59 protein-coding genes and 2 pseudogenes (2 of these 61 running past the window's edge) are annotated in these 56833 nt (G+C 52.1%); 31 read left to right on the top strand and 30 right to left on the bottom strand.

Features of this window, described 5'->3' with window-relative positions:
* Positions 1-486: the 3' portion of a siderophore-iron reductase FhuF gene (gene fhuF / locus AC07RN_RS11945; protein WP_478336455.1), read on the top strand. It extends 303 nt beyond the left edge of the window; 486 of the gene's 789 nt are visible here — the last part of the coding sequence; its start codon lies off the left edge, out of view; it ends in the stop codon at positions 484-486.
* A gap of 81 nt (positions 487-567) precedes the next feature.
* Here the strand turns inward: fhuF and AC07RN_RS11940 are convergent, their stop codons facing one another.
* Positions 568-1911: a PTS cellobiose transporter subunit IIC gene (locus tag AC07RN_RS11940; RefSeq protein ID WP_012015936.1), complete on the bottom strand. Its 1344-nt coding sequence runs from the start codon at positions 1909-1911 to the stop codon at positions 568-570.
* 327 nt (positions 1912-2238) lie between these two features.
* Here AC07RN_RS11940 and AC07RN_RS11935 point away from each other — a divergent pair, with 327 nt between their 5' ends.
* Positions 2239-2697 (top strand): YbaK/EbsC family protein, encoded by a 459-nt coding sequence (locus AC07RN_RS11935; protein ID WP_012015935.1) that lies wholly within the window; start codon positions 2239-2241, stop codon positions 2695-2697.
* A gap of 45 nt (positions 2698-2742) precedes the next feature.
* Here the strand turns inward: AC07RN_RS11935 and bglJ are convergent.
* Both bglJ and AC07RN_RS11925 read right to left on the bottom strand, forming a co-directional pair.
* Positions 2743-3377 (bottom strand): annotated as a pseudogene (bglJ, locus tag AC07RN_RS11930) (DNA-binding transcriptional activator BglJ).
* Between the two features lie 11 nt (positions 3378-3388).
* A complete protein-coding gene (locus AC07RN_RS11925) occupies positions 3389-4111 on the bottom strand; it encodes a LuxR C-terminal-related transcriptional regulator (RefSeq protein WP_478336454.1) in 723 nt (240 codons plus the stop codon).
* Positions 4112-4488: 377 nt separating this feature from the next.
* Here AC07RN_RS11925 and AC07RN_RS11920 point away from each other — a divergent pair, with 377 nt between their 5' ends.
* The 9 genes from AC07RN_RS11920 (at position 4489) to opgB (ending at position 11979) form a co-directional block, all read left to right on the top strand.
* Positions 4489-5265 (top strand): threonine/serine exporter family protein, encoded by a 777-nt coding sequence (locus tag AC07RN_RS11920; protein WP_478336453.1) that lies wholly within the window; start codon positions 4489-4491, stop codon positions 5263-5265.
* Complete coding sequence (locus tag AC07RN_RS11915; RefSeq protein WP_012015931.1) at positions 5256-5729, top strand: threonine/serine exporter; 474 nt, start codon at positions 5256-5258, stop codon at positions 5727-5729. Before AC07RN_RS11920 ends, AC07RN_RS11915 begins: the two co-directional genes overlap by 10 nt.
* Before the next feature lie 66 nt (positions 5730-5795).
* A complete protein-coding gene (locus AC07RN_RS11910) occupies positions 5796-6437 on the top strand; it encodes a TetR family transcriptional regulator (RefSeq protein WP_478336452.1) in 642 nt (213 codons plus the stop codon).
* Positions 6438-6478: 41 nt separating this feature from the next.
* A complete protein-coding gene (locus tag AC07RN_RS11905) occupies positions 6479-6931 on the top strand; it encodes a MarR family winged helix-turn-helix transcriptional regulator (protein WP_235134680.1) in 453 nt (150 codons plus the stop codon).
* Positions 6932-7015: 84 nt separating this feature from the next.
* Positions 7016-7444 (top strand): organic hydroperoxide resistance protein, encoded by a 429-nt coding sequence (locus AC07RN_RS11900; RefSeq protein WP_012015928.1) that lies wholly within the window; start codon positions 7016-7018, stop codon positions 7442-7444.
* Between the two features lie 125 nt (positions 7445-7569).
* On the top strand, positions 7570-8109 hold the full coding sequence (dnaT, locus tag AC07RN_RS11895; protein WP_478336451.1) for a primosomal protein DnaT: 540 nt from the start codon (positions 7570-7572) through the stop codon (positions 8107-8109).
* A gap of 2 nt (positions 8110-8111) precedes the next feature.
* The gene (gene dnaC, locus AC07RN_RS11890; protein ID WP_478336552.1) at positions 8112-8849 is read left to right on the top strand and encodes a DNA replication protein DnaC; all 738 of its coding nucleotides are present in this window, start codon (positions 8112-8114) and stop codon (positions 8847-8849) included.
* An 84-nt stretch (positions 8850-8933) separates the two neighbouring features.
* Positions 8934-9416 (top strand): YjjA family protein, encoded by a 483-nt coding sequence (locus AC07RN_RS11885; RefSeq protein WP_449554758.1) that lies wholly within the window; start codon positions 8934-8936, stop codon positions 9414-9416.
* A gap of 271 nt (positions 9417-9687) precedes the next feature.
* Positions 9688-11979, top strand: coding sequence for a phosphatidylglycerol--membrane-oligosaccharide glycerophosphotransferase (gene opgB, locus AC07RN_RS11880; protein WP_478336450.1), 2292 nt, complete (start codon positions 9688-9690; stop codon positions 11977-11979).
* 60 nt (positions 11980-12039) lie between these two features.
* On the opposite strand, the gene tsr is transcribed toward opgB, so the two are convergent.
* Complete coding sequence (gene tsr / locus AC07RN_RS11875) at positions 12040-13704, bottom strand: methyl-accepting chemotaxis protein (protein WP_235134676.1); 1665 nt, start codon at positions 13702-13704, stop codon at positions 12040-12042.
* A 238-nt stretch (positions 13705-13942) separates the two neighbouring features.
* Here tsr and AC07RN_RS11870 point away from each other — a divergent pair, with 238 nt between their 5' ends.
* The 4 genes from AC07RN_RS11870 (at position 13943) to yjiA (ending at position 18473) form a co-directional block, all read left to right on the top strand.
* The gene (locus AC07RN_RS11870) at positions 13943-14854 is read left to right on the top strand and encodes a helix-turn-helix transcriptional regulator (RefSeq protein ID WP_449554760.1); all 912 of its coding nucleotides are present in this window, start codon (positions 13943-13945) and stop codon (positions 14852-14854) included.
* A 203-nt stretch (positions 14855-15057) separates the two neighbouring features.
* Positions 15058-17211 (top strand): carbon starvation CstA family protein, encoded by a 2154-nt coding sequence (locus AC07RN_RS11865; RefSeq protein ID WP_012015921.1) that lies wholly within the window; start codon positions 15058-15060, stop codon positions 17209-17211.
* A 94-nt stretch (positions 17212-17305) separates the two neighbouring features.
* Positions 17306-17509: a YbdD/YjiX family protein gene (locus tag AC07RN_RS11860; RefSeq protein WP_003856610.1), complete on the top strand. Its 204-nt coding sequence runs from the start codon at positions 17306-17308 to the stop codon at positions 17507-17509.
* A 10-nt stretch (positions 17510-17519) separates the two neighbouring features.
* The gene (gene yjiA / locus AC07RN_RS11855; RefSeq protein ID WP_478336449.1) at positions 17520-18473 is read left to right on the top strand and encodes a GTPase; all 954 of its coding nucleotides are present in this window, start codon (positions 17520-17522) and stop codon (positions 18471-18473) included.
* Between the two features lie 135 nt (positions 18474-18608).
* Here yjiA and AC07RN_RS11850 read toward each other — a convergent pair whose 3' ends face one another.
* On the bottom strand, positions 18609-19979 hold the full coding sequence (locus AC07RN_RS11850; RefSeq protein WP_478336448.1) for an NAD-dependent succinate-semialdehyde dehydrogenase: 1371 nt from the start codon (positions 19977-19979) through the stop codon (positions 18609-18611).
* Positions 19980-20127: 148 nt separating this feature from the next.
* Here AC07RN_RS11850 and AC07RN_RS11845 point away from each other — a divergent pair, with 148 nt between their 5' ends.
* On the top strand, positions 20128-21426 hold the full coding sequence (locus AC07RN_RS11845) for a DUF445 domain-containing protein (protein WP_478336447.1): 1299 nt from the start codon (positions 20128-20130) through the stop codon (positions 21424-21426).
* Here AC07RN_RS11845 and AC07RN_RS11840 read toward each other — a convergent pair.
* From AC07RN_RS11840 to AC07RN_RS11820, 5 genes are all read right to left on the bottom strand, one after another.
* Positions 21396-22472, bottom strand: coding sequence for a DUF2955 domain-containing protein (locus tag AC07RN_RS11840; RefSeq protein WP_478336446.1), 1077 nt, complete (start codon positions 22470-22472; stop codon positions 21396-21398). The two genes, AC07RN_RS11845 and AC07RN_RS11840, sit on opposite strands and share 31 nt — an antisense overlap.
* Positions 22473-22474: 2 nt before the next feature.
* A complete protein-coding gene (locus AC07RN_RS11835; protein WP_478336445.1) occupies positions 22475-23539 on the bottom strand; it encodes an HlyD family secretion protein in 1065 nt (354 codons plus the stop codon).
* Between the two features lie 2 nt (positions 23540-23541).
* On the bottom strand, positions 23542-24006 hold the full coding sequence (locus tag AC07RN_RS11830) for a MarR family winged helix-turn-helix transcriptional regulator (protein WP_478336444.1): 465 nt from the start codon (positions 24004-24006) through the stop codon (positions 23542-23544).
* Between the two features lie 116 nt (positions 24007-24122).
* The gene (locus tag AC07RN_RS11825; RefSeq protein WP_478336443.1) at positions 24123-24476 is read right to left on the bottom strand and encodes a hypothetical protein; all 354 of its coding nucleotides are present in this window, start codon (positions 24474-24476) and stop codon (positions 24123-24125) included.
* Positions 24477-24503: 27 nt separating this feature from the next.
* A complete protein-coding gene (locus AC07RN_RS11820; RefSeq protein ID WP_012015913.1) occupies positions 24504-25115 on the bottom strand; it encodes a LuxR C-terminal-related transcriptional regulator in 612 nt (203 codons plus the stop codon).
* 346 nt (positions 25116-25461) lie between these two features.
* On the opposite strand from AC07RN_RS11820, the gene AC07RN_RS11815 reads away from it, so the two are divergent.
* Together AC07RN_RS11815 and AC07RN_RS11810 are read left to right on the top strand one after the other, a co-directional pair.
* Entirely contained in the window at positions 25462-29355 is a 3894-nt protein-coding gene (locus tag AC07RN_RS11815) for an autotransporter outer membrane beta-barrel domain-containing protein (RefSeq protein ID WP_478336442.1), read from the top strand.
* A gap of 33 nt (positions 29356-29388) precedes the next feature.
* The gene (locus AC07RN_RS11810) at positions 29389-29616 is read left to right on the top strand and encodes a hypothetical protein (protein WP_478336441.1); all 228 of its coding nucleotides are present in this window, start codon (positions 29389-29391) and stop codon (positions 29614-29616) included.
* A 36-nt stretch (positions 29617-29652) separates the two neighbouring features.
* Here the strand turns inward: AC07RN_RS11810 and AC07RN_RS11805 are convergent, their stop codons facing one another.
* From AC07RN_RS11805 to AC07RN_RS11790, 4 genes are all read right to left on the bottom strand, one after another.
* Positions 29653-30345, bottom strand: coding sequence for an ArsR/SmtB family transcription factor (locus AC07RN_RS11805; protein WP_478336440.1), 693 nt, complete (start codon positions 30343-30345; stop codon positions 29653-29655).
* Complete coding sequence (locus AC07RN_RS11800; protein WP_478336439.1) at positions 30314-30715, bottom strand: amino acid-binding protein; 402 nt, start codon at positions 30713-30715, stop codon at positions 30314-30316. Before AC07RN_RS11800 ends, AC07RN_RS11805 begins: the two co-directional genes overlap by 32 nt.
* Positions 30708-31031, bottom strand: coding sequence for an antibiotic biosynthesis monooxygenase family protein (locus tag AC07RN_RS11795; RefSeq protein WP_478336438.1), 324 nt, complete (start codon positions 31029-31031; stop codon positions 30708-30710). Before AC07RN_RS11795 ends, AC07RN_RS11800 begins: the two co-directional genes overlap by 8 nt.
* Positions 31032-31137: 106 nt before the next feature.
* Complete coding sequence (locus tag AC07RN_RS11790; protein ID WP_012015910.1) at positions 31138-31617, bottom strand: carboxymuconolactone decarboxylase family protein; 480 nt, start codon at positions 31615-31617, stop codon at positions 31138-31140.
* A gap of 102 nt (positions 31618-31719) precedes the next feature.
* Between AC07RN_RS11790 and pdxR the strand changes: the two genes are divergently transcribed.
* The gene (gene pdxR / locus AC07RN_RS11785) at positions 31720-33111 is read left to right on the top strand and encodes a MocR-like pyridoxine biosynthesis transcription factor PdxR (protein WP_478336437.1); all 1392 of its coding nucleotides are present in this window, start codon (positions 31720-31722) and stop codon (positions 33109-33111) included.
* Between the two features lie 99 nt (positions 33112-33210).
* Complete coding sequence (locus tag AC07RN_RS11780; protein WP_012015908.1) at positions 33211-33465, top strand: DUF4282 domain-containing protein; 255 nt, start codon at positions 33211-33213, stop codon at positions 33463-33465.
* 49 nt (positions 33466-33514) lie between these two features.
* Here AC07RN_RS11780 and AC07RN_RS11775 read toward each other — a convergent pair whose 3' ends face one another.
* Positions 33515-33676: a DUF1127 domain-containing protein gene (locus AC07RN_RS11775; RefSeq protein ID WP_133631804.1), complete on the bottom strand. Its 162-nt coding sequence runs from the start codon at positions 33674-33676 to the stop codon at positions 33515-33517.
* A gap of 176 nt (positions 33677-33852) precedes the next feature.
* On the opposite strand from AC07RN_RS11775, the gene AC07RN_RS11770 reads away from it, so the two are divergent.
* Positions 33853-35268, top strand: a complete 1416-nt coding sequence (locus AC07RN_RS11770; RefSeq protein WP_449554773.1) for an aminotransferase-like domain-containing protein — start codon at positions 33853-33855, stop codon at positions 35266-35268.
* Between the two features lie 427 nt (positions 35269-35695).
* Here the strand turns inward: AC07RN_RS11770 and foxA are convergent, their stop codons facing one another.
* The 3 genes from foxA to AC07RN_RS11755 all read right to left on the bottom strand — a co-directional run bounded on the left by foxA (position 35696) and on the right by AC07RN_RS11755 (position 40108).
* On the bottom strand, positions 35696-37804 hold the full coding sequence (gene foxA, locus AC07RN_RS11765) for a ferrioxamine B receptor FoxA (protein ID WP_478336436.1): 2109 nt from the start codon (positions 37802-37804) through the stop codon (positions 35696-35698).
* Positions 37805-37925: 121 nt separating this feature from the next.
* A complete protein-coding gene (locus tag AC07RN_RS11760; RefSeq protein WP_478336551.1) occupies positions 37926-38900 on the bottom strand; it encodes a helix-turn-helix domain-containing protein in 975 nt (324 codons plus the stop codon).
* A gap of 86 nt (positions 38901-38986) precedes the next feature.
* Positions 38987-40108 carry a ribosomal protein uL16 3-hydroxylase gene (locus tag AC07RN_RS11755; RefSeq protein WP_478336435.1) on the bottom strand — a complete coding sequence of 374 codons (1122 nt, stop codon included), beginning with the start codon at positions 40106-40108 and terminating at the stop codon, positions 38987-38989.
* Positions 40109-40312: 204 nt separating this feature from the next.
* Here AC07RN_RS11755 and AC07RN_RS11750 point away from each other — a divergent pair, with 204 nt between their 5' ends.
* The gene (locus AC07RN_RS11750; RefSeq protein ID WP_478336434.1) at positions 40313-40609 is read left to right on the top strand and encodes an SH3 domain-containing protein; all 297 of its coding nucleotides are present in this window, start codon (positions 40313-40315) and stop codon (positions 40607-40609) included.
* Positions 40610-40639: 30 nt separating this feature from the next.
* On the opposite strand, the gene AC07RN_RS11745 is transcribed toward AC07RN_RS11750, so the two are convergent.
* Complete coding sequence (locus AC07RN_RS11745; RefSeq protein ID WP_478336433.1) at positions 40640-41245, bottom strand: ATP-dependent Clp protease proteolytic subunit; 606 nt, start codon at positions 41243-41245, stop codon at positions 40640-40642.
* 64 nt (positions 41246-41309) lie between these two features.
* The gene (locus tag AC07RN_RS11740; protein ID WP_478336432.1) at positions 41310-42080 is read right to left on the bottom strand and encodes a DeoR/GlpR family DNA-binding transcription regulator; all 771 of its coding nucleotides are present in this window, start codon (positions 42078-42080) and stop codon (positions 41310-41312) included.
* Positions 42081-42165: 85 nt separating this feature from the next.
* On the opposite strand from AC07RN_RS11740, the gene AC07RN_RS11735 reads away from it, so the two are divergent.
* The 4 genes from AC07RN_RS11735 to trpS all read left to right on the top strand — a co-directional run bounded on the left by AC07RN_RS11735 (position 42166) and on the right by trpS (position 44781).
* On the top strand, positions 42166-42333 hold the full coding sequence (locus tag AC07RN_RS11735; protein WP_478336431.1) for a hypothetical protein: 168 nt from the start codon (positions 42166-42168) through the stop codon (positions 42331-42333).
* 2 nt (positions 42334-42335) lie between these two features.
* Positions 42336-42722, top strand: a complete 387-nt coding sequence (locus tag AC07RN_RS11730) for a VOC family protein (protein ID WP_478336430.1) — start codon at positions 42336-42338, stop codon at positions 42720-42722.
* A gap of 43 nt (positions 42723-42765) precedes the next feature.
* A complete protein-coding gene (locus tag AC07RN_RS11725) occupies positions 42766-43578 on the top strand; it encodes a GNAT family N-acetyltransferase (RefSeq protein ID WP_478336429.1) in 813 nt (270 codons plus the stop codon).
* A 198-nt stretch (positions 43579-43776) separates the two neighbouring features.
* A complete protein-coding gene (gene trpS, locus AC07RN_RS11720) occupies positions 43777-44781 on the top strand; it encodes a tryptophan--tRNA ligase (protein ID WP_478336428.1) in 1005 nt (334 codons plus the stop codon).
* A gap of 19 nt (positions 44782-44800) precedes the next feature.
* Here trpS and AC07RN_RS11715 read toward each other — a convergent pair whose 3' ends face one another.
* Complete coding sequence (locus tag AC07RN_RS11715) at positions 44801-45340, bottom strand: helix-turn-helix transcriptional regulator (RefSeq protein WP_478336427.1); 540 nt, start codon at positions 45338-45340, stop codon at positions 44801-44803.
* Positions 45341-45975: 635 nt separating this feature from the next.
* Here AC07RN_RS11715 and AC07RN_RS11710 point away from each other — a divergent pair.
* The 3 genes from AC07RN_RS11710 (at position 45976) to AC07RN_RS11700 (ending at position 49672) form a co-directional block, all read left to right on the top strand.
* A complete protein-coding gene (locus AC07RN_RS11710; protein ID WP_012015895.1) occupies positions 45976-46677 on the top strand; it encodes an oligogalacturonate-specific porin KdgM family protein in 702 nt (233 codons plus the stop codon).
* Between the two features lie 70 nt (positions 46678-46747).
* Positions 46748-48457, top strand: coding sequence for a pectate lyase (locus AC07RN_RS11705; protein ID WP_478336426.1), 1710 nt, complete (start codon positions 46748-46750; stop codon positions 48455-48457).
* A 345-nt stretch (positions 48458-48802) separates the two neighbouring features.
* Complete coding sequence (locus tag AC07RN_RS11700; protein ID WP_478336425.1) at positions 48803-49672, top strand: phosphorothioated DNA-binding restriction endonuclease; 870 nt, start codon at positions 48803-48805, stop codon at positions 49670-49672.
* A 472-nt stretch (positions 49673-50144) separates the two neighbouring features.
* Here the strand turns inward: AC07RN_RS11700 and AC07RN_RS11695 are convergent, their stop codons facing one another.
* The 8 genes and pseudogenes from AC07RN_RS11695 to AC07RN_RS11660 all read right to left on the bottom strand — a co-directional run bounded on the left by AC07RN_RS11695 (position 50145) and on the right by AC07RN_RS11660 (position 54876).
* Positions 50145-50420, bottom strand: a complete 276-nt coding sequence (locus AC07RN_RS11695) for a type II toxin-antitoxin system RelE/ParE family toxin (protein ID WP_261161789.1) — start codon at positions 50418-50420, stop codon at positions 50145-50147.
* 3 nt (positions 50421-50423) lie between these two features.
* The gene (locus AC07RN_RS11690) at positions 50424-50672 is read right to left on the bottom strand and encodes a CopG family ribbon-helix-helix protein (protein WP_004155191.1); all 249 of its coding nucleotides are present in this window, start codon (positions 50670-50672) and stop codon (positions 50424-50426) included.
* A gap of 95 nt (positions 50673-50767) precedes the next feature.
* Entirely contained in the window at positions 50768-51601 is an 834-nt protein-coding gene (locus tag AC07RN_RS11685; protein ID WP_478336424.1) for a DUF4942 domain-containing protein, read from the bottom strand.
* A gap of 113 nt (positions 51602-51714) precedes the next feature.
* Positions 51715-52035: a TA system toxin CbtA family protein gene (locus tag AC07RN_RS11680; protein ID WP_478336423.1), complete on the bottom strand. Its 321-nt coding sequence runs from the start codon at positions 52033-52035 to the stop codon at positions 51715-51717.
* A 36-nt stretch (positions 52036-52071) separates the two neighbouring features.
* Positions 52072-52392: pseudogene (locus AC07RN_RS11675) on the bottom strand (type IV toxin-antitoxin system YeeU family antitoxin); the annotation flags it as partial.
* A gap of 15 nt (positions 52393-52407) precedes the next feature.
* Positions 52408-52878, bottom strand: a complete 471-nt coding sequence (gene radC, locus AC07RN_RS11670; RefSeq protein WP_478336422.1) for a RadC family protein — start codon at positions 52876-52878, stop codon at positions 52408-52410.
* Positions 52879-52949: 71 nt separating this feature from the next.
* Positions 52950-53771: a DUF932 domain-containing protein gene (locus AC07RN_RS11665; RefSeq protein ID WP_478336421.1), complete on the bottom strand. Its 822-nt coding sequence runs from the start codon at positions 53769-53771 to the stop codon at positions 52950-52952.
* Between the two features lie 148 nt (positions 53772-53919).
* Entirely contained in the window at positions 53920-54876 is a 957-nt protein-coding gene (locus tag AC07RN_RS11660) for a hypothetical protein (protein WP_478336420.1), read from the bottom strand.
* Positions 54877-55411: 535 nt separating this feature from the next.
* On the opposite strand from AC07RN_RS11660, the gene AC07RN_RS11655 reads away from it, so the two are divergent.
* Both AC07RN_RS11655 and AC07RN_RS11650 read left to right on the top strand, forming a co-directional pair.
* Positions 55412-56059 carry an inovirus Gp2 family protein gene (locus AC07RN_RS11655; RefSeq protein WP_130998327.1) on the top strand — a complete coding sequence of 216 codons (648 nt, stop codon included), beginning with the start codon at positions 55412-55414 and terminating at the stop codon, positions 56057-56059.
* A gap of 94 nt (positions 56060-56153) precedes the next feature.
* Positions 56154-56372, top strand: coding sequence for a helix-turn-helix transcriptional regulator (locus AC07RN_RS11650; RefSeq protein ID WP_130998326.1), 219 nt, complete (start codon positions 56154-56156; stop codon positions 56370-56372).
* Between the two features lie 220 nt (positions 56373-56592).
* On the opposite strand, the gene AC07RN_RS11645 is transcribed toward AC07RN_RS11650, so the two are convergent.
* A protein-coding gene (locus AC07RN_RS11645; protein WP_478336419.1) for a hypothetical protein crosses the window boundary here: on the bottom strand, positions 56593-56833 show its 3' end. 545 nt of this gene lie beyond the right edge of the window; 241 of the gene's 786 nt are visible here — the last part of the coding sequence; its start codon lies off the right edge, out of view; the stop codon is at positions 56593-56595.

Here is a 56833-nt window from a genome sequence, read left to right as displayed (position 1 = left end):
TTAATGGTGCCGCCGCTAATGCAGGCGTTGTTAACTCAGGACATCGCACTGGATTTATCCCCGGAGCATTTCCATGTCGAGTTCCACGAGACGGGCCGAGCGGCGTGTTTCTGGATTGATGTTCATGAGGATCGCGTAGCGACTTTGCAATCGCCGCAGGAACGAATGGAGACGTTGCTAAAGCAAGCGCTTATTCCCGTCGTCGACGCGCTGGAAAAGACCGGTGAGATCAACGGAAAACTCATCTGGAGCAATACCGGTTATTTGATTCACTGGTATCTGAACGAGATGAAACCGTTACTGGGGGATGAAACCCTCGACACGCTCCGCCAGTCCTGTTTTTTTGCAAAGCAGTTGTCAGATGGACGGGATAATCCCCTGTTCCGCACAGTCGTTCCACGCGATGGACTGCTTGTGCGTCGTACTTGCTGTCAGCGCTATCGCCTGCCAGATGTTCAGCAGTGCGGCGACTGCACGCTAAAATAGTGCGTACAGCCTGACGCTTTCTCCCCGCGGAAGAAGCCAAAAGAGTCAAAACGGCAACCTTGGTTGCCGTTTTGCTTTTCACTACGCTACTTGCTGACTTTCTTCATCTGCGCGCTGAGCTTCCTCTGCTTCTTGCTGCAGAAGTTGCTTCTCGTACACTTTGAAGAACGGGTAATAGATAATTCCCGAGACTAACGCCAGCAGAATGACCAGCAGCGCCGCACGGAAATCCCAACCCAACGCCCACGCAGCGCCCACCGGAGCCGGAGCGGTCCATGGCACAACGGAAATAACACGACCAATAAGATCCAGCTTCATGGCTGCCCAGGCGAGCACGGCGTTAACCATGGGTGCCAGCAGGAATGGAATAAAGAACACCGGGTTCATCACAATCGGTGTACCAAAAATAACCGGTTCGTTGATGTTGAAAATACTCGGCACGACGCTCAGACGACCAATGGAACGCAGATGCGCAGAACGACTGCGCAAGTAACATAAGACCAGACCCATTGTCGCGCCCGAGCCGCCAATGACGATGAAGAATGTCCAGAACGCTTCCATGAAGATATGCGGCAGTGGCGCGCTTTGCGCCAGCGCAGACTGGTTCATGCCGAGGTTGGTCAGCCAGAACATTTGCAGCATCCCGGAGACAATCGCCGCGCCGTGTATTCCGGCAAACCACAGTAAATGCGCGATCAGCACCGCCAGCAGAATGGCAGGCAGAGAATCCGCTGCGGAAACCAACGGCTTGAAGATAGACATGATGGCTTGCGGAATGAGCATATCAAACTGAGACTGGATAAAGAGGCTCAGGGGGTAAAGCGTCAGGACGACAACCAGCACAGGAATCAGAAGATCAAATGAATTTTTGATCATCGGCGGAACCTGATCCGGAAGACGGATGCCAATATTATGCGCTTTCAGGAAACGCATCATTTCGACGCAATAAATCGCCACCAGAATCGCTGTAAAAATCCCGGTCCCGCCCAGGCTGTCAACCGGCATCGCCCCTTTTGTTTTCGGCGCAGCAACCAGTAAAAATGCCATTAAGGACAGCATCGCGCACATAAACGGGTCAAGCTGATGTGACTTAACGTAGTGCTTGCCCAGGTTATACGCGATCGCCGCACAGATATAGATGGACATGATGCCCATGGTCATATCAAACGGGGTGAGGATTTGCCCTTCGAACTGCTTCGCCATATCCAGCCACGCACGCGCAAAGCCCCAGGTGGTGTCCGGTGAGAACGGCGGGTAAGCAAAGACTAATAAGAATGAACCGACAATCATGAACGGCATCGCAGAAATAAATCCATCGCGAATGGCCATAACATGACGCTGGGAGGAGATCCGCCCGGCAATGGGACTGACATAGTTTTCGACAAATCGGAATATCAAATTAAACGCAGCATGGTTGGCAGACATAATGGTTCTCCTGTCAGATGATCAGTTCCGACGCAGACGCGTCATACGGTGTTCCATACATCATTTTCACCACCTTGCTGGGTCATGAACCAGCGGCAAAACAGGGACAGATCGTTTCATGATTGACTCTTATTATTGGATACAGGGGACGTTACACAGTCAGTATTAATCTCTCTTTCTCGCTCTGCAACCGGTTACTGTAACCGGTTTCCGTGATTGTGAAGGCGATCCAGAAATCGGGAGTCAGGGATATTTGTTACTTAAGAGATATTTACAGAGCATAATTTCTTATGACAGATTACGCAGGATAATTGTCAGGAGATAACAATGAGTTTGCAGTCCGTACAGCAATTTTTTGCTGACAATGCCCCAGATATTGATGTCATTGAGTTGAGTCAGAGCACGGCCACTGTTGCGTTGGCTGCCGCCGCCCATCACGTTGAACCGGGTCAAATCGCCAAGACGTTATCGCTCAAAGTAAAAAATGAGGTGATTCTGGTCGTGGCGAAAGGCGATGCACGCCTGGATAACAAAAAGCTGAAAGACACTTTTGGCGCAAAAGCGCGAATGCTCAGCAGCGATGAAGTGGTGACATTAACCGGGCACCCTGTTGGGGGTGTCTGTCCCTTTGGGCTAGAAAATCCTCTGTCCGTTTTTTGTGACATCTCGCTCAAGCAATACGACGAAGTCCTGCCCGCTGCCGGGTCAATCCGCAGTGCCGTGCGCATTAAGCCTGAACGAATGGCTGAACTCACGTCGGCTAAATGGGTTGATGTTTGCATTTGAATCGTTGCGCCAGAAATCTGGCGCAGGGCGATTTCCGGTTTTGCACTATGAGTAAAATGGTGCAACCCACAAGGCGAACCGTGGCTTAACCATTGGCAGATTCCTGAGAATGTCCGCCGCAGCGAGAAGTCCAACGTCAGAATTCACGCCCAGTTTCAGCATCGCGTTGTATTTGTGCGCACGGATAGTTTTGATATTGCGCTCTAGCTGTTCCGCAATTTCGGGTATGGAAAGACCCGACGACATGTATCGTAAAACCGTTCGTTCGGTTGGACTTAACATCCGGGTATGGCAACCATGCCAGTGGGTAAACGCATTGCTGTTCACCTGTCCCGTTTCACTCAGCAAAGTGATGAGCTGCCTTCTCAGATCGACCAGTGACGAAGACTTGCTAATAATGCCGTGAAGACGAGAAGGTGAAAGCTGGCCGATCAATCTAGCCTCAACCTCATCGCCCGCCAGGATAATGCGCTGTATCGCGCCATGTTTAAACGCAAGCTCGCGCATATAAACCAGACAATTCCGTCGCTCTTCGCGGGCGTCTGACAGCGAATAGATCACCGAAAAAAAGGAATATACGTAAGAGCAGTATTAAAACTGTCGAAATTCTTAAACAGATGCAACTGATATGGCCGAAATGAAACCGTCGTAAAAAAATGTTCCAGACCAATAGCACTCATATCACAGGGTTCTATGACTGCAATGTGTCTTCTTGCGATATTTGTTTCCATTCCTTTGGTTCTCCATAGGCTGAAATTAAGTTTAACTCTCTCATTCCTTGTGAACTGTTGATCCATGAGTACATTTCAGCATTACCGTGCAGCGATAACCGGCGCATCGCACTATTTTTCTGAGCACTGATCGTCTTGTTACTTTTATTCAATAAGGACGCAATTTGATTAATACCCCAACCTTTACCCAGAAGACGTAATACCTGACGCTCAGAAAGCGTCAATGTTACGGCTCGCTCAGGCTCTTTGTTCAACGCCTGTGGCTCGGGAAGTAACAAGGCCTGACTTATCCGCTCAGCACGTTCGCGGCCCGCACAGAGGGCGTTAATCACTCCTTCAACCGGCCCCATATCTGAAAGGAGAGTGCTCTGCGGACACATCAGCAACTCAATCGCCAGGGGGTAGAGAGGTCGAGAGATTAAAAATATCCAGTGAATGTCCTTATACTGACTCATTAATAAATAATATTGTTCAAGCGCACCACGAGGATTAAAGTATTCGCCTGAGATATCGGCAATGACGACGGCAGTTCTTTTAACCTGCAAGCTTGTCAGTTCATCCTGAGTTCGACAATATGTCGCTTCGTATTCAGGAAAATGCCTTGCCATCATGCATCCCAACCCCATTTGCACCATGGGAATTTTACTAATCACAATTGCAAACTTGCCCTTCACCGATGACATAGATTCTCCGATTCCTTTCTTCATCTATTATAAAGATATTTAAAGTCCAATTTTAGATACAAGTAACATACTTAAATCGAAATAACAGCAGAGATTATATTAACAAGGTATTCAGTCATCATGAAACCTAAACTCAATATTAATATAGTACAAAAATCGCATAATTTAATAGCCTAAACATGAAATATCAACAACGGTTTACGAATTAAGAAATGATATATTCATGCCTTTATTATTCACAGAATATATAAAACCTGTTTTGCCCCTTATCACTGATTGAACAAATGTTGATCTGACTCAGAGCCAGAGCGCCCGGGGTTTGTGCTAAAAATAGACATTCCAGACAATCTGGCAGTTCTCATTTTTCAGGGTTTCAAATGCAGGCAGATCAGTCGTCACAACGCGCCGTCACGCGGCTTTGTATTCAGTGCGGTCTCTTTCTATTGCAACATGGCGCGGAAAGCGCGCTGGTCGAAGAACTCTCCACACGGCTGGGACTCGCGCTCGGAATGGACAGCGTCGAGAGCTCCATCTCTTCAAATGCTATTGTGCTAACAACCATAAAAGATGGGCAGTGCCTCACTTCAACGCGTAAAAACCAGGACCGTGGCATTAACATGCACGTGGTGACGGAAGTTCAGCACATCGTGATCATGGCTGAGCATAAGCTGCTGGACCTGAATACGGTCGAAAAACGTTTTCATCAGATCAAACCCCTGCGTTATCCGCGCTGGTTAGTGGTCGTGATGGTGGGCCTTTCCTGCGCCTGCTTTTGCAAACTCAATAATGGCGGCTGGGACGGCGCAGTCGTGACATTTTTCGCCAGCGCTATCGCGATGTATGTTCGCCAGCTTCTCACCCAGCGACATATGCATCCGCAGATCAACTTTTGTATCGCCGCGTTTGTCGCCACAACTGTCTCCGGTTTACTGTTGCGCCTGCCCATGTTTGCCAACACACCCACCGTCGCGATGGCAGCCAGCGTGCTGCTCCTGGTACCAGGATTCCCGTTAATTAACTCCGTTGCAGACATGTTCAAAGGGCATATCAATACGGGCCTGGCACGCTGGGCGATTGCCAGTTTACTGACTCTTGCCACCTGCATCGGCGTGGTGATGGCAATGACGCTGTGGGGGCTGCGCGGATGGGCATAATCGAGTTTCTGTTAGCCTTGGCACAAGACATGGCTCTGTCCGCCATTCCCGCCGTGGGGTTTGCCATGGTCTTCAACGTGCCGCATCGCGCCCTTCGCTGGTGTGCATTGTTAGGTGCCATCGGCCACGGGTCGCGGATGGTGATGATGACCGCCGGGTTTAACATTGAATGGTCAACGTTCATGGCTTCTATGCTAGTCGGCTGCATCGGTATTCAGTGGTCACGTTGGTATCTGGCGCATCCAAAAGTCTTCACCGTTGCCGCGGTGATCCCCATGTTCCCCGGTATTTCGGCTTATACCGCGATGATCTCGGCGGTAAAAATTAGCCATTTTGGCTACAGCGAACCGCAAATGATTCTTCTGCTGAGCAACTTCCTGAAAGCCTCATCAATCGTCGGCGCGCTCTCCATTGGCCTGTCGATACCCGGTTTGTGGCTGTACCGTAAACGCCCACGCGTTTGAGATTTGTGTTATCGCGCTGCGATGGTGATAATCCCTGCATTCTGTTTGGCAATGTAAGGAGAGGAAGTGGCTAACCCTGGCAGCGAATTCCCCGATCATAATGACGATTCCAGTTTGAAGGACAAAATTTTTCAAAGCGCGATCGCCCTGTTTGCTGAATACGGGCTGAACGGCGCACGCATGGAACAAATTGCCGAGAAAGCCGGTACCACTAAGCGCATGGTGGTTTATCACTATAAAACAAAAGAAAATCTGTATCTTCAGGCGCTCGAATACGTTTATACCCAGATACGCGCCAGCGAAAAACAGCTCAGTCTGGCGGTCTTACCGCCGGTTGAAGCGCTGGTGCATTTGGTAGAAGCGACATTTGATTATCATGCCGACCACCCCGATTACATCCGAATTATTTGCATGGAGAATATGCAGCGCGGCCGCTTCATGCAGCAGTCCAACTATTTGCGTCAGGTTAACCGCAGCGCGCTGGATTTACTCGAAGCGATCCTGCGTCGTGGAAAAGAAAAACAGCTTTTTAATCAAACCGTTGATGCCCGTGATTTACACCGCCTGATCAGCAGTTTCAGCTTTCACTACGTCGCCAACAGTTACACCTTCACGCTGCTGTTTGAAGACGGCGCAGATGAGCAGGCGCAACGTCAGCACTATCGCAAAATGGCCGTTCAGGTCGCATTACGCTACACCTGCCCATAAAATCGCTTGCAATTAAATCGCGCACTACCTATATTAAATTCATGAACACGAAAAAGACCGACACCACCGCTGCGCTGTTGCTGGATAACCAGCTCTGTTTTGCCCTTTACTCGGCAAACCTGGCGCTCAATAAGCTGTACCGGCAACTGCTGGCACCGCTTAACCTGACCTACCCCCAGTATCTTGTGATGCTGATTTTGTGGGAGCAGGATGACATCACGGTGTCGGAAATTGGCGAACGTCTGTTTCTGGATTCCGCAACGCTTACCCCGCTGCTGAAGCGACTGGAAAGCGCCGGTTTGATTGTACGCCAGCGTTCACGTCAGGATGAACGTCAGGTCGCCGTCACGCTGAGTGATGACGGCCGCGCGCTGCAACAGCAGGCGCAGGATATTCCTCAGGCTGTTGGCTGCGCCGCGCAATGCGATACCGAAACCTTGGTCGCACTTAAGCAACAGCTTGAGCAACTGCGCCAGCAACTCCATCGCGCCTGAAGCTATAGTTAATATGTATTGATTTGACCATGTATATCGCACGCTATTTAATAGCACACATAAAAGTAAGATGAGGAATCTGCCATGTCTTTAGAAAAAGTTGTTTATACCGCCAAAGCCAAAGCCACCGGAGGCCGTGATGGCCGTGCGACCTCTTCTGACGGCGTACTGGACGTTAAGCTGGGCGTACCAAAAGAGATGGGAGGCATGGGGGGTGAAGTCACTAACCCAGAGCAGCTGTTTGCTGCGGGCTATTCTGCCTGCTTCTTGGGCGCAATGAAGTTCGTCTCTAACCGTGACAAAATTGCCCTGCCAAAAGATGCCTTTATCGAAGGCGAAGTGGGTATCGGGCCACTGCCAACTGGTTTTGGTATCGAAGCCAAACTGAATATTCACGTTGAAGGTATGGATCCAGCAGAAGCCAAAAAACTGGTTGATGCGGCACACATCGTTTGCCCTTACTCCAACGCAACCCGTGGCAATATCGACGTCACACTGAATATTATCGCGTAATTCCAGTTCACTACCCTCTCCTCTCTGGAGAGGGTAAAACCCCCGCACGATCCCCTGCTTCGCCCTTCTTCTCTGTGCTACCATAAGCCCATATCACGCCCGCAGTCATTCAGTAGAGAAAGTGTATGTCCTCCAGAATTTTGACCACCAGCGTCGCTGGAATTGATGCCTTTATGCGCGATCCCCGCGGCGTACTGAATAACGCCGAAGGCGGCACTATCGCCGTATTTGCCGACAATGCACCGGCTTTTTATGCGATCACGCCCGATCGTCTGGCCCAGCTTTTGGAAATCGAAGCGCGCCTGTCGCGCCCAGCGAGCGACGTCGCTCTGGATACACAATTCTTCGAAGAACCCGCCAGTGCGCCCGTCGCGATCCCTATGGGGAAATTCGCCATGTACGCAGGCTGGCAGCCCGATGCTGATTTCCAGCGGCTGGCAGGTCTGTGGGGCATCGCGCTCGCTCAGCCCGTGACGCCAGAAGAATTGGCTGCATTCGTGACTTATTGGCAGGCAGAAGGCAAAGTGTTTCACCATGTACAGTGGCAGCAAAAGTTAGCCCGTAGCGTGCAGATGAATCGCGCCAGTAACGGCGGGCAGCCAAAACGCGATATCAATGCAATTTCTGAACCGGATAATACTATTCCACCTGGATTTAGAGGATGAATATGAAAAATGTCGGCGAGCTAATGAAGCGTCTGCAAAAAATGATGCCAGCCAATGTAAAGCCCGCTTTTACCACCGGCGAAGAGCTCCTGGCATGGCAGAAAGAACAGGGTGAGATCCGCGCTGCTGCACTGGCCCGCGAAAACCGCGCGATGAAAATGCAGCGAACGTTTAACCGCTCTGGAATCCGCCCGCTCCATCAGAACTGTTCTTTTGAAAATTATACAGTTGAAAGCGATGGCCAATTAAATGCTCTAGAAAGAGCTAAGCAATATGTTGAGGGCTTTGAAGATAACATTGCGAGCTTTATCTTTACAGGAAAGCCAGGAACGGGCAAAAACCATCTTGCAGCTGCAATATGCAATGCCTTGTTATTACAAGGAAAATCAGTATTAATAATTACCGTTGCGGATATTATGTCTGCGATGAAAGATACTTTTAATAACAAACAGTTGAGTGAAGAACAGTTGCTTACTGATCTAAGTAACGTCGATTTACTTGTTATTGATGAAATTGGTGTTCAGACTGAATCTAAATATGAAAAAGTGATAATTAATCAAATAGTTGATCGTAGATCATCCTCTAAACGTCCTACAGGTATGCTTACGAATTACACTCTTCAAGAGATGAGCCAACTTTTAGGTGAGCGTGTGATGGATAGGATGCGTCTAGGTTCTAGCTTGTGGGTTAATTTTAACTGGGGCAGTTATCGCAGCCGCGTAACGGGCAAAGAGTATTAAGATATTTCCAGGAATGGCGCGCCCTTCAGCGGTATATACTGGTGCCCATTCCAGCCCAACCGGGGCCATTCTCGAGTCAATATCATGAAAAAAAATCTTCTTCTCAGCACTGCTCTCGGCGTCGCTCTGCTCACTGGCGCAGCACACGCCGCCTCATGGCAGGACTCTTTATCCAGCGCAGCCAACGAGCTGACCAAAGGCAGCAACTCTGAAAGCGGTGGCCTTTCGGCGTCATCTCTGACCAGCCTGTTAGGTAACAGCAATCAGAGCCTGAGCGCAGGCACCATGAACAATGCGGCGGGTATTCTCGGCTATTGTGCAAAAGAGAAACTGGCATCGGTGACGGATACCCAGAACATTAAAAACCAGGTTCTGGGCAAACTGGGCATGGATACCCAAGAACAGAAACAAGACACGAACTACATGGATGGAATCCAGGGCCTGCTCAATGCGCAGAACGGCGAGCAGCTGAATCTGAGCACCTTGGGTGACTCCGCGCTGGCGAAAAAGGTGAAAACCAAAGCCTGCGATCTGGTGCTAAAACAAGGCGTTAATTTCCTCTCCTGATCCATCCCATTTTCTGCCAAAACACGCCGCGTTTGCCAGGTTATCCTTGCGCCGCGGCGTCAGAGTCGGATTTTGCTTACTTGCCAGGGTCTCCTTCCCCTCATACCGGGATGCGACGGCGTTCAAAATTTCCAATTTCTAAACCAAATCCTAACAACAGCACAATTTAGTGACACTAAAATTGCAGCTGTGTGACTTCGCTATTAAATTGGTTTCCCAAAAAGTCATCAGCTGGCCAGTAAAGAGACTGGCGCTATTGAGGATAATGCTGTTGTCAGAGTTTATATCCCTTACCCTTTTCCTGGCTTCCATTGGCATTTATGCGTGGAAAGCGGGTCGCAATACCTGGTGGTTTGTTGCCACGCTTCTGGTATTGGGCATTTTTATTGTTTTGAACATTACCCTGTACGCCAGCGATTACTTTACCGGTGATGGTATTAATGACGCCGTACTTTATACCCTCACCAACAGCCTGACGGGCGCAGGTGTGAGTAAGTACATACTTCCGGGTGTAGGTGTTGCTCTGGCGCTGGTTGCGGTGTTTGGGACGCTGGGTTGGGTCCTTCGCCGTCGCCGTCACCATCCGCACCATGTGGGTTACAGTCTGCTGGCATTGATGCTGGCGCTTGGGTCGGTCGATGCCAGCCCGGCGTTTCATCAGGTGACCGAGTTGGTAAAATCCCAGTCGCGCGATGGCGACCCGGATTTCACGGCCTATTACAAAGAGCCCGCTAAATCTATTCCCAATCCAAAACTCAACCTGGTGTATATCTACGGAGAAAGTCTTGAGCGTACCTATTTTGATAACGATGCGTTCCCAAACCTGACGCCAGATCTCGGTGCACTTAAAAACGAAGGGCTGGATTTCAGCCATACCGCGCAACTGCCTGGCACGGATTACACGATTGCCGGCATGGTCGCGTCCCAGTGCGGCATTCCGCTGTTTGCGCCCTTCGAAGGCAACGCCTCCGCTTCGATGTCGAGTTTCTTCCCGCAGAATATTTGCCTGGGCGATATTCTGAAAAACTCCGGCTACGAAAACTACTTTATGCAGGGCGCAAATCTGCGTTTCGCTGGCAAAGACGTGTTCCTGAAATCCCACGGGTTCGAGCACCTGTACGGCGCTGAAGAGTTAAAAACCACCGTCGCCGACCCCGCTTATCGCAATGACTGGGGGTTCTACGACGACACGGTGCTGGACGAAACCTGGAAAAAATTTGAAGAGCTGTCTCAATCCGGCAAGCGCTTTTCTCTGTTTGCGTTGACGGTCGACACGCACCATCCGGACGGTTTTATTTCGCGCACCTGCCAGCGTAAAAGTTACGCAATTAATGGAAAAGCAAATCAGTCATTCAGCGCCGTCACCTGTAGCCAGGAACATATCGCCGCCTTTATCCATAAAATCAAAGCGTCACCGTACTTTAAAAACACGGTCATTGTGGTCTCTTCCGACCATCTGGCGATGAAAAACACCGCATGGGATGCACTGAACAAACAGGATCGCAGCAATTTATTCTTCGTCCTGCGCGGCGATCAGCCTCAGCAGGATGTCATTGCCACCAAGCGGAATACCATGGATAACGGCGCCACCGTGCTGGATATCCTGGGCGGTGACAACTTTATCGGGCTGGGGCGCAGTACCCTGTCGGGGCAGTCGCTGTCAGAAGTGTTCCTGAACATGAAAGAAAAAATTCTGGCGTGGAAGCCGGACGTCATCCGCCTGTGGAATTTCCCGAAAGAGATGAAAGCGTTCACCATCGACCAGCAGAAAAACATGATTGCGTTTTCAGGCAGCCAGTTCCGTCTGCCGCTGCTGCTGCGCGTCTCCGACAACCGCGTCGAACCGCTGCCAGAGAGCGAATATTCTGCTCCGCTGCGCTTCCAGCTCGCTGATTTCGCCCCAAGGGATAACTTCGTCTGGGTCGATCGCTGCTACAAAATGGGTCAGCTCTGGTCACAGCCGCTGTCCCTCTCGACGGACTGGTGTGTATCCCAGGGTCAGTTAGGCGGCCAGCAGGCGGTGCAGCATGTCGATAAAGATCAGTGGAAAGGCAAAACGGCGTTTAAAGATACGGTGATCGATACCGATCGCTACAAACGTAACGTCGATCTGCTCAAAGTGGTTGATAACGACATCCGCTACAAAGCGGACAGCTTCGTGTTTAACGTGGCCGGTGCGCCAGAAGAAGTGAAGCAGTTCAGCGGGATTTCTCGCCCTGAGTCATGGGGGCGCTGGTCAAACGCTCAGCTTGGCGAAGAAGTCAAAATCGAATATGCCGAGCCGCTGCCCGAGAAATTCGATCTGGTGATCACCGCGAAAGCGTTTGGTCCAAACGCCAATAAACCCATTCCGGTGCGTATTGGCGATACACAACAGATGCTGACGCTTGGCAATGAGGTCACCACCACCACGCTGCATTTCGATAATCCGTCGCGCAGTCGCACCGTCGTGATTGTCCCGCCGGAACCGCAATCGACTAACGAAGGCAACATCCTCGGGCATTCACCGCGTAAACTGGGTATTGGGATGGTCGAAATGAAAGTGGTCCGGAGCGACGGCTAGCGTTAATAAGAAAGCACAAGAAAGGAAAAGCGCCCCGCCTGAACAGGGCGCTTTTTTACATCAGAAGGTTTCCCAGTTTTCACCGGACGTGGTTGCCGCAGCTTTACGTGCTTTCACTGAGGTAGCGGGCGTTTTAAGACCGGCCTGTTCACGCGATTTCACCTGTTCCTGCTGAATACGGAACACCGCAACCGCCTGCGTCAGACGACTCGCCTGCTCTTCCAGTGCTGCCGCTGCAGCCGCAGATTCTTCCACCAGCGAGGCGTTCTGCTGAGTCACACGGTCCATCTCGGCAACGGCCAGACCCACCTGGTCGATACCGCGGCTCTGCTCATCAGAGGCAGAGGCGATTTCGCCCATGATATCGGTCACGCGGGTTACCGCATTCACGATTTCACCCATCGTTTCACCGGCGCTTTCTACCAGCGTAGAACCCAGCTCAACGCGACCAACTGAATCTTCGATCAGGCTCTTAATTTCACGGGCTGCCTGGGCACTTCGTTGCGCCAGATTGCGCACTTCGCCAGCCACCACCGCAAACCCACGACCCTGTTCACCCGCACGCGCCGCTTCAACCGCAGCGTTCAGTGCCAGAATGTTGGTCTGGAAAGCAATTCCGTCGATTACGCTGATAATGTCAGCAATCTTCTGCGAACTGCCAGCGATGTCACGCATGGTTTGCACCACGTTATCCACCACTTTTCCGCCTTTCTGCGCGGTCTCGGACGCGCTCAGCGCCAGATTGCTCGCCTGACGGGCGTTTTCGGCGTTCTGCTTCACGGTTGCGGTCAGCTGTTCCATGCTGGCAGCGGTCTCTTCCAGAGAAGCGGCCTGCTGCTCCGTACGGGAAGAGAGATCGTTGTTACCGACGGAGATTTCGCTCGCGCCGCTGTAAATCGCATTCGCGCCGTTACGCACATCACCCACAGTACTCACCAGCTCACTCTGCATATGACGCAGAGTGTCAGCCAGCTGTCCCATTTCGTTAGTGCCTTCGACATCAATACGCTTCACCAAATCGCCGCTGGCGATATGACGAATGCTGTCGATCAGACGGTTCAGCGGAGAAATCAGAGACTGCTTGATGCCCAGCCAGACGCTAACAATCACTACCAGCACGGCGATCAGCACGCTAATCAGCACCCAGATAGCCTGAGTGTAAGAGCTGTTGCTGTCGGCGACGGCGGTTTCGTAGAGATGGTCATTCTGCTGCAGATAATTCACATATTCTTTTTCGAAACCGTCCTGATAGCTCTGAGTCGGTTGATCGAAGAAGTCATTGATTTTACCAGCACCCAGTAGCTGGATAAGCTCAGCCAGCGCACCGTGATAAATATCGTAGTTACGCTTAATTTCCTGAGCTGCAGCATCGCTCTGACGCGGATCGCGCGGCAGGGCTTCGTAGTCGGCCCAGTTTTTTTCCGCCTGCTTCAGGGAAGTCGACGCAATCTGCATCAGATCGTTCACGGTTGCACCGCTACCGATATTGCTCTGATCCATCATGTAACGGATACCCGCGCGATTCAGGGTATTACGTGTTTGCAGCAACGCAACCCAGCTGCCGTTAAGCGTGGACTGTTGCTGGCGAATAGTTTGAAGAACAGTGAAGTTTTCTTTGTCATGCTTCAGGGCATTAAAGAAAAGACCACCGGATGTCAGTTGTAAAAGGCCGAATATAGCCAAGACCAGCAACAAGCTGGTGACAATCTTGATACGATTTAACATGTTTTCTCTTTCCATCAGACAGATAACAGAATTTTCGGCCTGGATAGTGAAAACTTTAAGGAAATCGTGTTGATGATTTGCGTGACTACACGTCATTTCACAAAAAATTATTAATGTTTATCCTAAATCGGGCCGTTATATATCCATAAGATAAATTTTTGCTTTGTGGCACTGACATATTCTGTCAGTGCCATTGGCATCATTCAGACTTATTCATGTCAATAAACGGGAATAAATTATGACAACTCCTGCCCGGAGTCGCTCTGCTGAGCGGCTCGTCGATATTCTTATGGAGCTGCATATAAACGGTGTTGTTCACCGCAGCGACCTGATGCAAAAATTTAAAATTACTGAACGAACGGTATATCGCGATCTAAATGCGCTCTCACCCATTGTTCAACACGCCGGTAACGGTCAATATCGTTTGATTCACGCCACACCAAGTTCCCGCGGCCAGGGGTTGCACAACGCCGTGGCTAACCTCCTGAATGCGGATAGTTTTTTCCCGGACAGAGGAGCCGCGTTTTGGCAGAATCTGGAATCACGCGTGGAAGAGAACCATATTCTCATCCTCAACAATGATGCAGAACATACGGTACAAAAGGATATTCGCCTCTATCTGACGGCTATCGAGAAATCGATTAAAAACCGCCATGTTTGCCAGATGACATATAAAGACAAAACGCGATCGGTAAATCCCTACAAATTAATTAACAAAAAAAATATATGGTATTTACAAGCCACCGAAAATGGCAGGTTAAAATCATTTTCACTGAGCCAAATAAGCTGGTTTGATATTCAAAAAGAGACGTTTATTCTGGATCCGCATACTCAGGAATTACTGGAGAAAAATCTCGACCCATGGGTAAGTGAAGAGACTTTCGAAGTAAAAATATTTACCAATAATAATATTTCTCACTATTTTAAGCGCCGAGACCTGCTACCCGAGCAGGACATCGTGGCGGAAAGCCATGAGGGGATCACTATCCACTGCCAGGCGGCGCATGAGAACCAGATCCTGCCGCTGATCTTTTACTGGCTGCCCAATATTCAGATCGTAGAACCCGAGTGGCTGCGGGTGAAGCTTTTCGAGACGCTCGAAGGCTACCTGTCGACCGCTCACGCAGAATCACTTGAAGAAACACCGTGATCTCAATCACATAATACTGACCACTGGCGGCGAGACTTAACCACTCGCCCCTCGCTTTGACCGCTTAGCCTCCACAAACAACCACTCACCGATTTACCTTCCTTTACACGCGCGCAGATCTGGCAAGATCGCCTCAGCATTAATCAATACTTCCTCACAACGAACTCTGACCCTTTTTACAGTTAAAAAAACCAGGTCTAACTATGGATACTAAAAAACTTCTTAAGCACGTACCCTGGGCACTCCTCGGGATCCTCGGTGCGTTCTGTCTGGCCGTTGTTGCATTACGTCGGGGCGAACACGTCAGTGCCCTGTGGATCGTAGTCGCATCGGTCTCTGTCTATCTGGTCGCGTACCGCTATTACAGCTTGTACATCGCGCAAAAGGTCATGAAGCTTGACCCAACGCGTGCCACACCGGCGGTCATTAACAATGACGGCCTGAACTACGTTCCCACTAACCGCTATGTACTGTTTGGTCACCACTTTGCCGCGATTGCCGGTGCGGGTCCGTTAGTCGGGCCAGTACTTGCCGCACAGATGGGTTATCTGCCAGGCACGTTATGGCTGCTCGCAGGCGTTGTGCTGGCGGGTGCGGTGCAGGACTTCATGGTGCTGTTCATCTCGACGCGCCGTAACGGTGCTTCGCTGGGTGAGATGATCAAAGAAGAGATGGGCCGCGTGCCGGGCACCATTGCCCTGTTCGGCTGCTTCCTCATCATGATTATCATCCTCGCGGTACTGGCGTTAATCGTCGTGAAAGCGCTGGCGGAAAGCCCGTGGGGCGTCTTCACCGTCTGTTCAACCGTGCCGATTGCGCTGTTCATGGGCATTTACATGCGCTTCCTGCGTCCGGGACGCGTCGGTGAAGTGTCGGTCATTGGTATCGTGTTGCTGGTCGCCTCCATTTACTTCGGCGGTATTATTGCGCACGACCCGTACTGGGGCCCGGCGCTGACCTTTAAAGACACCACCATTACCTTTGCCCTGATTGGTTACGCGTTTATCTCCGCGCTGCTGCCGGTCTGGCTGATTCTGGCACCGCGTGATTACCTGGCGACATTCCTGAAAATCGGCGTGATCGTCGGTCTGGCGATTGGCATCGTGATCATTAACCCAGAACTGAAAATGCCTGCGGTCACGCAGTACATCGACGGCACCGGTCCGCTATGGAAAGGCGCGATGTTCCCGTTCCTGTTCATCACCATCGCCTGTGGCGCGGTGTCTGGCTTCCACGCGCTGATCGCTTCCGGCACCACGCCGAAGCTGATGGCCAACGAAACCGACGCACGCTTCATTGGTTATGGCGCGATGCTGATGGAATCGTTCGTGGCGATCATGGCACTGGTTGCGGCGTCTATCATCGAACCGGGTCTGTATTTCGCGATGAACACCCCGCCAGCAGGCCTCGGCATCACCATGCCAAACCTGCATGAGATGGGCGGTGACAATGCCGCACTTATCATGGCGCAGTTGAAAGACGTTAGCGCCCACGCGGCGGCGACCGTCAGCTCCTGGGGCTTTGTTATCTCCCCTGAGCAAATCATGCAGACCGCGAAAGACATCGGTGAACCGTCCATTCTGAACCGTGCCGGTGGCGCGCCTACGCTTGCCGTCGGTATCGCACACGTGTTCCACAAAGTATTACCGTGGGCGGATATGGGCTTCTGGTATCACTTCGGGATCCTGTTCGAAGCGCTGTTCATCCTGACTGCGCTTGACGCTGGTACCCGTGCGGGCCGCTTCATGCTGCAAGACTTGCTCGGTAACTTCGTGCCGTTCCTGAAGAAAACCGACTCTCTGGTCGCCGGTGTTCTGGGTACAGCAGGCTGCGTCGGTCTGTGGGGTTACCTGCTGTATCAAGGTGTTGTGGATCCGCTGGGCGGAGTGAAGAGCCTGTGGCCACTGTTCGGCATCTCTAACCAGATGCTGGCGGCGGTTGCCCTGGTACTCGGCACAGTTGTTCTGGTGAAAATGAAACGCACCAAATACATCTGGGTGACCGTGGTTCCAGCGATGTGGCTGCTGCTTTGCACCACCTGGGCGCTGGGTCTGAAGCTGTTCAGCACCAACCCGCAGCTGGAAGGCTTCCTGTATATGGCTAACCAGTACAAAGAGAAAATCGCGGCGGGCAGCGGTGACCTTACGGCTCAACAGATTGCCAACATGAATCATATCGTGGTGAACAACTACACCAACGCCGGTCTGAGCATTCTGTTCCTGGTCGTGGTTTACAGCATCATCTTCTATGGCATCAAAACCTGGATGAAAGTGCGTAACGCCGACGGTCGTACGGATAAAGAAACCCCGTATGTGCCAGTGCCGGAAGGTGGCGTGAAAACTTCTTCACACCATTAATCCCTCTCCCCTCACGCTCTCTCACAGGAGAAAGCATGAGGGGAACAAAGCCCGGCGGATCCCCTCGCTGGGCTTTTTCTTATCAGGATGCGTTATGTTTGGTAACTTAGGCGAAGCAAAAAAATACCTCGGTCAGGCGGCAAAAATGCTGATTGGCATTCCGGACTATGACAACTACGTTGAACACATGAAGACCAACCATCCGGATAAGCCGTACATGACCTATACCGAATTTTTCCGCGAGCGTCAGGAAGCGCGCTACGGCGGAAGTGGAGAAGGCGGCGTACGCTGCTGCTAAAGGAGAAACCATGACACCGATTGCCGTTACCCTACTCACCGGTTTTCTCGGCGCGGGTAAAACCACCCTGCTGCGCCATATCCTGAACGAACAGCACGGTTTTAAAATCGCCGTTATCGAAAACGAATTTGGCGAAGTCTCCGTTGACGACCAGCTGATTGGCGATCGCGCCACCCAGATCAAAACCCTGACCAACGGCTGCATTTGCTGCACCCGCTCCAGCGAACTGGAAGACGCGCTTCTCGATCTGCTCGACAGCCGCGATCGCGGCGACATTGAGTTCGACCGTCTGGTCATTGAATGCACCGGCATGGCCGATCCTGGCCCGATTATCCAGACCTTTTTCTCTCACGATATCCTCTGCCAGCGCTATTTGCTGGACGGCGTGATCGCGCTGGTCGATGCGGTCCATGCCGACGATCAGATGAACCAGTTCACTATCGCGCAGTCGCAGGTGGGTTATGCCGATCGCATTCTGCTGACCAAAACCGACGTCGCTGGCGACAGCGAAAAACTGCGTGAACGTCTGACGCGCATCAACGCCCGCGCGCCGATTTACACGGTCACGCACGGCGATATCGATCTGGCACAGCTGTTCAACACCAACGGCTTTATGCTGGAAGAGAACGTCACGTCGAAGCCGCGTTTTCACTTTATCGGCGACAAGCAAAACGACGTGTCATCTATTGTGGTCGAGCTGGATTATCCGGTGGATATCAGCGACGTGTCGCGCGTAATGGAAAACCTGCTGCTGTCATTTGCCGACAAACTGCTGCGCTACAAAGGCATGCTGTGGATTAACGGCGAGTCAAACCGCCTGCTGTTCCAGGGCGTGCAGCGCCTCTATAGCGCCGACTGGGACCGCCCGTGGGGCGATGAAACGCCGCACAGCACAATGGTCTTTATCGGGATTCAGTTGCCGGAAGAGGAAATCCGCGCAGCGTTTACAGGCTTGCGTCACTAACGTCTCCTCTGTCCGCCACCGCGGTTTTCGGCCAAAGGCTTCACCTTTTTAGCCGAGCGTCACAGTGCTTATCTTTACGCGACACAAAAAAACGGGCGACATCTCTGTCGCCTGCGGTGTCATCACACTGTGAGGTTACTGGCGAACCACCACCAGTTTCTGGTTCACAAACTCTTTAATCCCCAGATCTGACAGCTCGCGTCCGTAACCGGAACGCTTCACGCCACCAAACGGCAGCTCGGCGGCGGTATCCGTCAGCCAATTGATGTACACCATTCCGGTTTCAATCTGCGACGCCATTTTCTTCGCGCGTTCGATATCACGACTAAACACCGCGCCACCCAGCCCATAGTGCGAATCGTTCGCCAGGCTGACGGCTTCATCGTCACTTTTCACGACATAGACCTGCGCAACTGGGCCAAAGAACTCTTCGAAATACGCCGGATTGTCGCGAGAAATGTGCGTCAGAATCGTCGGCTCGAAGAAGTTACCTTCGCGCTGCACCGGCTTGCCGCCAAAGTGCAGCTTCGCGCCATTCTTCACCGCCTCGTTCACCTGTTTGGTGAGCGTCTCCAGCGCATCTTTCGACGACAGCGGCCCTAACGTGGTGCTCTCGTCAAACTGATCCCCCACTTTCACTTTGCTGAAGGCTTCGGTGAATTTCGTCAGGAATTGATCGGCGATTTTTTCGTGAAGAATAAAACGTTTGGCGGCGGTACAGACCTGTCCGGCGTTGGCGAGTCGGGCCTTCACGCCGATCTCCACCGCTTTTTCCAGATCGGCATCGTCCAGCACCACGAACACATCGTTACCACCCAATTCGAGCGTTGATTTTTTGATGTGCTTGGCCGCCTGTGCTGCCACCACGCTACCGGCCTTTTCAGACCCCGTCAGCGCCGCGCCCTGGACGCGCGGATCGGCGATAATGTTCGCGACCTGATCCGACGAAATAAACAGATTGGTCCAGGCACCGTCCGGCGCACCCGCTTCGCGCACCAGATGTTCAAAGGCCTCAGCGCAATGCGGCACGATACTGGCGTGTTTCGCGATAACCGGATTACCCGCTGCGAGGTTAGGCGCCAGGACACGCATTAGCTGATAGAACGGGAAATTCCACGGCTCAACGGCCATCACCACGCCGATGGGGTGATGTTCAACCCACGCATCGCCGAGTTCCGTTTTGTAGGTCACCGGAGCCAGAAACTGCTTCGCATTATCCGCGTAATAACGCGCGATTTGCGCACAGAGTTTCACCTCGCTGCGGCTTTGCTCAATGAGTTTCCCCATCTCCTGGCTGGCAATTTTTGCCAGCTCTTCCGTACGGCTGTCGATCAGATCGGCGAGTTTATGCAGCACGGGAAGCCGCTGGGAAATATCCCCTTTCGCCCATTCAGAATGGTAAAGCGCATCAGCGGTTTTTAACGCCGCTTCGACATCAGCGTCGGTATGAGAGGGATACGCTTTGATAAGCTGGTTGTTAGCAGGATTCACTGTCTGATAAGCCATTTTGGTCTCCTTAATTTACCGCTTAGGGGAGTAAGGGTAGTCAAGATGACTGGCTTTTGACGTAAAGTTGGGTATATCCAGAGGTTTCTGATAAAGGTCTGGATAACGTTTTTTGCACTTTCCCCACGCTCCGCTCTATCCTTAACCCATGGAAAAATTAGCTGAACTTAAACGCGCCAAACTGTTGGCGCTGTCGCTACTGCTGATTGCAGTGGCCACTTTTATTGTCACCCTCTTTCTGCCACAGACCTTCTGGGTGCGGGGCGTAAAGGCTATTGCCGAAGCGGCGATGGTCGGTGCGCTGGCGGACTGGTTTGCGGTGGTGGCGCTGTTTCGTCGCGTGCCGATCCCGTTTATTTCACGCCACACGGCGATTATCCCGCGTAATAAAGATCGGATTGGCGACAATCTCGGGTTGTTCGTGCAGGAAAAATTTCTGGATACGCAGTCGCTAGTGGCGCTGATCCGCCGCTACGAACCGGCGCAGATGATCGGCAACTGGTTCAGCCAGCCGGACAACGCCCAGCGCGTCGGACAGCACTTAATACAGGTCATGAGCGGGTTCCTGGAACTCACCGACGACGGACGCATTCAGCGCTTACTGAAACGCGCGGTACACAAAGCTATCGATAAAGTCGATTTCACACAAACCAGCGCGGTGATGCTGGAAAGCATGACCAAAAATAATCGTCACCAGGTTTTGCTGGATGTCATCATTTCCAAATTGATCACGCTGATTCAAAAAGAGAGCTCACGCGAATTTATCGCCGCGCAGATCGTCCACTGGCTCAAGACCGAACATCCGCGTAAGGCGATGATGCTGCCAACCGAATGGCTGGGCGATCTAAGCGCGGAGCTGGTGTCGGATGCGGTCAACGCGATCCTTGATGATATCAGTCACGACCGCACCCATCAGATTCGACAGGCGTTCGACCGAGCCACGCTGAAGCTTATCGACAACCTGAAGAACGATCCGGAAATGGCGGAAAAAGCCGAGGACATCAAACATTATCTGAAAAATGACGAGGCTTTTAACCGCTATCTGGGCGAGATGTGGGCCGATCTGCGTGCCTGGCTGAAAGCCGATATGCAGAGCGAGGATTCCCGCGTGAAGCAGCGTATTGCTAACGCCGGGCAGTGGTTTGGCGAGACGCTGGTCGCCGACGCCAGCCTGCGCGCGTCATTGAACGAGCATCTGGAGCAGGCGGCGCATCGCGTGGCGCCAGATTTTGCGTCGTTCCTGACGCGCCACATCAGCGACACCGTAAAAAGCTGGGATGCCAAAGATATGTCGCGCCAGATTGAGCTGAATATCGGCAAAGATCTGCAGTTTATTCGCGTCAACGGCACGCTGGTGGGCGGCACCATCGGACTGATTCTGTTCTTGCTGTCGCAGCTGCCCGCCGTGCTGTCACACTATTCGTCTTTTGGCGGTTCGATAACGTAACGCGTCGGCTCAAAACAGTTCAGAATCAGATGCACCAGGAACACCAGCGTCAGCGTGGCCACCAGCGCCACGGTGACGGACACGATGCGGTACAAATCGCTAAACACCAGATCGCCATCGGGATGCATGTTTTGACCAAACATAATGCCGATGGTGGTGATACTGGCAAATCCCACGCCCGCACCCACTTTTTCCATCACATGCAGACGCGCGCCAAACGCCAGCCCGAGGCCGATCAGTGGCATCATCAGCACCATATGGCTGGTGTGATCGTAGAGCAGCAGCTGCATCACCAGAATGTACAAGCAGCCCAGCACCACGCCGACCACGCGCCAGAGCGAGCTCATCACCGCGCCGCGATAGTGCATCGGGAATAAAATCAACACGCCCGCCATCAGCGCCGACAGGGAATCGCTTAAATCACTGATCTGAAAGACGACAAAAATCAGCGTCGCCACGGTGCCTGAAAGCAATGATTCGTGGCGCACGCGGGCGGCGTTTTTCTCGATCAGCGGCGGGCGCTGGCGCGGCTCGACGTCCGGCAGCAGAAAGTGCATCAGCGCGCTCAGGCACACCGCCATCACGCTGGCCTCGATGTTTGAAAACAGCAACGTGTGCCAGTTAGTGCTGGGATAGCTCATAAAGTTGAGCATCACGCTTTGACACACCACGCCCATCGAGCCAAACAGGAACAGCGGCCCCTGGCTCATAAAGCGAAAACGCATCACGTACAGCGCGAACACCACCAGCGTCATGATCAGCGGCCATTGCGACAAATAGCCGATGATAATCACCATTTCGACGCAATTTATCGATGCGCTGAAGACAAACTGTTTTGCCACGTGACGATTAAAGACCGGCACCAGCGACAGCAGCATGATGGGATAGACCACGTAAAACACGCCGTAGGTGGTGTTGTAAAAGCTCGACACGCTGAGCGCAATCATCCCGGCAAAGACGATGCGCAGCGTCTGGCGAAAATCATTGGGCGTATAAACAATATTGCCATGCGGGGTAAATACCCGCGCAAGTGTGTTAATAGACATAATCAATAAACATAATGCAGCAGGCTGACGAGATGAATTTGCAGCCCCGAGAAGAAGCGCGCAAACGGTCCTTCGCTGTTATACAGCTGCACAGTGGCACGTGCGCCGGTCGGCAGATGTTTAGGCAGCGCTTCGTCCAGCGCGATATGAATGCGCATACGCTGTGCGTCACGCACCCAGCGATTCGACGTTTCCGGCTGCGACAATTCCCCGTTTACCGCTTCCTGACCGGCCAAAATCCCGGCGTCACTGCTGGAGACGTGGGCGCGGAAAACGCGGCCTGGGAACGCATCAAATACCACGGCGGCGTCCGTTCCCTGATGGGTATGACGCAAACTTTTCTCGCGGAAATCGGCCACGATATCAGTCTGATTATTCACCAGCGCCAGTGCGGCAGCGCCGGACGAAGCGTAAAAACCGGGGCTGAGCTGAACGTTACTCACCGTGCCGTCTGCCTGGGCGTAGACTTTGGTCCAGCTCAGATTCAGCTCAGCCTCTTCCAGCGCATTGCGGTATTTTTGCAGCGTCACGTTACGCTTTTCATCCCGCTCGCCGCGTTCAATGCGCAGGTTATGGATGTTGGCTTCCAGATTTGCCACCGATTGCTCGCTGCTCTGCCAGGTGGTGCGGACCTTATCCAGATCCGCCTGGGACACATTCTGCATTGTGCTGAGGCGCTGATAGCGCTCAAACGTTACGCGATCGTTGCGGGCGGTGAGCTGCGCCGTTTTCAGGCTAGCCTGGGCGGCGACAATCTGGGCATCCAGCTGTTGGTTCGCGAGTCGCGCCTGTTCGAGCGCGATTTGCGCGGCCTCGACTTTATTGCGAAACGGCGTGGGATCGAGTTCAAACAGCACGTCGCCCTTTTTCACCTGACTGTTATTGTGCACATGCACTGCCGCCACATAGCCGGAAACGCGTGCAGAAACCGGCGTCACCACGCGCATGACGGTGGAGTCCGGCGTCAGCGGGATCCAGATATCGGCAACGATAAAATAGACAAACATCAGCAGGAAAGAGGCAATACTCACCCTTACCCAGCGGGCAAACTTTTGTTCAGGAGTCATTTTTAGATCTTGTTATCTTCTTCGCGGATTGTCCGCAAATTGCAGGCGATTTGATTTAATGTTGCGCTGAAAATATCGAGATGTTCAGGCGCAATATTTTGCGATACGCGAGCCTGAAATTCCTCAATCACACGCGTGAGGGTTTTCAGCACCGCTTTGCCTTCCGGCGTGAGTGTCAGCAGCCGGATGCGCTTGTCATAAGGCGATGTGGTGCGCAGCAGATAGCCCTGCTTTTCCAGCTGTGTCAGCGTGCGCATCAGCGGCGGCAGTTCAATGCCCTGCACTTCCGCCAGCTCGCTCATCGAGACGTTTTCTCCCAACTGCTCAAGCTGCATCATCACCGTCCAGCTCGACTGGGTTAACCCCGTATCAAGAATGGCGTCGTCAATCACCGCGCGCCATTGCCGCACAATCATTGCCATCCGCATGCCCATCGGCCTGCGGCAGAACAGATCTTCTTCGCTCATGGGAAACCCTCTCATCACTCGCGGACAAGATAATAGTTATCAGGGTAAGTATCAAGAAACGAAGGATGAAAGAGCAGGAATTGCCAATACAGGTTAGCGAAGATCGTCAGAAAATCTTACCCCGTCACAAGCCGCTGGCTCGTCAGATAGTTTTCGATGGCGATCCACTGGGTCAAGCGCATGAGAAGCGTTAAAACAGCCGCCGCCAGCGTATTTTCATTCAGGTATTCAGCGGTTACCGTATGTTGCCTGGCCGCAGCAAAAGAGACGCCTTCCACGACAAAAAACCCCTCAAAAAATCGCAAAAGATGGTAGTAATCTTTCCGGATACAATGCGGGATGGCGTCCGCTTTAATGTCACTCAAGCACTGGTGATAAACTGCCACCTTCTTTTGCTGAAAATCCAGGTTCCCGGTCAAGACCAGCAGCGCAGCCTCCAGCTTTTTTTGTGCCGTCATCATTTTTTGCATGCTTTAACCCTCACACCTTTTTTTGCATTATGCGTTGTGATCCAGTTTCTTATAGAGACCGGTCAAATTGGTAACAGCATATTTTTTGTAGATATTTCGTCGATGATGACTGACCGTTTTCCCGGTCACATTCACGAAGCGTGATATCTCTTTATTCTTTTTACCCGAAACAATATAAGGCAGGAGCATCGTCTCCATTTTCGTTAAGCTTTGCTGCTTCTCAAGCTGATACCAGCGCCTATTTTTGAAAATAGTAATTTGCTGCTCTGCCTGCGCAAAATGCGCCAGGCAGGCACTTAATTTGCGAACAGAACTTTTACAGTCGATCGTTAAATCAGCGACGGTATTAATTAAAATATTTTCAATCGTGCTTTCAAAGCACGAGTCACGGGTAATAAAAATAAGATAACTTTGTGCATAGCGATTCTTTATTTCCAGCAACGCATTTAACGATTTTGTATCAGATTGACCATAATCGACAACAATTGCCTTCGCCCTTTCTATCTTATCTTTACTGACTTTTTTAATATCATCCACGTAAAGTACATTACGGAAGGCTGGCGCTTCCGACAAATGCATCTCCACCAGCATTTCAAAGCCTTTAATGAAATAGCCACAGGAGGTTAATACAATAATCATCGTCCATAACCCTATTGTTTACACGGATTAACTCATAATCCCCATAAAACTGTTTAATTACAATTAACAATATTCCAGAGGATTATAGGAATATTCCTAAGCCATTAGGGGCGAATTGTGCGATCCCTCACATACCATAAAGAAACCTTGAATTAAAAAACTTTTAATACAGACAGATAGAATTATTTATAAGATTTATCCAGGGCACTGAAGACCCTTCTGAGATCCCACCTGATTTTATTTTGATAAGCTGCGAAACGTAACGAAGGATTAAAGAATGTATGGATTTTATTTTTTCATTAATTCCAAAAATAAAACCATCACGGGAAATTAGAGGGACACTTTTATGAAAACAACATTTCGTCTGACTCAGGTTGCGACAAGTATTAGCCTGCTGCTGGGTAGCAGTGTGGTTATTCCAGGCACGGCGCTTGCCAATAGCTGCACCACATTTTCGCCAGCCGGAACGTGCGGCTTAACCGAATATCAAATGACGTCGCCATTAAATCCACTGCCGACCGCCTGGTATTTCACGTCGCCCACTCAGGATGCGGCCATTAATGCCACCGCAAAAGCGCAAAATATCTATTTTGCCAGCGGATCGTCATCGCGCCAGGCCAATGATATTCAACAACTTCTCGTCGATGGCGCAAATTTGGGCGGCCATTACATCAACGCCAGCAAAACAGGTTCAGCGGCCATTACCCTTGCAAATAATGCCGTCGTTGACTGGATAGAAGCGGGCGGTGCACTCACCAACACCAGGATTATCATTGATCATTCAACCCTGAACGGGGCTAACGCTGCGGTGGATTACGATAAAACCAATAAAGCCACCTACAGCAAAAACTATGCGCGTGGAAACGCCATTTATCTGGCTCCTGCCGATAACGGCAATACGGATATCGATATTATCAACGGTAGTCACATTACGGGCCGAGTCTATGCTGGCGGTGCCGGAACGCACGATGTCTCCCTCGAGAACAGCGCCATTCAGGCGGGTGGCATCCTGCTTTACAGCACTAAAAACAGAAACGACATCCATGTTGTAAACAGTGAGATCAGCACGACGGGCGCAGTGATGGCGACCAGTAACGCCATTGAGATCACCAATTTAGCGCGTACGGACAGCACCAATACCATTGCAATCGAAGACAGTCAGATCACCGGGTCGGTAGCGGTGAGCAGCACTGGAAGCAATAATATTCTCGCGGTAAATCATTCAGCGATAACAAAAACCAACCAAACCGATGGTAACGCGATTAGCCTGAAAAATGGTGCCACCACGCAACTCACGCTGAATAACGCGCAGATCGCAGGCCACGCACTGCTCTCCGGGTCGGGCAGCACTGCTGCGACAATCGATCAATCCCAAATCGACGGCAACGTCATCGCCAACAACGCGGCGCAGATCGCCTTTGATATCACCCACTCTGTGCTGAACGGCAATATAGACGCCAGCACCGGGAGCGGCATTGTCGCCCTGCACTTAACCGACAGCAGCGTGAGCGGCATTGTCGCCCTGCACTTAACCGACAGCAGCGTGAGCGGCGACGTAAATCTTAATGGCACCAGCGTGAAGGCATCTGACGTCTGGCTTAATCGCTCCGACGTGGAGGGGCATCTGTACGGCAGCGGCGAAAACAGCACCCTGCATCTGGACGGTTTCAGTCAGTTTAACGGCGAAAAATTCAGCCAGTTCAGTGCCCTGAACATCGCCGGAAACCTAAATCTGGCGGGTGGTTTCACCGATACCAACGTCGGCGCTGGCCTTTCTGTAAAAGGCGAAACGCTCACAGCGCCGATTAAGCTCACTGCCGGGAACCTGACCTTTGATAAGACCAAACTTATCGCTGACACCCTGTCGTTATCGAACGGCGCAACGCTTGCCCTGGCCGACCGCAGCCAGCTTCAGACGCGTTCCGATCAGCTCTTTAAGCGTGCTTCATCCGCGCTTTTGCCAGAGGGTTACAACGAAACTGGCGAGCACATCTCGCTGAAAGACAGCACCCTGATCCTGACTGATAACACCTATCATCTGGATTATGTAAAAGCGGTTAATCAGCTGATTAGCCCTACTGACGGCAACTCGCTGGTGATGCTCGGCACGCTATTGAATGCCGATAACGTCGCGGGAACGGCGAGCGTCACGGACGCCTCCATCACCCAGGCCGTGCTCGCCAATACGCAGGTTACTGTCGGTAAAAACCGCCTGATTATCGGTGCTGAAAATGCCACGACTGCCGATTATATTGCAGTGAGTAACGGGTTTGGCGCGGCGCAGCTCCAGTTCGAGGGCGAAGGAAAACCATCCGTAGAAATTGGTAACGGCCAGGCGTTAACCCTGACGGGAGCCTTGGGCGGCGCGCTGATTCACGTCGCCGGATCGCCCGCTACAGCTGTTGATGTCGCCGTCAATAATGGCACGCTTAATTTGGGTTCCACGGCGGTTGAGAATGTCACTGCGCATCTTAACGGCAACGTGTCGGTCGCTCCGGAAGGTTCGCTGAACGTGGTGGCTGGCGATCACACCATTACCTCTGGATCGTCCACCGCAGGCGTCATCAGCAGCGGAACGGTTACTATTCATCATGATGCCACGCTGCATTCTGACGTGGAAATGCGCGACGCCGGGCAGTTAGTCGTTAACGGTTCATTGCAGGCCAGCAATCTCACCGCCAGCCAGGAGGCTGAAATTACGGTCGGTGACGCAGCAGCAGCCGGATCGCTGGTTGTTGATCGCATGGATCTCCAGGGGGCCAGACTGTTTATCGACCCGTCATGGGTTGATGGCGGAACCCTGGCGGATGCCTCACGGGTTGCCAGCGGCGGCACAGACATCAACGGGCGAATGACCGTCGGCCAGAATGCATTACTGGTTTTGGGTGGAACCGCCACCGCACCAGCAGAACAACGCTTTGCCGCGACCGGCCTGAAATGGGGAAGCGATGGGATCACCGCCGCGCTGAGCATTCAGGCACCTCAAACGTTATCAGCCACTCAGGGCGGGTTACGCGTCGACGGCTCGCTGACCCGCAATGCAACCTCTCGCGACGCGACGTTTAACACTGCCGAATTTGCCAACCGCTCGCTGTTGATGGTCGATAGCCAGGATATGACGCAGGGCAAAGCGGCGCTCAGCGCTGAAAACGGCACATTAAAAGTCGCTGATTCTGCTGCGCTTTACGTGACGAATGCCAAAGCGAATCAGACCTACTTGGTCGCCAAAGGTTTTAGCGATGTGCGCATCGAGGGCAACGGCTGGCAGAAAAATAATCTGCTGCTGAATAAACTGTTGAACGCCACCACCCAGGAAAATCACGGCGAAGTGACCGTGTCTACTCGAGCCAGAGCGGCGCAGGACGTACTGCCAGGCGTCGTGACACCTCACGCACTGGATAGGCTGATTGCAACCGGAGAGAACTCCATCACCGCCACTCACGCGGGCCAGCGCTTCCTTTCTGTCGCGATCGACGCCCCTGAAGCAAGCGTTGAACAGGTGGTCAAAACCGTCAACAGCGCGGCACAAATGGCCTTTGCGGGCGGCGTGCAGAGCAGCACGCTGGCGGTGGGAAGCTCGGCGGTCGACGCGATTTTCGACCGAAACTCAGTGTCCAGTGCCACACGCCAGAGCGTAGAACCCGACGCCAGCGTATGGGTGCAAACCCTTTACGGTAACCAGCGTAGCCGCGACCTGAGCGCGGGATCCCTGCAGTACGGGCACGACACGGACTTTTACGGTCTGATGCTGGGTGCAGATAAAGCATACGAAACCGCGCATGGCATAATGCGCAGTGGTGCGGCTTTCAATGCGGGTAACGGCAACGTGGACTCACGCGGGGACTTTAACGCCACGCACAATGACTTCAGCTTTTGGGGCGTTTCGCTTTATCAAAACTGGTGTCAAAAATCGCTTAGCGTCACCGGCGAAATAAGCCTGACGCAGAGCAGTAATGATCTCTATCAGAAACAGCCTGGATGGATGAATATAGGCGACACGCTGAAGGCAAATATCGATTCACGCCTGTTCAGCGCCGGTCTGCGGGGAGAATATCTGATTGAGACAAACGCGGTGGATATTATTCCGCATGCCGGAGTGCGATATAACCAGCTGACCACGCAGTCGTTTGAGACCAAAAATAAACAGGGTGAAAACGTCTTCCATACCGATAAAGGCACCCAGAATATCTGGCAATTCCCAGTCGGTGTGAAAATGAATAAAACCTTCGCCCTGGATTAGGGCTGGAATATAACCCCTCAGGCGGATATTGCGGTGATCGCCGTCGCGGGTGATAAGTCTGCGGAGAACACACTTCATACCGTCGGTATTCAAAGCCGGGATGTCATCTCTGCCGACATCATGGATGACACCAGCTTTAATGGTCAGGCTGGGATGAAATTCCAGAAAGGCAATATGACCTTTGGTGTGGGTTACAGCATCAACGCTTCCCGCCACGACACCGGGCAGACAGTCAGCGCCAGCTATAAACTCGCGTTCTGATAACCAACGCCGCATGTTTCGACATGCGGCGTTATTTCACGGCAACCATTTTCTCAGTGCCACTTTCCCCAATTTCGTCACTCTCACTTCTCTGAATCCCGCTGTGCGCTGGATCCACTCTTTGGATTCAAGATGCGTCAGCAACGCCGCACCCGCTTCACCGCCAAGATGAAACCGTCGTTCGCTCCAGTCGAGACACGCGCAGCAAATCCGACGACGAGACGAAGTATTCAGCGCAATACCGCGCTGTAAAAACTGCTCACGCCCGCGAACCGTCAGCGCTGAACCATCCGGCTCCAGCCAGCCATCGGCCTGCATAAAGTCATAAAGCTGCACAGCCACCGTTCCCGCCAGATGGTCGTAGCAGGTCCGCGCCTCGCGCATAGCTTTCGGCGCTGTCGTTTCCGGCGGCGTAATCCGGCTCCAGGAAAGCCCCATAAGCTGTTCGACCAGTTCGGCCACATCATGTCCAGCCAGGCGATAATAGCGGTGTCGCCCCTGCGATAAACAGGCGATCAGCTTTCCGTCCAGCAGGCGAGATAAATGCCCGCTGGCCGTGGAGGCAGCAACGTCCGCCACGGCGCTCAACTCCGTCGCCGTCCACGCGCGGCCGTCCATTAGCGCGCACAGCATTTTGACTCGCGAGGGATCGGCCATCGCCGCAGCGACAGCCGCCACCGCCCTTTCCAGCGCGTCGCTATCTTCTATCGGTAAGCTTTTTGTCAGCATTCGCAGCCCATTTCTCGGTGATCTCTGCAGCCAGCTTATCATTATCCGTCAGCAGAATAAGATGGTTTGCGTGGTCGCTGTACTGCGTCAGAATCGCGATCCCACGCGCCGCCAGCGCGGCGGAGATCTCCCCGAGTTCGCCCGGTTTTTCCTGTTTCAGTTTGCGGATCAGCGGCGTGCGAATGGCCTGAACGTTAAAACCCGCCGCCATCAGCACCTGACGCGCTTTTTCGCCCTCTTCCACCAGGAAATGAGCGTGCACGCCAAACAGCCCACCGCCTTCAAGCCCAATGCTGTGCTTGCCCAATAGCTGTCCAAATCGCGCCAGCTCACCCGGATCATCGTTAAAAATCACGTGTACGTCATACATTTGCGTGGCCCTCTTTTTCAGAAGCGTACTCTCTGATCGTCTGCACCACACGAATACGGTAGTCAGCAAAAATCGACTCGCGCCCTTCTGCCTGGGCGGCCTGATGAAAAACATTCTGCTTCCATGCCCGCACGGCGTCTTCATCCCGCCACCAGGAGAGCGAAAGAATTTTGCCATCGGTGCTCAGGCTCTGAAAACGTTCGATGTCGATAAAGCCGTCGATATCCGCCAGCAGCGGTTTAAGTTCAGCGGCGAGTTGCAGATAGCGTGCCTGATGGGCCGGTTCGGCCTGGGCTTCGAAAATAACTGCGATCATAAGGGTCTCTCCGTGGTGATGTGACGAAGAGAATGGCGGAGATCGAAACGCGATGCTTCGGTGAGGAGCGAAATGACCCTCTCCAGAAGAGAGGGCGTGAGGCATATTATTCGAGGTTAGCTTTGTTCAGGCCGTATGCCACATCCATCGCGCCCGGTTCCATGCGCGAGGTGATGCCCAGACGGTTCCAGGCATTGATCGCCACGATGGCAAAGTTCAGCTCAGAAATCTCGATGTCCGAGAAATGTTCTGACACGCTCCGGTACAGCTCATCGCTCACCCCTTCCGGGCCAATTTGCGTAAGCGCCTCGGTGAAGGCCAGCGCGGCTTTTTCACGGGCGCTGAACAGCGGCGATTCGCGCCATGCCGTCAGGTGGTATAGACGCAGTTCGCGCTCGCCGGCAATTTTGGCCTCTTTGCTGTGCATATCCAGACAGAAAGTACAGCCGTTGAGCTGGGAAACGCGGATGTCGATCAGGTGCTTGAGCGCAGGATCAATGGACGTTTTACCGATCGCCATGCTCAGATCGGACAGCGCTTTAGCAAGTGCCGGGGTGGCTTTGTGGTGGTTGACGCGAGTGCTCATGGTCTTTCCTCTTTTTTGTGCGGCATGTGTCATGCGATGGAGCAAATTTACGCCGTTCATGACATAGTAAAAAGATACAAAACACACAAAACGAGGTAGGACATGAAATCGGGCTATCACGCTATTTATACCCGCTATCGCGACAACATTGCGCGCGGCGTGCTGAAGCCCGGCGATAAAGTGCCTGCCATTCGCGTGCTGGCCGAGGAGCTGAAAGTCGCGCGCAAAACGGTCGAAACGGCCTATGCCATTTTGATTGGTGAAGGCTATCTGGTGAGTCAGGGCGCACGCGGCACGCGGGTCAATCCGGATCTTAACCTCCCTGCAAGCCAAAACGCGCCAGCAGAACAGGCGACCGGAATGCTGCCTGAATCGCTGATAAGCCAGCGCGAACGCACCGGTTTTCTGCGCCCCGGCATTCCGGCGCTGGACTGTTTCCCGTATAAAAAATGGCTGCTGCTGGCAGGCCAGGCGACGCGCTCGATGCGCCAGGAAGAGATGCTCAGCCCGCCCGTTATGGGCTGGTATCCGCTGCGCCAGGCGATCGCCCGCTATTTGAATATTTCGCGGGGATTATCCTGTACCGCTGAGCAAGTGCTTATCACCAGCGGGTACAGCGGAAGTTTGCGCCTGATTCTGGATACGCTCGCCAGCCGCAGCGATAAGGTGGTGTTTGAAGATCCGGGTTATTTTATGGGTCAGCAACTGCTTAAACGCATCGTTCCGTGCCTGCACACCGTGCCGGTGGACCGCTTCGGAATGGATACCGATTACCTGCTGCGTCATCATCGCGACGCCCGGTTTGCTATCGTCACGCCTTCGCACCAAAGCCCGCTGGCGGTTACGCTTTCTCTTCCGCGCAAGCAGCAACTGCTCGACTGGGCGACTCAGAACGATGCGTGGATTATCGAAGATGATTACGACGGCGAATTCCATTACACGCGCAAAGTGCTGCCATCGCTGAAAAGCCTGGATAGCCACGATCGGGTCATTTTTATGGGAACCTTTAGCAAAACCGTGATGCCGTCGTTGCGCATGGGCTACGTGGTGATGCCCGCCAGCACGGTCGCGGCGTTTACCGATTGCGCGGATATCGTCACCAGCGGTCAGCCGGTGTTAACGCAAAAGATCCTCACGACGTTTCTCAGCGATGGGCATTTTTTCCGCCATCTCAAAAAGATGCGTGCGCTGTATCAGCAGCGGCGCGACTGGATGATCGCCGCGCTGCATGAAGTCTACGGCGAGCGGTTTTTCACCGAGCAAAACGATGGCGGCATGCACATTGTCGCGTTCCTGACCAAAGGCAGCGACGATCGCGACGTGGCGCGCATCTGGCAGCAGCATCAGCTCCAGGTCAATGCATTATCCGAATGGTATCGCGGTTCCGGTAAGCGTTATGGCCTGGTGATGGGCTATAACAATGTGCGCAGCTATGAAGAAGCGTTAATCCTTTTACGCAAACCGTTGGCCGAAACATTGCGCTTATTAGAATGAACGCATCTGCCTGGAAATATTTGTAGGTGTGCGCACCCGTACATCTCTTTATACTCTGCGCTCTTTTGTCGATATCGACTTTATTATAAGGACAATAAAATGAAATCAATCCTGGGATTTGATTACCTGCTCACACCGCGAGTATTAGTCTTTTTCTACTGGATCGCCATGCTGTTTATTCTGATTGGCGGCGTGTATTCCATGTTTACCGAACATTTGTTCACCGGATTTTTCGGCATGATCTTCAGCCTGATTGGCTGTCGCGTGATGTTTGAATTAATTATGGTGGCCTTTAAGAATAACGAATATCTGCGCCGCATTGCGGATAACACCAGCAAAAATCACGCAGAATAATCGCCAGGCATTTATCTACCGCCGTGCAGATAAATGCCGTTCCACTCTTTTACGCGTCATAACGGGTTAATCCGACATCCCGCAACTGTTCGTCACTCATTGCCCGCAAAATACGCCGCGTTTGTTGGCGATGACGCCATTTTTTAAATGCCCGCCAGATTAAAACGAAGCCAATAAACGGTCGAGCTGAACGATTTTCGTTAAATTCCATGATGTTTTCCTCAGGTTGCCAGAGGCCTTATCATCAACGAAATACACGCCTGCAATACAGATTCAAAAACAACTTTTCTTTAACATACAGATGCGCTAAAACAGGTTCTGAATGCCGTTTTCTGCGGCGATCTGTACTGGTTTGATAATCTGTATGGTAAAAACAAAGGATACAGCATGACGCGCTATCAACATCTGGCCAATCTCCTGGCGGAACGTATTGAACAAGGGCTGTATCGTAACGGCGAGCGTTTGCCGTCGGTGCGCGCATTGAGCCAGGAACACGGCGTCAGTATCAGTACCATTCAGCAGGCCTATCAGATTCTGGAAAATCTCCAGCTCATCACCCCGCAACCGCGATCAGGCTATTTTGTTTCGCAGCGTAAAGCCCAGCCTCCCGTGCCCGCCATGACGCGCCCGGTACAGCGCCCGGTCGATGTGACCCAGTGGGATGAAGTGATGATGCTGCTGGATGCGCGTGGCGATCGCGAGATGATCTCTTTTGGCGGCGGTTCGCCGGACTTGACCCAGGCGAGCCTGAAACCACTGTGGCGCGAAATGAGCCGGATTGCGCAGCATAACCCGTGCGAAATGCTGAGCTACGACATGCTGGAAGGGCGGCAGGAACTGCGCGAGCAGATCGCGCGCCTGATGCTCGACGGCGGTTCGACCGTTTCGGCGGATGAAATTGTCATCACTAACGGCTGTCACGGTGCGCTGTCGATCGCGCTGCTTTCGGTGTGCAAGCCGGGCGATATCGTGGCGGTGGAGTCGCCGTCATTCCATGGCACCATGCAGATGCTGCGCGGGTTTGATATCAAAGCCATTGAAATCCCGACCGATCCGCAAACGGGGATCAGTATTGAAGCCCTGGAACTGGCGCTGGATCAGTGGCCGATCAAGGCGGTGATTCTGGTGCCTAACTGCAACAATCCGCTCGGTTTTATCATGCCGGAAGCGCGAAAACGGCAGGTTCTGGCGCTGGCGCAGCGTCACGATATCGTGATTGTCGAAGACGATATTTATGGCGAGCTGGCGGCGGAATACCCGCGTCCGCGCACCATTCACTCATTCGATATCGACGGCCGCGTATTGCTGTGCAGCTCGTTTACCAAAACCGTTGCGCCTGGGCTGCGCGTGGGCTGGATTGTGCCGGGTCGCTATTATGACCGGGTGATGCACATGAAATATGCAGCGGGCGGGTTTAACGTTCCAGCCACGCAAATGGCGGTGGCTGCGTTTATTCGCGACGGGCATTACCATCGTCATGTGCGGCGTATGCGCCAGATTTACCAGCAAAATATGGAAACATTCACCTGCTGGGTGCGCCAGTATTTTCCAGCTGAGATTTGCGTGACGCGCCCGCAAGGGAGTTTTTTACTGTGGGTGGAGTTGCCGGAACAGGTGGATATGGTGTGCGTCAGCAAACAGTTGTGCGCGCTGAAAATCCAGGCCGCTGCGGGATCGCTGTTCTCCGCTTCCGGTAAATATCGCAACTGCCTGCGCATCAACGTTGCCCTGCCGGCGAACGAGAAAAACCGCGAGGCGCTGAAGAAAATGGGCGAGGCGATACATATTGCAATGGAGGAATAATAGCGGCTTGCCGCTCTTGGCTTAGCCGTTAATCGGCACAGTCGGCCCCCCCTCTCCACTTTGGGGAGAGGGCTGGGGGTGAGGGGAATATGCGGCTGTAGAGGTTTTTCCGTTCACTTTATGATTATTGCTGCTCTTTCAATACGTTACCGGTGAACGTGCTGGGGCGGCTCAATCGCCACCGCCCCAGCGCCCCGGGCTCCCGGCAAGAAAATCGCCGCTACGCGGTGCCCTCAGCTTATTCCTTACGGCTTTCGGGTCGGGCGCGATGAAACGTCCCTGTAAGTCGCGCCCTCTCGGCGCATCCATGCGCCTCGCCCCGGCCTTCAGGAAACACCTCGGCGATTTACAGCCGGACGGGTTATCGCTTTTATTTCTGCATCCCTGGAAGCACCATTCACGCTGATAACAAAGCGTGTAAACATAATCAGAACTTCCACGATACACTGCCGACGATGCTGCGCTCGGCACCAAAGTAGCAATAGGAGAGCGAGTTACACGCCGCCACGTAGCTTTCGTCGGTCAGGTTATTGACGTTAAGCTGCGCGCTCACGCCTGTCAGCCCGACCTTCGACAGATCGTAGCCCACCGCCATATCCACCAGCGTATAAGACGGGAGCGTGTGCGTGTTCTGGCGATCGCTGGTCACGCCGTTCACGTAACGCACGCCGGACCCGATGGTCAAGCCGTCCAGCGGACCGGTTTTGACATCGTAACTCAGCCACGCGCTTGCCATATTGCGTGGGGCGTAAACCGCGCGCTTGCCCTCTTCTTCCGGACTGCTTTTCTTATAGCGAATATCGGTGTAAGTATACGCCGCCTGAATACGTAGGCTGTCGGTGAGTTGTCCGATAGCCTCAAGCTCTACGCCTTCGGATTCGATTTCGCCGATGGAACGATACGGATCGGTTGGCTCTACTTTGGTGGCGATATTTTTCTGATTGATGCGGAACACCGACGCGCTGAACTGGCTGTTCATCCCTTCCGGCTCATATTTCACGCCCGCTTCCCACTGCTTGCCCTTCATTGGGTCCAGAATTTGGCCGTTCTCGTCGGCAAAACTGGTCGGGGTAAACGCGGTGGAATAGCTGATGTACGGCGCAACACCGTTATCGAAGAGATACAACAGCGCCGCACGGCTGCTGAAGTTGTTCTTATCCAGATCGCTGCGGGTATTATTCAGCTTATCAATGTTCGAGACGCTCACCTGGTCGTAACGCCCGCCGAGCGTTAAACGCCAGCGATCGATGGACATCTGATCCTGCAGGTAATAGCCCGTCTGGCGCAGCTTGTGTTTCTCCTGGCCGTACATCGTGATGTAGTCCGGGTTCGCGCCGTACACCGGATGGAACGCATCAATCGCCGGGAAGCCACCGTAGTAACCGGTGGTATTGTTACTGCGATCCTGATAATCCATGCCAATCAGCACGCGGTGATTGACCGCCCAGGTATCAAAGCTGCCGTCGACCTGGTTATCCAGCGTGATGGCATCCATTTTCTCGTCCGAGCCGGAATATCCCCGGTTCAGCTCAGTGTCATTCAGCCAACCCGCGGCATACACCTGATTCAGCTCAACTTTGGTGTGCAGATAGCGCAGTTTCTGACGCACAGACCAGCCGTTATCGAACATGTGTTCAATGTTGTAGCCCACCATGTTCTCGCGGCGATCGTATTTGTCGTAATCGTCCTCACCTTCAAAAAACGTATTAGAAATTTTCTTGCCGTTATGGGAAGCAACCGTGCCGTCATAGGGTAAACCGGAGTGGCTGCCGCCTTCAGGATCGCGGTGCAAATAGGCCATCAGATCCAGACGTGTGTTATCGGTGATGCGCCAGGTGAGGCTTGGCATCAGCGCGTAGCGTTCTTCTTTCAGCGGATCGAACTGCGAATCGGCGTAACGCGTCATGCCGCTCAGGCGCACTGCCACGCGGTCGTTATCGTCCAGCGGACCGGTGACGTCGAACATCGCGCCGCGCTGGTTGTTATTCCCGGCGAACAGTTTGATCTCCCCGCCCGGATCAAACGACGGTTTGCGTGAGGTGAGCGCCACGATGCCGCCCGGCGATGAACGGCCATACAGCACAGAAGCCGGACCGCGCACCACTTCAATATTTTCCAGGAACCATGGGTCAACCACCAGCGAGCTGTGGGAGTTGGTGTCGCCCATCATTTTCAGGCCGTCGAGATAGATATTATCGAGGCTACCGTCGGAAAAACCGCGCAGGACGATGTAATCAAAACGATTCGACGCGCCGATCTGATTGCTGTAAACGCCCGGCGTATAGCTCACCGCCTGACGCACGCTGGTTGCGCCCTGCTCTTCGAACTGCTCGCGCGTGACAATCGACACCGCCTGCGGGGTTTCGATATCGGGCGTTTCGAGTTTGGTCGCGCCACTTTGCATTTGCGAAGTGACCACAACGGTTTCGGTTTTTTGCGCATCCTGCGCCAGCAAAGGGAACGCGACGCTCCCGGTAACGCAACCTATCAGCAAAGCCAGCCGTGAATGAGCGAACATGAAAATCTCCAAAGGCATTTCTTATTGTTAATAAGAATTATTACCTTTTTGAGATCGCAAACAGCTATGCGCAGCGCCAGGTTACGTATGCGCAATGACAAACCGCACGCGATGCATTCGCGTGAAAGGGAAAAGTGGGTTAGCCGCGCTGGCGGAAATCGCCGGGGGAGATGCCGTAACGACGACGAAACGCCGTGGAGAAATTGGTCGCGTGCTGATAGCCGGACATCCACGCCGCCTGCTGAACGCTGTGGCCTTGCAGCAGATAACGGCGCGCCAGTTCAAGACGACAATCACGCAGATAATCAAATACCGTGCAGCCATACGCCTGGCGGAATTTACTGCGTAGGCTGCTTGGGCTCATCGCCGCCTGAGCCGCCAGATGCGCGAGCGTGAATTCCTGTTCCGGTGACTGTTCCAGCATCTGCCGGATATGTTCCAGACGCGCACGTTCACCGCCCATCGGCAACGCACGACAGCTCACCTGCTGCTGGCGCTGGTGCAAACCGTGACCGAGCAACTGATACATCAGCCCTTCCAGCAGCAGCTTGCGCGACAGCGCACTTAAACCCTGCTGCTGCGCATGCTGAATCCCCGTCAGCACAAAGCCCGGAACCTGCCAGACAAACGTCGGCGCATGCAGAAACTGCCATTCCTGAAGCAGCGATTCCAGCAAACTCTCGCGCTCGGCATCGTTTGGATAGACGCCAAAAGAGAGCGTTTTCAACGTGCTATCGGCGTCGTGGCGCGCACTCATCACCTGCTGCTCGCTCAAACGTGAACTGAACGCCATCCCGGATCGCACCTGATATTCTTCACCGTTCAGCGTCAACGTCACGCATCCTTCCAACACCACCAGCATATACAGCGGGCTGCTGTGGCGGGAGGTGGTTTCATAGGGCTGAAGCACGCGCACATCGGAATGGGTTAACGAAATACCGGAGGAAAGGGTCATCTCTTCGACGTCGCCATGCAGCACCGGGCTGTTATGGCCGGTCGCCTCGTTGAGGCGCGGAAAGTGATAATCAATGCCGTAGCGCTCGCCAAAACCAATAAAGTCTTCCACGCAAAACAGGCGTTTATTAGACGGATATGAGGACGAGGCAAGATTCATAGTGGCGTTTGCGTGGGCGGAAGACGGTGAAACCTTATCATTGCGACGGCGCAAACGCTACGCCGTCGCATGTTTAGCGAGGCTGCTTACTCGTCGAAATACCAGTAGCCCTGGTTAATCAGGCCGGTCAGTTCTTCGATAAACGCCGGATTTTGCAGTGCGTCACCGAGTTCAGCCTGGCCAAACTCGGTGTAACGGCACAGCACGTCGGCGGCTTTCGCATCCACGGTTTCGAGCTGTTCGCTGTTGATAAAGAAACTGTCGCCGATGTTCAGCACGCGCAGGCCGCTCAAACGGCACAGCGTTTCGCCGCCCATTAACGCGTCCAGCACCTCTTCTGGCTCATAGGCGGGCTCTGCTGCAGCAATATCCAGCTCGTGGCGCGGCGTAGAGACAAAACTCCCGAACCATTTTTTGAAATCTTCCGGCTGGCTGATCATCTCGATCATCATGCTGCGCAGGCGATCGAGTTCGTACTGTTCGATGCGGCCAGGATGCTCGCGGCAGGTCAGATCCGGATCGCTGTAGTGTTCGCCGCCCAGATCGTTTTCCAGCGCGTAATCTGCAAAGCTGCTGATCAGATCGCGACCGTTCGGCCCACGGAAACCAACGGAATAGTTCAACGCAGTTTCATGGGTAAAGCCGTCGTGCGGGAATCCTGGCGGAATATACAGAATATCGCCCGGCTCCAGAACTTCATCGATGATCGGCGTAAAAGGATCGACGTGCAGCAGCGCCGGATGCGGGCAGAACTGACGCATCGGCAGCTTGTCACCCACACGCCAGCGACGGCTCCCCATCCCCTGAATGATAAACACGTCGTATTGATCAATGTGCGGGCCCACGCCACCGCCGGGCACGGAATACGAGATCATCAGATCGTCCAGACGCCAGTCTGGCAGCACGCGGAACGGACGCACCAGCTCGGCGGACGGCATATGCCAGTGGTTAACCGCCTGCGCCAGCAGCGACCAGCCGGTTTCACCGAGACCATCAAAATGCTCGAACGGCCCGTTGCTGGCCTGCCATTGATTATTGAAATGGGTCACCAGACGGCTATCCACCTCAGGCTCCATCGCCAGCCCTGCCAGCTCATCTGGCGTGATCGGATCGATAAAATTCGGGAAGGCATTTTTCAGCACAACGGGTTGTTTTTGCCAGTATTTTTCGAGGAATTCTGGCCAGTTGAGATTCAGTTGATACGCCATGGAAAGCACCAGTGAGATGAGAGACAGGCGCGATTATGAAAGAGCCGGCGTTGCGCTGCCTTGTCGTGGGTCAAGTGGCCGCGAAAAGCTCATCTTCAGCCATTCGCATGACACACCGTGACAGTTTCATTCTTTATCGTGAGCGCCTGATTCACTGCGACTTATATCGTTAATTAATAAGAGAGTGTTTTGATGAGGTCAGATATGCGCCCCTTCACCGAACTTCCTGTCACGGGCAACGTAAAAACCCTGATGAGGGTGTATGCGCGTAAAGAAAGTCCGTCGATTTTCTCACCTGTCGCGCGTGAGTTGCTCGTCGGAAGTCAGGTGGTTGTTCAGGGAGCGGTAGTGGGCGACGCGGTGGAAGGCAATGCGCACTGGTATCGCATCGACGAGGATACCTATATTTGGGCGGGGGCGTGTACGCAGCTCGATCCTTATCCGGCGTTTCCGGAAAATACCCGAACGAACTGGATGGCCGTGGTGTTTGATGTGCGTTAGCGCCCGAAAAACGGGCGCTAACGGGGACGATTAATCCAGTTTTAAATCATCATATTGTGTGATGATTTTACCCACGATGCCGTAGTCCAGCGCCTCCGCAGGGGACATCCAGAAGTTACGGTCCGTGTCTTTTTTCACTTTTTCCAGCGGCTGGCCGGTCGCGTCAGCAATCAGTTTGTTCACGCGCTCCAGCATGCGGATGATTTCGCGCGCTTCGATTTCAATATCCGTCGCTTGACCGCGCACGCCGCCCAGCGGCTGATGGATCATAAAGCGGGTGTTTGGCAGCGCGTAACGGTGCTCTTTTTTCGCCGCCAGGAAGATGGTGATCCCCGCGCTCGCGACCCAGCCAGTGCCGATCACATGCACGTCCGGGCGGATAAATTTGATGAAGTCGTGGATGGTGTCGCCCGCTTCAACGTGGCCGCCCTGGCTGTTGATGTAGAGCTTGATCGGATCGTTGCTGACGCTTTGCAGCAGGATCATCTGGGTGATCACTTTTTCTGCCAGCGTCTGGTCAATTTCGCCGGAAATAATAATCGAGCGTGACTCGAGCAGCTTTTGCTGCAAAGCGCCCGCGCCGTTTTTGCCTTCTGCTTTATCCGTGTTATCGCGATCTTTCTGTGAGTAGTGCATTGTTCTTATCCTCGGCTCTTAGCGCTCAAAATCAGAGTGTAGCCTGTTTTGCCTGTCAAAGTCCTCAGGCGCACACAACGCGAACATCCTGAGCCGCAAATGCGTCTAAAACCGCTTTGTCCATGCTCGCTTCGACGATCAGCACGTCAATGTCGCTGCTTTTCGCCACCACAAAGCGCGCCACGCCAGGGATTTTATCCGTTGTCAGCGCCACCAGCGTCTGGCTGCTCTGTGCGATAACCGTTTTCTTGAACTCACAGTCGGCAAAATCAAAGCCGGTCAAACCCGTTTCCGGATCCATTGCGCAGCCGCCAATAAACGCCTGATCAAAAATAATCCCCTGGATCTGACTCACCGCTGTCGCGCACACGGCTCCACCAGACGCGCGCTGGATCTGCCCGCCGGTCATGATCACTTCGCACTGCGGATGACGCAGCAGTTCCGTCGCAATCGCCGGTGAATTGGTCACGATCGTTACGCTAAGATCGGCAGGAATCGCCTTCGCCAGCGCGAGATTGGTCGTGCCGGTGTCGATAAAAATACAACTCCCCGGCTTGATAAATGTTGCCGCTTTCTGCGCGATTGTGTCTTTTTTTGCGCTATTTTTTTGCTCACGACTAAAGAAATTTCCGGCATCCGGCAGCTGGAGCACCGCCCCGCCGTAGACTTTTTTGCAAATGCCTTCTTTACTAAGTTCATGTAAATCACGGCGAATCGTATGTTCTGACACTTTCATTTGCGTCGCCAGTTCGGCGCAGACCACTCTGCCGTTCTCCTGAAGGATCGCACGGATCCGATCTTGCCGTTGTTCCGGAAAAGCAGCATAATCGAGCATAATTAATCCTGTTAAAATCTAAATCGAGCATCAATGCGCATAATGTTGCATGACGCCCGGCCTGTCAATCAACGGGAGTTTCAGTATGAAACTGACTCATCAGCCTCCGCAAATCGTCGCCAGCAAGCCCAACGATGGTTTCTGGTTTCAGCCCCTTCAGGCAGAACGATCGCGCGAGAAAGTGCAGCAGGAAGAGCTGCCCGCCCGCCTGGTCGATCGCCACTCCACGGTTAACAGCAAACAACGAGGGTAAATATGAACATTGCACACGTCGCACTCTGGACGCGCCATCTGGATGCGCAGGTTACGTTCTGGGAAACGGTTTTTGCCGGTCAACGTAACGAACGCTACGTCAGCAAAAACCGGGCTGGATTTGAATCGCATTTTATGACGCTGAGTGACGGCCCAACGATTGAGTTAATGGCGTTACCGGAACTTGCCGACGCGCCGTCGGCTGCGGAATATGTCGGCTGGGCGCATATTGCCATCAATGTCGGCGGCAAAGCGGATGTCGATCGCATGGCGGAAAACGCCCGTCAGGGCGGCACATTGTTAAGCGCCCCGCGCATGACCGGTGATGGCTATTATGAGGCAGTGATCGCGGACCCAGACGGCAACCGGATCGAGCTGGTTGGCGAGTAATCCGCTACACTGATTGTCCACCAATTACGCAGGGACACTCGCCATGGGACTGACCGCCGTTAGCGCGCTTCACTTCAGTTTTGCAGAACTTACCGACATTCTTGGGCGCTGCTTTGAGGACTATTTTGTGCCGGTATCGCTCACGCCAGACGCGTTTGCGCTGCGCTTTCGGGCCGAAGGGATGAGCGTGGAGGATTCCTGCGTATGGAAGGTAAATGGCGAACCGGCGGCAATCGCGATCATTACGCGTCGCGCCAACACGGCGCGGCTGGCTGCATTTGCGATTAGCCCTGCATTTCGCGGAAAAGGGCTGGCTAAATTGATGCTCGCGCCCCTGTTTGATGCACTCAAAACGCGCGGCGTTGAGCGGTTTTACCTGGAGGTGATTGCAGAAAACACGGCTGCCGTTGCGCTGTATCAGTCACTGGGTTTTCGCATCACGCAGGGTTTGAATGGTTTTAAAAGTGCCGACACGCCAAATGCGCCCGTGGATGAACTCTTTGCTGCCACACCCGACGCGCTGCTGCGCGCCGTGTTTCGCGCACCGTCTGAGCCCACGCCTTGGCTGCTTGATCCTCAGATGTTGAGCGTTCTTCCGAGCGTGATTTTGACGGACAATGCCGGAACCTGGGCCGCTATCACCACGCAGACCCCTGCGCCACAATTGCGCTTTCTGTTTGTTGAGCCGGTGATGCGAGGCCAGGGCAATGCGCGCCGAATGCTCCAGGAACTTAATAGCCGCTATTCGGGGCTTTTTACCCCCGTCGCGGTGCCGGGTCATCTGGCGTCTCTTTTCACTGAGAGTGGATATCAACCGTTTTCGATGGCGCAGCATGAGATGATTTGGGACCTCTGAGCCCCGCTTTACCCCTGCGCTCAGCCATGATACGGTAATTTGATGAACACAAATTTCAGCGTCAACCCAATCAACCGCTGGTGGCTGCCTTCTTAAAGGCGGCCCAAATGTGTTTTCCCCATTTTCCAAAAGCCGCCGAAAGGCGGTTTTTGCGTTTCTAAAGACTCCTTTCGGCTTTTAAAACGTAAGGAGTCTTTTATGCACAGCAAAACCACTATTCTCACCGGCGATCGTCCGACCGGCCCTTTGCATCTCGGCCATTTTGTCGGCTCGCTGCGCCAGCGCGTGGCCCTGCAGCACGAATACCAGCAGTATGTTTTGGTCGCCGACCTGCAGGGCCTGACCGATAACGGCAGCACTCCGCAAAAAATCCGCGATAACATTCCCGAAGTGCTGGCCGATTATCTGGCGGCGGGCATCGACCCCGCGCTCACCACGATCTGCCTGCAATCCGCCCTGCCCGCGCTCGCCGAGCTGACCGCGCTGTACATGAATATTGTCACCGTCGCCCGCGTAGAGCGTAACCCGACGGTAAAAAACGAGATCGCGCAGAAGGGTTTTGCCCGTTCGCTGCCGGTCGGTTTTCTGGTGTACCCCATCAGCCAGGCGGCGGATATCAGCGCATTTAAGGCCGAAGTGGTTCCCGTTGGCGACGACCAGCTGCCAATGATCGAGCAGACCAATGAAATCGTCCAAAAGATGAATAGCCTGCTGCCCGCGCCCGTGCTGCGCCACTGCAAAGCCATGCTGAGCGACACCAGCCGTCTGCCCGGCATCGATGGCAGCGCCAAAATGTCGAAATCACTCGGCAACACGCTGCTCCTCTCCGCCAGCGAAGAGACCATTCACCGCGCAGTGAGCGCCATGTATACCGATCCGACGCATCTCAAGGTCAGCGATCCGGGGCAAATCGATGGCAACGTGGTGTTCACGTATCTCGACGCGTTTCATTCGGATAAAGCCAAAGTGGCAGCGATGAAAGCGCATTATCAGCAGGGCGGACTGGGCGACAGGATATGTAAAAACGAGCTGGAGGTGTGCCTGCAGGAGCTAATTGCGCCCATGCGCGAGCGGCGCGCCACCTATATTCAGGATAAAGGAACGCTGATGTCCCTGCTAAAAAAAGGTAGCGAACGCGCGCACGACATCACCCAGCAGACATTGCGTGAAGTGAAGCTCGGGCTGGGCGTGCCGGTGTTTTAGCGCCTTTCGTCAGGCGCGGTTAATGGGAACGTATCGCGGTATAAAGCGAACAGAGCTCCAGCAGGCTTTTCGTCCCCGTGCGCTTCATCAAACCGTTACGCTGAACGCTCACGGTCGTAGGGCTCACTCCGCGGATACGCGCGATATCATCGAGTGAATGTCCGCGCAGAATTAATCTCATGATCTGCTGTTCAGCGTTGGTAAATTTAAAGGTATCAGGCAGATAGCCTGAACTTTGGTTCTGCGCAGACAGCAGGCTCATCACCCGCAGCGCCTGACGCAATTCTTCGACCGTCAGTTTTTCTGACAGGCACAACTTCATCAGGCCCGGAAACAGGCGGTTGAGTGAATCAAAGTACCGCTCAGAGGTGATAAATATCGAATAGTGATCCGGCGGGGTAGTGAAGAACAGAGAATACATTTCCTGAATATCCATTCCCGACGTGACATACACACAGGGGGGATCGCCGCTTGGCCCTGTATGCTGCTCCCGACGCAGTTGCTTCAGTATTTTCTCTACTCCATAAATGAATAAATGATCTTTTCCATAGATAGTCATTTTGAGGCTCCAGAGGTCACGACACTTTTTATTATTCCGCCAATTCGTTTAGCGTTTGTTTAACTTCACTCCCTGCTAAACGCTTGATGTGTCTTTAACGGTAATTTCTGTTGATAAGTTTACGGCATTTTTTCATCGCTGTGTTGCCATTTATCCAGGAATAAGTTTATTCATCACAGTTGATATATCTTAAACTCGGTATTATAAAAAAATAAAAATTTCAATAATTAGCATATAAGTTGTTGTTTATAAATACAAAAAATTATTAGGATTATCTTTATAAATACAGAATAAAATTATTAACCGCCTCTTATTAAGATTCCGATCTCGATCTCAAAACATCATTTCATTTTGTGTAAAAGTTAATTCCACAAAATTGCAAGCCTTACTAATAAACACCAACAGCAGGGAATAGCAGAATTATGTGTGGTGAATCCCCCTAAGCGGCGGGGTCAAGCTGACATGAGGGAATCCTCAATGCATTTCGTTTTTATGGACGGATTGAGAAATCGGCGCTCAATTCACCGGGAGGCACCCGGCACCACACGCCCATTTTAATTATGCATTTTATCGACCCAACTGCTTAGTGGCAGAGAATATCTTATACCTTTGGAAAATAAAAATAGAGGATCTCTATGTTGCGCTCATTGTTATTATTTACAGTCCCTTTTATGAGTATTGCGGCACACGCAGTCACGTTTGATTATCGTCATGAAATGAATGACGGCGGCGGTAATAGTCATAAAGACAGGTTATTAATGTCTCACCGTTTTGCCAGTGGCTTTGGCTTATCCCTGGAAGGGAAATGGAAAGGTTCTCAGGATAAAGATAAAGCCTTTGATGAAACCGTCAGCAATGGCACCGAAGTGGTCGCAAGCTACGTATATAAAATTAATAATACCTTCCAGATTGAGCCGGGCTTCTCGCTGGATACCAGTTCGTCATCGAATAACTATCGCCCTTACCTGCGCGGTAAAGCCAATCTGACTGATGACGTCAGCGCCTCCCTGCGTTACCGTCCTTATTTCAAACGTAACTCCGGCAATATCGGCACGGCAAAAGATACCTCGGAAAATGGCTATAACTTAACGAGCGTACTGTCGTGGAAATTCCTGAAGGATTACCAGCTCGATTACGAACTTGACTATAAAAAAGCGAACTCGGCGGGCGTGGTATTAGCCGACAGCGAAAGTTACGACTGGACGCATGATTTTAAACTTACCTATAAGTTTGATAAAAACTGGTCCCCTTATATGGCGATTGGGAATGTGTCCGGCAGTAAAGTCACAGATGAACGACAAACGCGTTACCGCGTCGGTGTGAAATATTCTTTCTGATGAAAGCGTAATAATCTGATGTCAATAAATAAGGGTTTCTTGAAACCCTTATTTTATTATGGGGACAATAATGAAGATTTCAAAAATAGCGCTGACGGTGGGTTTTCTGAGCGTCTTCTCATTTTCTGCTCTCGCACAGGACAGTGAGCGTTTGAGCAGCGTGAAGCTGTTCGCGGACACGGTTCTCGATAAGGCTGGCGATCGATACGGACATAACACGCCTCTGCTGGCAGACGGCGTGGATCCGCGCACCGGCAAGCAGATGGAGTGGATTTTTCCGGACGGCAAAACAGCGGTGCTGTCCAACTTCTCCGCCCAGCAGAATCTGATGCGCGTCCTGGTCGGATTAACGCACCTGACCGGCGAGGCAAAATATAAACAGCGGGCCGAAGAGAATGTGCGTTATTACTTCGACCACTACCAAGATCCGACCGGCCTGCTGCTGTGGGGCGGGCACCGTTTTATCGACCTGAAAACCCTTCAACCGCAGGGCCCCAGCGAAAAGGAGAGGGTTCACGAGCTCAAGAACGCCTACCCTTATTACGATCTGATGTTTGCCGTGAACGACAAAGCCACCGCGCGATTTATCAAAGCCTTCTGGAACGCTCACGTTTACGACTGGAAAACACTGGAAACCAGCCGCCACGGAGAATATGGCAAAACGATGGGATCGCTGTGGCAAAGCGATTTTGAACAGCAGCCGCCGTTTTTTGCCACAAAAGGACTGAGCTTCCTCAACGCCGGGAACGACCTCATCTACTCCGCTTCGCTGCTCTACCAGTACGATCGTGACGCGGGCGCGCTGACCTGGTCGAAGCGCCTTGCCGAGCAGTACGTGCTGCCGCGCGATAAAAAAACGGGGCTGGGCGTTTACCAGTTTACGCAGCCGCTCAAGCGCGCCGAAACCCTCGATGACAGCGATACGCACTCTAAGTATGGCGATCGCGCCCAGCGTCAGTTCGGCCCGGAACTGGGCGCCGACGCACTTGAAGGCAACATGCTGCTGAAAGGCAGGACCAGCACGCTCTATTCCGAAAACGCGCTGATGCAGTTGGCGCTGGCAAAACAGCTGGGTAATGACGGTAACGATCTCAAAAAATGGACGCTGGATGGCCTGAAAGCCTTCGCCACCTACGCCTATGATGAGCCGACCAATAGCTTCCGTCCCATGTTGGCCAATGGAACCGATCTCTCCGACTACGTCTTAAAACGGGACGGCTACTACGGCAAAAAAGGCACAACGCTGAAAGCCTATCCTGCGGGTAATGAGTTCCTGCTTTCCTACGCCCGTGCGTGGACGCTGGAGCCGGATCATGCCATCTGGAAAGTCGCGCGCGGCATCGCCAAAGGCCAGAATCTTGGCGATATCGGCGAGCCTGGCGGTGAGAAGCTCAAGCTGAATATGCAGACGGATAACCACGAGCCCTACGCGATTTTTGCGCTGATCGATCTGTGGCAGGCGACGGGGCAAAAGGCGTATCTGACGCTGGCGGATCGCGTGGGGCAAAATATCCTTAGCACCCAGCGCGTGAACGGCTTCTTCGTTGACGATCCGCAGGCTGAGTTTGCCAACGTCGACCATATTGCGCCGTACGCACTGCTTGCGCTGGAAGCGGCCTTCAACAATAAACCTGACGCGGTGGCACCGTTCCTGAACGGCGCGGGATTCACCGAGGGCGCTTATCTGATGTCGGATGGGACGGTTCGCTACTCCACCCGTGACGACGAGCTGTTCAAGCTTAAGCCGGGCGAACTGCTCAAGCCTAACGGCAAGAAGTAAACTCACTCCCCCATCAGGTGATGGGGGATTTTTTACGCACGCAGTTCTGCCAGCAGCCGACAAATCTCCGCATATTCTTCGGTGGAGATAGAGGGCGACATGTCGATCCCTAAGAAATCGTGATGGGGAAACGGGCTCGTGACGTCAGAAAACGGTCATTGCGAACGCAAAAGCAGGATGTGAATTGTGTCGGGGTGATATCACAGAGGCAGTGAAAAGCTAATAAATCAATTGGGTGAGGAAGGTGCCGTTAGGTGCTTTTTTGTTTGTCGTGAGAAGCCTGTAGGTTGATTGGGTGGCGTTTTGCGAGCATCATCGCAATTATTTAGCTTCTTATGTAACGCGATGACTTCCAGCAAAAATCTCGAACAGGCAATTGCCGGCATCACCATCTGGCGTAAGGGCGAACAGCGTGCGCCGCATAAACCCTTATTGCTTCTTTATGTTCTCGCGAATTATCAACGCGGCCACGCTCGCCTGTTTAACTACGGGACAGAAGTGCGCGATCAGCTACATAGTCTTCTGGAGCGTTTTGGACCACAACGCGCCCAGTACCGACCTGATATGCCATTCTGGCGTCTTAAGGGTGATGGCTTCTGGGAACTTCAAAATGACGACCACTGTTCAACCGTAGGAAGCAAGCAGCCGCCAGCGGGAGAGCTAGTCGAATACAACGTTGCTGGCGGATTTGATGAAGAGCATTACGCGCTGCTGACGAAAAACAAAAACCTCATTGGCTCACTGGCCCAGCAAATTCTGGAAGCCCATTTTCCTGAAAGCATTCAGGAAGAGATCGCTGATGAAATGGGTTTTGATATTCAGCAGATCCGCAAAGTTCGCGATCCGTTGTTCCGTCAGCAGGTACTTCGTGCCTACAACTACGAATGCGCCATCTGCGGGTTCAACATGCGACATGATAATGCCTCCGTGGCGCTCGAAGCGGCACATATCAAATGGAAACAGCATGGCGGTCCGTGCGAGATCCCGAACGGGCTCGCGCTGTGCGCAATTCACCATAAGGCATTTGATACGGGTTCGATTGGGCTGGATGAAAATATGCAGGTGTTAGTGTCTGAGGCGGTAAATGGCGGAGGGATTGTTGAGAGGCTTTTCTGGGATTTTTCCGGGAAGCAGATTGCGCTGCCGATGGTGAAAGGAAATTACCCGAAAGAGGGGTTTGTGGATTGGCATCGGAGGGAGGTGTTTAGGGGGTGAGTGCGAAGGCCGGACTCGAATACACAAGTCAACTAACTGATTTCAATGTTATTTGCTTTTAACACTTATAGCTTATACCCGCACTTGTACCCGCAAACAAAAATCCGTACAAAAAGCGTACAAATTCAATGCATCGTTTCACAAATCATTCAGTGCCAATAATACTGAATTATCGTCACCGCGATACATCATCGCGTAGGTTTTTTAGAGCACCTGTTTAATTGGCTATTCCCTACTGACAAACATCTCTTGAAGCACGACGGCACCTTAATTTCCAGTGAAACGGGAATCTGCTCAGATTTTCCACTGTTATAAGCACTCGTTGCTCCTACCACATGATAATCCACTTTCAAGAGCCCCAATGCCTCAATCACTACGAGTAAAAACATAACGCTTTGAACGCTTCAGTCGTGACTGAATACGATCTCTCGTCGTCATGTTATCCCCCTCTCTTGCTCGAAGATGACGACCTTCAGCGATCCTCTCGGGTATGCCAAAGGTCAACAATATAAATAGTATCGCGCTGAATTTCATAGTGAACATCATAATCATCAAACAAGATTTTTCTCACTTCTCGTGGTTCATATCTTATCTGAGATACACCGATTCTTGGATGGTCGGCGAGACCTGAGGTTCCTATGATCAAACGTTCTAATACATTGTCAGCATGTTGCCGACTGTACTGACAGGCAAACCTATAAATACGCTCCAGGTCATCCTGGGCCTTTTGGGTCCACTGTATTTCCATGGATTATGATTTTTTCAGTTTATTAGCGAAGTCAACCACATCCGCATGGCTAACCACCCTTCCCGCATCGACATCAGCAAGCCCTTTCAAAATCTGCTGATGCCGCCGCTCTCTCTCTTCAATCATGGCGGTCAGCGCTTCTTTAATCACCCAGCTTTTGGATCTGTCCAGTTCAATAGCCAGGTTTTCAACCGCAGCTGCAAGCTCTGCAGGGATCTGAGCGCTGATCGTCTGTTTCGCGAGTTGTCTCATGACCGTCACCTTTTAATAAAAGTTAATAGCACTTATTAAAATAGCATATTTGTGTTCGCGTAACTACCTGCGGCGAAGACAACATCAGTCCCCTATCATCTCGAGGCCAGCATCCCTGGATAGTGTTTAGCGATGATGTCATTCATTCGCTCAATCAGCTCCAGACGCTTGAAGGCCAAGTGCGCTGTGCCTTTTTGATAGTAACGAATGCGGAAGAACTCATCTTCGTAAACGTCCTTAGCCGGATTATCCCGGATATGCTCCATCAACCGAGTGGAGATATCACCCCGGTTGTCAGGGATGGGTTTGCCATCCAGCAGAAATAGCATTCTCTCCAGGTCAGCCAGCTGATCCCGTCGCCAACCCCAGTTAAGGCTAAAGCCCCAACGATTGTGACTCACCAGATTGTTAATGATGATCTTCTTACCGAAGCTGCAGGGACTGTTGGTTTTGTAGTCCCACGACAGGCCTTTGAAGACGTTGATGATGCCACGTTCAAAGACATCCATTTTGTTGAAATGTAACTGTTCAAAGGTGCTGAGGATATTCGCCTCGCTGATTGCAGGAAGGTCGCCCTCCTCCAGGTTCTTATACCACTGGTCGCGAGCCTGTGCATCCATCAAGGCCATCATGCCGAACTTCAGCATCAGGTCTCGCCAGATGCTGCGATCTATATTGCGGGTGACGGCAGGCATCGCTTTGTCAGTCTTCTCAGTCAGCCAGCTATCGTAGTGGTGCCCGGCTTTCATCGCCCAGTCTTGTGCTGTGCCACCGCCAATTTCGGAGGTTAGCCGTGAAATAGCATCAAGTTGCTGAATCAGTTGTTCAATCTGTTTAAGTGCGGAATCGCGTCCAGTGACTACACGTTCGATACTGGTCGAAAGAATGAGCTCATTGTGTTCCGTCAACACGTCGGGTTCTGTTTGCATCGTCTATCGTCCATAAAAGCAAACACGCCTGCCGGGAGTGGCTGGCGCATTATGCGATGAATAAAAAAGGTGGGAAGTTCAGAGGTAAAAATCAGGAACGAAGCTCGAAGAATTTACGTATTCATCAGCCCGGTAGCATGCTTTGCCCTGAGAATATCGGTAGCGGTAAGGAACGGAGCCTGTTCCTGCGAACTAAACCCTTTGCGGTCGATGCGTACCAGTTCATAGCGTTCTACCAGAAAATTAACCGCATCGGCGAGCGTGATTCCCGCGTCGATATGCTCCTCAATGGCCGCGTCGTCATGGAATGGCGTGTCGTTAAGTGTCAGGCCGTAATGGTGTTCCAGCAGATACGTTAACAGTTGCTTCCACACCTGTACGGGCGATAGGCGTGACGAAACCGGCACCGTGGCCAGTACATATGAAATGTGCATGAGTTGGATCCTGAAAAAAGAAGAAGAGAGAAGGTGTTACGGAGTTGGATAAATAGAAATGTAAACGTAACCGCAGCTTCCACGGGTATCAGCTATACAGGTTAAACTAGCAAGTTGAATGGTCACCTGATGTTGCTGATGTGGATTTAGTTCGCCAGCACGCAGCATATTTTCCAGTTGTTCTACAAACAGCGGAAAAGCCAGATCTAATTTCTGCAGGTGTATCGGTCTAAAACTGCCCGTCAATCCAGCCCTGTCAGCCAGGTAATACAGTCGGTTGCCTTCCTGAATTAATCTTGCGCCGAATCGTGGAGTGATATCGCTTTGTAGCCCCTATTCTTGAGGTAATGTAAATGACCTGGAAACCTCCGTTTAAAGCAAACCCTGCTCAGCAAAAGAAACCACTTCATTCCCTACAACCAAGTGATCCAGTACTCGTACTTCTACCAGTGCTAACGCTTTCACTATCCGCTGAGTGATGTGTTTATCCTGCTGACTGATCTCTGTCATACCTGACGGATGGTTATGGGCCAGGATTACCGCAGCGGCATTGTACTTCAGAGCCAATTTAACCACTTCGCGTGGATGCACTTCGGTATGGCTGAGCGTGCCCGTAAACAGCGTTTCGCATCCCAGCAAGCAGTGCTGGTTGTCGAGATACATCACGATAAAAACTTCACGCTCCTGGTGAGCCATCTGTAATTGTAGCCAGGTCTTAGTGAAGCTGGTGGAAATAAATGGCTCACTCGGTTGACGCTGATATTTCTCCAGCAGTCGTAACGCCCGACGAATGATGCGTTGCTCGTTTGCAGGAAATACCGGGGATAAATTGAATACAGACATATTTGCTCCTTAAAACAAAAAGCCTCGCCGGTTTATTGGCAAGGCCCGGGAGAAGGGATAATAAAAAAGGTTCATGAAGCAAGCTGCAGCATATTCTCAGCCATCACCCACAGAGCACGGTTGAGCTTTACATCACCGTCGATACCTTTAACAGCGCGTGTATGAGCGCGTTTACCTTTGGTGGTTCGTCCAGACAGACCGCCTTTAATCAGGTTTTCCTGAATGCGCTGATAAGTGGTCCACAGGTCGTTACTTTCATCCTGCCAGCGGCGTGGGGAAAGGATTTGCGATTCCGTCACCGGCTGATGCTCTTCACCAAAGCGATAGGTTAATGCCGCTTTTGCCATCGCCTGCTGAGCAGGTGGCGGTAACATCAGCGACTGCATGGCATCGCGTTTCTCTTCTACGCGGTCAAAAATCCCCAGCACTTCGTATGCCCCTTCAATGACTTTCTCCACCACGTTGCCTTTATGTGGCACACGTACCTCACCAAAACTCTCACCGCAAATTAGTCCATTCTGGCAAACCGATCTGAATAACCCCGGCAACATCTGGTATGAGCTGGATCCGTCGTGGCTATTAAGCAGTATGATTTCTGGCACCTGTTTGCCAGTGATCTGGCCTTCGCGACGCAGACGTAGCATGTGCTTCGTATGTTCGCGTTTGCTCTGGTCTCGGACTCTAGTCTGGCACGCAAAGAATGGCTGAAAGCCTTCACGTTGCAGGTTATCTAACAAGGTAATGGTCGGAATGTATGTGTACCGATCGCTGCGGGATTCGTGCTTTTCTTCGCTGAATACACTCGGCACATAATGCGCCAGTTCATCGCGGGTTAGCGGGCGGTCGCGTCGAACGAGATTGGCCGCACCGAAGCGGCTGGCTAAACGTGTCATTATTAGTTCCTTATTGAGATATGAAAAAAGACCATGCCTCAGAGTGAGGCATGGTCTTTTCTGAAAGTGAACGGTGAAAAAAGATTGTGTTAAAATCGGGTGAGATCACACGGATAGTACAGAGATAAAAACGACTGTAATTTAAATATTACCAGCCAGCATTCTGCTTCCTGATAGCCCGGTTGAGCGTGTCCAAATCTTGTATAGTTTTTTCTTTTACTATGTAGGTGGTTCCATTCGGGTCAATAGTGACTGATTTCGGAAAATGATCCTTTATGATTTTAACCGTTGATGGGTGACTAAAAAATCGATATCTGAGACCTGTGCTGCTAATAAAGTCTCCCTCTGATGGGGTAGCCAGTTCATCTGGTGATTGCGGCTCATACAAAACCCCGACAAAAAAACCGCCCCCACGCATGCCTTCCAGACCATTAATATACAACTGGTGTGAATGTTTTTTTCTGTTCCATCCTTTTTTGGCCATGTCATGAAAGGGTCTATACTTAATATTACTCAGATCGAAAAAAAGCGCTTCATCGCCGTTTGATCTGTTAGTGTGCACAGGGATCACTTTACATGAATAATCAATTTTTACTTCGAGGCCATCAGCGGTGTACTGTCTATATTTTACTGTTACCTTCCCGATAAAAAATAGAAATAACGCTGGTTTGAATTCACGACTATCAGTGACATAAAGTTTTGTCTGCAGGTATGCAATTACTCTTCTGAGTATATCCTTCTTGTTTATTGCTTCCGCAGGTTTTGGCACATCACTAAACATGATGTAAGGAAGCGTTTCGATAAAACTATCTCTTTGAAATAAACGATGAAACGCATCGGTTGTTCCCCTGACTATTCCATTAATAGTCAGGTTATTGATTTCAAAACCCGCATTAAAAACCCTTTCCGGCACCAGATTTTTATTCGCCACCAGTTTACCTGAAGGTAAAAGTGCATCGTTTTCCCTCCTGTACTTTAAGGCATCCAAAATCATGTCCTGAATAACAGCTGAACAACTACTACTCGTCCTCTTCGCCAGACTCACTATCATCTGATGAAGCTCAGGATAGGAAAGATTAACCGTTATCCTTTTTTTACTTACCATCACACATTCCTTATAAGGTGCAGCACTTTTTAGATTTTAGCAGTGCTGCACCTTTTTAAAAACCGTTTTAAATCAAGAGAGTGTTCTATGCAAAAACAACCGCTTTCGGCAATACCCGGCATGGTGGCATGAGTGACAGTAAAATGTTCATCCGCAAACCAGAGCAAGAAATAGCCCCATAGTCAGCGTGCCGGGATAACTTAAGAGTGGTTTTAGACCGAATGAAGGGGAGTGATAACAGCCAGAAAACCTGATACAGCGGGGGTATACGAGGTGACAGGTGGCGACTTCAGTGATTCTTTACTGCCGGATACTAATTATATGTTTATTGTTGTTCTCTACAGTATGAACAGAATCTTACAGATATAGGGTATACAGAGATTCACTGGGAAGTGGGTATAACGGGAGTAAAGCTACCAGCAGAGGCTAAGGCCAGTAGTGAAGTGAGACAGTATTTTCTTTGATCGTCCTGTACCTGCATTAAAAGTTACTGAGGCTCTCATGGGTATATCACCCACAACATGAGAGCCTGAAAATGAAACTGAAAGAATGTAACAGCGAGAAGAATGCTTACCATATGCAGCGTCTGGAAGCGCTGACAGCTTTCGTGATGAATGAGCATGCCCGTATTCTAGCCTTCGGGCTGGATTTAAGCCTGCCGCAGCATAACCAACATAAGGGATATGAATCTGCGGTGATAACCCGTTTTATTGCCTCTCTTAAGGCACAAATAGCCGCTTATCTTAAGAGACGCAGCAGAGAAGGTAAACGCATATACCCTTGCCCGGTGTATTACGCGTGGGCCAGAGAGTTCGGTGAGATGAATAGCAACAAGCATTATCACCTGGTGCTCCTGGTTAACCGCGAGGTGTTCAGTTGCATGATGCTTAAACTGGGGTTTAAGGGGACCGGAAGAGGGTTATTGCTAACGATGGCAGCTAAGGCGTGGTGTCACGCGCTGAAACTGAAGGGTAAAGCGAAGGAGAGCGTAAGTTATCATCTGGCAGGCATATTTGAGCTGAACCGCAGAGAGGGAACCAACAGCCTTGATTATGAGAATTACCTGAATCGGATCTGCTATCTCGCCAAAAAACGTTCCAAAGAAAATGAGGACGGCGAGCGTAACTTTGGCTGCAGTCAGTTTAAGACCAAAGCAAAAAGTTATTTATTACCGGAGAAGTGATTGTAATGACGGAGCACGCAACATTAACTTAAATCAACAGGTTATCGCTGTGGCTCCTGTCTTTTACCCACTCAAAGACAGAAGGAAAATCGTCATGAACAATCTACTGACTCCCGAGACCGACCTGATGAACGATAGGCTGGTGGACATGGTATTCATCACCACATTCACGGGCTTAACCGATAAGTGGTTCTACAAGCTGATTAAGGACGGTCTGTTCCCCAGACCTATCAAGTTTGGTCGCAGTTCCCGTTGGCGCGAAAGCGATGTCAGGCGCTGGCTGATGAAGCGCATAGAAGAATCCCGCCAGTAACGCCCCTGAGCCCTTCTCTGCACGCCTTCCCCGTAAACATTAACCCAGCACAAGTACGATGCCAGCAAACGCCTGGCAGAGCTGTTGCTGAGCATTATCCGGTGAGGAACGCTGTTGTGATGAAATGAATGTCTTCTCAGCAGGGTTAAACATAATTAACTGGGGGGAAGTGTCGGATTATTTACTGGCACACTCTCCCCCAGACTAAGTACAGGTAAATTTAATTATTAAAGGTCCAGCTACCGGAATTGGTCACAATATTGGCTTCGATAATACGGTCACATTTCATATATTTGAACGTGGCCACATCACCGAATCGATATTTGGCTGGCAGAGTTCTGTTACCAACGCTCTCCATTTTACAGTTCCCCCGGTTAACCCGAATGGATTTCAGCACCACGTTGTCATCAGTAATAGTGAGCTGAATAACGCCATATTTATTATTCCAGCCTTCATTGCTG

The sequence above is a fragment of the Lelliottia sp. GFLA7 genome (genome assembly GCF_056490165.1).
Note: the sequence above shows the minus strand (reverse complement) of the source record. Positions and strands in the feature narration are given on the sequence as shown.

Coding starts and splice junctions, on each gene's coding strand:
- AC07RN_RS11935 (WP_012015935.1), top strand. CDS start 2,239: ATGAGTTTGCAGTCCGTACAGCAATTTTTTGCTGACAATGCCCCAGAT.
- AC07RN_RS11925 (WP_478336454.1), bottom strand. CDS start 4,111: ATGTCATCGGTGAAGGGCAAGTTTGCAATTGTGATTAGTAAAATTCCC.
- AC07RN_RS11690 (WP_004155191.1), bottom strand. CDS start 50,672: ATGAGACAACTCGCGAAACAGACGATCAGCGCTCAGATCCCTGCAGAG.
- AC07RN_RS11710 (WP_012015895.1), top strand. CDS start 45,976: ATGTTGCGCTCATTGTTATTATTTACAGTCCCTTTTATGAGTATTGCG.
- AC07RN_RS11920 (WP_478336453.1), top strand. CDS start 4,489: ATGCAGGCAGATCAGTCGTCACAACGCGCCGTCACGCGGCTTTGTATT.
- AC07RN_RS11735 (WP_478336431.1), top strand. CDS start 42,166: ATGAAACTGACTCATCAGCCTCCGCAAATCGTCGCCAGCAAGCCCAAC.
- AC07RN_RS11660 (WP_478336420.1), bottom strand. CDS start 54,876: ATGGTAAGTAAAAAAAGGATAACGGTTAATCTTTCCTATCCTGAGCTT.
- AC07RN_RS11870 (WP_449554760.1), top strand. CDS start 13,943: ATGACAACTCCTGCCCGGAGTCGCTCTGCTGAGCGGCTCGTCGATATT.
- AC07RN_RS11825 (WP_478336443.1), bottom strand. CDS start 24,476: ATGCAAAAAATGATGACGGCACAAAAAAAGCTGGAGGCTGCGCTGCTG.
- AC07RN_RS11705 (WP_478336426.1), top strand. CDS start 46,748: ATGAAGATTTCAAAAATAGCGCTGACGGTGGGTTTTCTGAGCGTCTTC.
- AC07RN_RS11835 (WP_478336445.1), bottom strand. CDS start 23,539: ATGACTCCTGAACAAAAGTTTGCCCGCTGGGTAAGGGTGAGTATTGCC.
- pdxR (WP_478336437.1), top strand. CDS start 31,720: ATGAAATCGGGCTATCACGCTATTTATACCCGCTATCGCGACAACATT.
- foxA (WP_478336436.1), bottom strand. CDS start 37,804: ATGCCTTTGGAGATTTTCATGTTCGCTCATTCACGGCTGGCTTTGCTG.
- AC07RN_RS11845 (WP_478336447.1), top strand. CDS start 20,128: ATGGAAAAATTAGCTGAACTTAAACGCGCCAAACTGTTGGCGCTGTCG.
- tsr (WP_235134676.1), bottom strand. CDS start 13,704: ATGTTAAATCGTATCAAGATTGTCACCAGCTTGTTGCTGGTCTTGGCT.
- AC07RN_RS11915 (WP_012015931.1), top strand. CDS start 5,256: ATGGGCATAATCGAGTTTCTGTTAGCCTTGGCACAAGACATGGCTCTG.
- AC07RN_RS11695 (WP_261161789.1), bottom strand. CDS start 50,420: ATGGAAATACAGTGGACCCAAAAGGCCCAGGATGACCTGGAGCGTATT.
- AC07RN_RS11680 (WP_478336423.1), bottom strand. CDS start 52,035: ATGCACATTTCATATGTACTGGCCACGGTGCCGGTTTCGTCACGCCTA.
- AC07RN_RS11940 (WP_012015936.1), bottom strand. CDS start 1,911: ATGTCTGCCAACCATGCTGCGTTTAATTTGATATTCCGATTTGTCGAA.
- AC07RN_RS11755 (WP_478336435.1), bottom strand. CDS start 40,108: ATGGCGTATCAACTGAATCTCAACTGGCCAGAATTCCTCGAAAAATAC.
- AC07RN_RS11860 (WP_003856610.1), top strand. CDS start 17,306: ATGTTTGGTAACTTAGGCGAAGCAAAAAAATACCTCGGTCAGGCGGCA.
- AC07RN_RS11850 (WP_478336448.1), bottom strand. CDS start 19,979: ATGGCTTATCAGACAGTGAATCCTGCTAACAACCAGCTTATCAAAGCG.
- AC07RN_RS11725 (WP_478336429.1), top strand. CDS start 42,766: ATGGGACTGACCGCCGTTAGCGCGCTTCACTTCAGTTTTGCAGAACTT.
- trpS (WP_478336428.1), top strand. CDS start 43,777: ATGCACAGCAAAACCACTATTCTCACCGGCGATCGTCCGACCGGCCCT.
- AC07RN_RS11685 (WP_478336424.1), bottom strand. CDS start 51,601: ATGCAAACAGAACCCGACGTGTTGACGGAACACAATGAGCTCATTCTT.
- AC07RN_RS11760 (WP_478336551.1), bottom strand. CDS start 38,900: ATGAATCTTGCCTCGTCCTCATATCCGTCTAATAAACGCCTGTTTTGC.
- AC07RN_RS11865 (WP_012015921.1), top strand. CDS start 15,058: ATGGATACTAAAAAACTTCTTAAGCACGTACCCTGGGCACTCCTCGGG.
- AC07RN_RS11650 (WP_130998326.1), top strand. CDS start 56,154: ATGAACAATCTACTGACTCCCGAGACCGACCTGATGAACGATAGGCTG.
- AC07RN_RS11700 (WP_478336425.1), top strand. CDS start 48,803: ATGACTTCCAGCAAAAATCTCGAACAGGCAATTGCCGGCATCACCATC.
- AC07RN_RS11715 (WP_478336427.1), bottom strand. CDS start 45,340: ATGACTATCTATGGAAAAGATCATTTATTCATTTATGGAGTAGAGAAA.
- AC07RN_RS11745 (WP_478336433.1), bottom strand. CDS start 41,245: ATGCACTACTCACAGAAAGATCGCGATAACACGGATAAAGCAGAAGGC.
- dnaT (WP_478336451.1), top strand. CDS start 7,570: ATGTCCTCCAGAATTTTGACCACCAGCGTCGCTGGAATTGATGCCTTT.
- AC07RN_RS11665 (WP_478336421.1), bottom strand. CDS start 53,771: ATGACACGTTTAGCCAGCCGCTTCGGTGCGGCCAATCTCGTTCGACGC.
- AC07RN_RS11780 (WP_012015908.1), top strand. CDS start 33,211: ATGAAATCAATCCTGGGATTTGATTACCTGCTCACACCGCGAGTATTA.
- AC07RN_RS11840 (WP_478336446.1), bottom strand. CDS start 22,472: ATGTCTATTAACACACTTGCGCGGGTATTTACCCCGCATGGCAATATT.
- AC07RN_RS11790 (WP_012015910.1), bottom strand. CDS start 31,617: ATGAGCACTCGCGTCAACCACCACAAAGCCACCCCGGCACTTGCTAAA.
- AC07RN_RS11820 (WP_012015913.1), bottom strand. CDS start 25,115: ATGATTATTGTATTAACCTCCTGTGGCTATTTCATTAAAGGCTTTGAA.
- AC07RN_RS11775 (WP_133631804.1), bottom strand. CDS start 33,676: ATGGAATTTAACGAAAATCGTTCAGCTCGACCGTTTATTGGCTTCGTT.
- AC07RN_RS11805 (WP_478336440.1), bottom strand. CDS start 30,345: ATGCTGACAAAAAGCTTACCGATAGAAGATAGCGACGCGCTGGAAAGG.
- AC07RN_RS11655 (WP_130998327.1), top strand. CDS start 55,412: ATGAAACTGAAAGAATGTAACAGCGAGAAGAATGCTTACCATATGCAG.
- AC07RN_RS11815 (WP_478336442.1), top strand. CDS start 25,462: ATGAAAACAACATTTCGTCTGACTCAGGTTGCGACAAGTATTAGCCTG.
- AC07RN_RS11795 (WP_478336438.1), bottom strand. CDS start 31,031: ATGATCGCAGTTATTTTCGAAGCCCAGGCCGAACCGGCCCATCAGGCA.
- AC07RN_RS11750 (WP_478336434.1), top strand. CDS start 40,313: ATGCGCCCCTTCACCGAACTTCCTGTCACGGGCAACGTAAAAACCCTG.
- AC07RN_RS11830 (WP_478336444.1), bottom strand. CDS start 24,006: ATGAGCGAAGAAGATCTGTTCTGCCGCAGGCCGATGGGCATGCGGATG.
- AC07RN_RS11740 (WP_478336432.1), bottom strand. CDS start 42,080: ATGCTCGATTATGCTGCTTTTCCGGAACAACGGCAAGATCGGATCCGT.
- AC07RN_RS11800 (WP_478336439.1), bottom strand. CDS start 30,715: ATGTATGACGTACACGTGATTTTTAACGATGATCCGGGTGAGCTGGCG.
- AC07RN_RS11770 (WP_449554773.1), top strand. CDS start 33,853: ATGACGCGCTATCAACATCTGGCCAATCTCCTGGCGGAACGTATTGAA.
- AC07RN_RS11885 (WP_449554758.1), top strand. CDS start 8,934: ATGAAAAAAAATCTTCTTCTCAGCACTGCTCTCGGCGTCGCTCTGCTC.
- yjiA (WP_478336449.1), top strand. CDS start 17,520: ATGACACCGATTGCCGTTACCCTACTCACCGGTTTTCTCGGCGCGGGT.
- radC (WP_478336422.1), bottom strand. CDS start 52,878: ATGTCTGTATTCAATTTATCCCCGGTATTTCCTGCAAACGAGCAACGC.
- dnaC (WP_478336552.1), top strand. CDS start 8,112: ATGAAAAATGTCGGCGAGCTAATGAAGCGTCTGCAAAAAATGATGCCA.
- AC07RN_RS11730 (WP_478336430.1), top strand. CDS start 42,336: ATGAACATTGCACACGTCGCACTCTGGACGCGCCATCTGGATGCGCAG.
- AC07RN_RS11900 (WP_012015928.1), top strand. CDS start 7,016: ATGTCTTTAGAAAAAGTTGTTTATACCGCCAAAGCCAAAGCCACCGGA.
- AC07RN_RS11905 (WP_235134680.1), top strand. CDS start 6,479: ATGAACACGAAAAAGACCGACACCACCGCTGCGCTGTTGCTGGATAAC.